The organism is Pelomonas cellulosilytica (genome assembly GCF_021353265.1).
In the GTDB taxonomy this organism is placed as follows: Bacteria; Pseudomonadota; Gammaproteobacteria; order Burkholderiales; family Burkholderiaceae_C; genus Pelomonas; species Pelomonas cellulosilytica.
The window spans coordinates 1-57,671 of the sequence record NZ_JAJTWU010000004.1 but is presented as its reverse complement, the minus strand read 5'-3'; the positions used below and the strand labels follow the sequence as shown (position 1 = coordinate 57,671).

Annotated in this window: 48 protein-coding genes (1 of these 48 running past the window's edge); 40 read left to right on the top strand and 8 right to left on the bottom strand. The window is 63.1% G+C overall.

Annotated elements, in window-relative coordinates; all coding sequences use genetic code 11:
- The 5 genes in view from LXT13_RS11375 to LXT13_RS11355 are tightly spaced (at most 53 nt apart) and all read left to right on the top strand, a layout consistent with a single transcriptional unit that may run on beyond the window.
- Positions 1-546, top strand: partial view of a coiled-coil domain-containing protein gene (locus LXT13_RS11375; protein ID WP_233372051.1) — the end only. It extends 1,383 nt beyond the left edge of the window; only the last 546 of its 1,929 coding nucleotides appear in the window; the start codon falls outside the window, past its left edge; its stop codon occupies positions 544-546.
- Between the two features lie 53 nt (positions 547-599).
- On the top strand, positions 600-1,727 hold the full coding sequence (locus tag LXT13_RS11370) for a hypothetical protein (protein WP_233372050.1): 1,128 nt from the start codon (positions 600-602) through the stop codon (positions 1,725-1,727).
- Between the two features lie 41 nt (positions 1,728-1,768).
- Positions 1,769-2,443, top strand: coding sequence for a hypothetical protein (locus LXT13_RS11365; RefSeq protein WP_233372049.1), 675 nt, complete (start codon positions 1,769-1,771; stop codon positions 2,441-2,443).
- A 20-nt stretch (positions 2,444-2,463) separates the two neighbouring features.
- Positions 2,464-4,020, top strand: a complete 1,557-nt coding sequence (locus LXT13_RS11360) for an AAA family ATPase (protein WP_233372048.1) — start codon at positions 2,464-2,466, stop codon at positions 4,018-4,020.
- 7 nt (positions 4,021-4,027) lie between these two features.
- Complete coding sequence (locus LXT13_RS11355) at positions 4,028-4,876, top strand: HNH endonuclease (RefSeq protein WP_233372047.1); 849 nt, start codon at positions 4,028-4,030, stop codon at positions 4,874-4,876.
- 89 nt (positions 4,877-4,965) lie between these two features.
- Here the strand turns inward: LXT13_RS11355 and LXT13_RS11350 are convergent, their stop codons facing one another.
- A complete protein-coding gene (locus LXT13_RS11350; RefSeq protein ID WP_233372046.1) occupies positions 4,966-6,342 on the bottom strand; it encodes a hypothetical protein in 1,377 nt (458 codons plus the stop codon).
- Between the two features lie 180 nt (positions 6,343-6,522).
- On the opposite strand from LXT13_RS11350, the gene LXT13_RS11345 reads away from it, so the two are divergent.
- From LXT13_RS11345 to LXT13_RS11335, 3 genes are all read left to right on the top strand, one after another.
- Positions 6,523-8,415, top strand: coding sequence for an SIR2 family protein (locus LXT13_RS11345; protein WP_233372045.1), 1,893 nt, complete (start codon positions 6,523-6,525; stop codon positions 8,413-8,415).
- The gene (locus LXT13_RS11340; RefSeq protein ID WP_233372044.1) at positions 8,415-9,863 is read left to right on the top strand and encodes an argonaute/piwi family protein; all 1,449 of its coding nucleotides are present in this window, start codon (positions 8,415-8,417) and stop codon (positions 9,861-9,863) included. The genes LXT13_RS11345 and LXT13_RS11340 overlap by 1 nt, the downstream gene beginning before the upstream one ends.
- 122 nt (positions 9,864-9,985) lie before the next feature.
- Positions 9,986-11,422, top strand: coding sequence for a hypothetical protein (locus tag LXT13_RS11335; protein WP_233372043.1), 1,437 nt, complete (start codon positions 9,986-9,988; stop codon positions 11,420-11,422).
- Positions 11,423-12,153: 731 nt separating this feature from the next.
- On the opposite strand, the gene LXT13_RS11330 is transcribed toward LXT13_RS11335, so the two are convergent.
- From LXT13_RS11330 to LXT13_RS11320, 3 genes are read right to left on the bottom strand one after another with little or no spacing between them, the layout of a single operon-like run.
- Positions 12,154-12,789, bottom strand: a complete 636-nt coding sequence (locus tag LXT13_RS11330) for a hypothetical protein (protein ID WP_233372042.1) — start codon at positions 12,787-12,789, stop codon at positions 12,154-12,156.
- Positions 12,786-13,523 (bottom strand): hypothetical protein, encoded by a 738-nt coding sequence (locus LXT13_RS11325; RefSeq protein ID WP_233372041.1) that lies wholly within the window; start codon positions 13,521-13,523, stop codon positions 12,786-12,788. The genes LXT13_RS11330 and LXT13_RS11325 overlap by 4 nt, the downstream gene beginning before the upstream one ends.
- Before the next feature lie 27 nt (positions 13,524-13,550).
- On the bottom strand, positions 13,551-13,997 hold the full coding sequence (locus tag LXT13_RS11320) for a hypothetical protein (protein ID WP_233372040.1): 447 nt from the start codon (positions 13,995-13,997) through the stop codon (positions 13,551-13,553).
- A gap of 175 nt (positions 13,998-14,172) precedes the next feature.
- Here LXT13_RS11320 and LXT13_RS11315 point away from each other — a divergent pair, with 175 nt between their 5' ends.
- The 3 genes from LXT13_RS11315 (at position 14,173) to LXT13_RS11305 (ending at position 19,380) form a co-directional block, all read left to right on the top strand.
- A complete protein-coding gene (locus LXT13_RS11315; protein WP_233372039.1) occupies positions 14,173-14,412 on the top strand; it encodes a helix-turn-helix domain-containing protein in 240 nt (79 codons plus the stop codon).
- A gap of 234 nt (positions 14,413-14,646) precedes the next feature.
- Positions 14,647-15,900 (top strand): metallophosphoesterase family protein, encoded by a 1,254-nt coding sequence (locus tag LXT13_RS11310; protein ID WP_233372038.1) that lies wholly within the window; start codon positions 14,647-14,649, stop codon positions 15,898-15,900.
- Positions 15,901-15,903: 3 nt separating this feature from the next.
- Complete coding sequence (locus LXT13_RS11305) at positions 15,904-19,380, top strand: ATP-binding protein (protein WP_233372037.1); 3,477 nt, start codon at positions 15,904-15,906, stop codon at positions 19,378-19,380.
- 124 nt (positions 19,381-19,504) lie between these two features.
- On the opposite strand, the gene LXT13_RS11300 is transcribed toward LXT13_RS11305, so the two are convergent.
- Together LXT13_RS11300 and LXT13_RS11295 are read right to left on the bottom strand one after the other, a co-directional pair.
- Positions 19,505-21,616: an ATP-dependent nuclease gene (locus LXT13_RS11300; RefSeq protein WP_233372036.1), complete on the bottom strand. Its 2,112-nt coding sequence runs from the start codon at positions 21,614-21,616 to the stop codon at positions 19,505-19,507.
- Positions 21,617-22,231: 615 nt separating this feature from the next.
- A complete protein-coding gene (locus LXT13_RS11295) occupies positions 22,232-22,615 on the bottom strand; it encodes a hypothetical protein (protein ID WP_233372035.1) in 384 nt (127 codons plus the stop codon).
- Between the two features lie 108 nt (positions 22,616-22,723).
- On the opposite strand from LXT13_RS11295, the gene LXT13_RS11290 reads away from it, so the two are divergent.
- The 7 genes from LXT13_RS11290 to LXT13_RS11260 all read left to right on the top strand — a co-directional run bounded on the left by LXT13_RS11290 (position 22,724) and on the right by LXT13_RS11260 (position 28,164).
- The gene (locus tag LXT13_RS11290) at positions 22,724-23,056 is read left to right on the top strand and encodes a hypothetical protein (RefSeq protein ID WP_233372034.1); all 333 of its coding nucleotides are present in this window, start codon (positions 22,724-22,726) and stop codon (positions 23,054-23,056) included.
- 62 nt (positions 23,057-23,118) lie between these two features.
- The gene (locus tag LXT13_RS11285) at positions 23,119-23,340 is read left to right on the top strand and encodes a hypothetical protein (RefSeq protein WP_233372033.1); all 222 of its coding nucleotides are present in this window, start codon (positions 23,119-23,121) and stop codon (positions 23,338-23,340) included.
- An 11-nt stretch (positions 23,341-23,351) separates the two neighbouring features.
- Positions 23,352-23,564: a hypothetical protein gene (locus LXT13_RS11280; RefSeq protein ID WP_233372032.1), complete on the top strand. Its 213-nt coding sequence runs from the start codon at positions 23,352-23,354 to the stop codon at positions 23,562-23,564.
- Between the two features lie 722 nt (positions 23,565-24,286).
- A complete protein-coding gene (locus LXT13_RS11275; protein ID WP_233372031.1) occupies positions 24,287-25,090 on the top strand; it encodes a hypothetical protein in 804 nt (267 codons plus the stop codon).
- Between the two features lie 2 nt (positions 25,091-25,092).
- Positions 25,093-25,398: a DUF2523 family protein gene (locus LXT13_RS11270; RefSeq protein ID WP_233372030.1), complete on the top strand. Its 306-nt coding sequence runs from the start codon at positions 25,093-25,095 to the stop codon at positions 25,396-25,398.
- A gap of 4 nt (positions 25,399-25,402) precedes the next feature.
- Positions 25,403-26,680 (top strand): zonular occludens toxin domain-containing protein, encoded by a 1,278-nt coding sequence (locus LXT13_RS11265; protein ID WP_233372029.1) that lies wholly within the window; start codon positions 25,403-25,405, stop codon positions 26,678-26,680.
- A gap of 434 nt (positions 26,681-27,114) precedes the next feature.
- Positions 27,115-28,164 carry a rolling circle replication-associated protein gene (locus LXT13_RS11260; protein WP_233372028.1) on the top strand — a complete coding sequence of 350 codons (1,050 nt, stop codon included), beginning with the start codon at positions 27,115-27,117 and terminating at the stop codon, positions 28,162-28,164.
- Here LXT13_RS11260 and LXT13_RS11255 read toward each other — a convergent pair.
- Entirely contained in the window at positions 28,106-28,465 is a 360-nt protein-coding gene (locus LXT13_RS11255) for a hypothetical protein (RefSeq protein WP_233372027.1), read from the bottom strand. The two genes, LXT13_RS11260 and LXT13_RS11255, sit on opposite strands and share 59 nt — an antisense overlap.
- A 610-nt stretch (positions 28,466-29,075) precedes the next feature.
- Here LXT13_RS11255 and LXT13_RS11250 point away from each other — a divergent pair.
- The 12 genes from LXT13_RS11250 (at position 29,076) to LXT13_RS11195 (ending at position 42,174) form a co-directional block, all read left to right on the top strand.
- Positions 29,076-30,515 (top strand): APC family permease, encoded by a 1,440-nt coding sequence (locus tag LXT13_RS11250; RefSeq protein ID WP_233372026.1) that lies wholly within the window; start codon positions 29,076-29,078, stop codon positions 30,513-30,515.
- Positions 30,516-30,625: 110 nt separating this feature from the next.
- The gene (locus LXT13_RS11245) at positions 30,626-31,525 is read left to right on the top strand and encodes an IclR family transcriptional regulator (RefSeq protein ID WP_233372025.1); all 900 of its coding nucleotides are present in this window, start codon (positions 30,626-30,628) and stop codon (positions 31,523-31,525) included.
- A 291-nt stretch (positions 31,526-31,816) separates the two neighbouring features.
- Positions 31,817-33,388 (top strand): acetolactate synthase large subunit, encoded by a 1,572-nt coding sequence (locus tag LXT13_RS11240; protein WP_233372024.1) that lies wholly within the window; start codon positions 31,817-31,819, stop codon positions 33,386-33,388.
- Between the two features lie 23 nt (positions 33,389-33,411).
- On the top strand, positions 33,412-34,221 hold the full coding sequence (locus LXT13_RS11235; protein WP_233372023.1) for an SDR family NAD(P)-dependent oxidoreductase: 810 nt from the start codon (positions 33,412-33,414) through the stop codon (positions 34,219-34,221).
- A 19-nt stretch (positions 34,222-34,240) separates the two neighbouring features.
- The gene (locus tag LXT13_RS11230; protein WP_233372022.1) at positions 34,241-35,278 is read left to right on the top strand and encodes a WD40/YVTN/BNR-like repeat-containing protein; all 1,038 of its coding nucleotides are present in this window, start codon (positions 34,241-34,243) and stop codon (positions 35,276-35,278) included.
- A 13-nt stretch (positions 35,279-35,291) separates the two neighbouring features.
- A complete protein-coding gene (locus LXT13_RS11225; RefSeq protein WP_233372021.1) occupies positions 35,292-35,795 on the top strand; it encodes a VOC family protein in 504 nt (167 codons plus the stop codon).
- Between the two features lie 21 nt (positions 35,796-35,816).
- The gene (locus LXT13_RS11220; protein ID WP_233372020.1) at positions 35,817-36,422 is read left to right on the top strand and encodes an amino acid synthesis family protein; all 606 of its coding nucleotides are present in this window, start codon (positions 35,817-35,819) and stop codon (positions 36,420-36,422) included.
- A gap of 19 nt (positions 36,423-36,441) precedes the next feature.
- Complete coding sequence (locus tag LXT13_RS11215; RefSeq protein ID WP_233372019.1) at positions 36,442-37,323, top strand: alpha/beta fold hydrolase; 882 nt, start codon at positions 36,442-36,444, stop codon at positions 37,321-37,323.
- Positions 37,320-38,942, top strand: coding sequence for a bifunctional 3-(3-hydroxy-phenyl)propionate/3-hydroxycinnamic acid hydroxylase (locus tag LXT13_RS11210; protein ID WP_233372018.1), 1,623 nt, complete (start codon positions 37,320-37,322; stop codon positions 38,940-38,942). The genes LXT13_RS11215 and LXT13_RS11210 overlap by 4 nt, the downstream gene beginning before the upstream one ends.
- Before the next feature lie 7 nt (positions 38,943-38,949).
- Positions 38,950-39,270 carry an NIPSNAP family protein gene (locus tag LXT13_RS11205; RefSeq protein ID WP_233372017.1) on the top strand — a complete coding sequence of 107 codons (321 nt, stop codon included), beginning with the start codon at positions 38,950-38,952 and terminating at the stop codon, positions 39,268-39,270.
- A complete protein-coding gene (locus LXT13_RS11200; RefSeq protein WP_233372016.1) occupies positions 39,267-40,712 on the top strand; it encodes an NAD-dependent succinate-semialdehyde dehydrogenase in 1,446 nt (481 codons plus the stop codon). The genes LXT13_RS11205 and LXT13_RS11200 overlap by 4 nt, the downstream gene beginning before the upstream one ends.
- Positions 40,713-40,749: 37 nt before the next feature.
- Entirely contained in the window at positions 40,750-42,174 is a 1,425-nt protein-coding gene (locus tag LXT13_RS11195) for an NAD-dependent succinate-semialdehyde dehydrogenase (RefSeq protein ID WP_233372384.1), read from the top strand.
- 118 nt (positions 42,175-42,292) lie between these two features.
- On the opposite strand, the gene LXT13_RS11190 is transcribed toward LXT13_RS11195, so the two are convergent.
- The gene (locus tag LXT13_RS11190) at positions 42,293-43,267 is read right to left on the bottom strand and encodes a helix-turn-helix domain-containing protein (RefSeq protein ID WP_233372015.1); all 975 of its coding nucleotides are present in this window, start codon (positions 43,265-43,267) and stop codon (positions 42,293-42,295) included.
- 231 nt (positions 43,268-43,498) lie between these two features.
- On the opposite strand from LXT13_RS11190, the gene LXT13_RS11185 reads away from it, so the two are divergent.
- From LXT13_RS11185 to LXT13_RS28675, 10 genes are all read left to right on the top strand, one after another.
- Entirely contained in the window at positions 43,499-44,950 is a 1,452-nt protein-coding gene (locus tag LXT13_RS11185; RefSeq protein ID WP_233372014.1) for an aldehyde dehydrogenase family protein, read from the top strand.
- Complete coding sequence (locus LXT13_RS11180; RefSeq protein ID WP_233372013.1) at positions 44,947-45,582, top strand: nitroreductase family protein; 636 nt, start codon at positions 44,947-44,949, stop codon at positions 45,580-45,582. Before LXT13_RS11185 ends, LXT13_RS11180 begins: the two co-directional genes overlap by 4 nt.
- A gap of 44 nt (positions 45,583-45,626) precedes the next feature.
- Complete coding sequence (locus LXT13_RS11175; protein ID WP_233372012.1) at positions 45,627-47,027, top strand: DUF1329 domain-containing protein; 1,401 nt, start codon at positions 45,627-45,629, stop codon at positions 47,025-47,027.
- Between the two features lie 21 nt (positions 47,028-47,048).
- Positions 47,049-48,698, top strand: coding sequence for a DUF1302 domain-containing protein (locus LXT13_RS11170; RefSeq protein ID WP_233372011.1), 1,650 nt, complete (start codon positions 47,049-47,051; stop codon positions 48,696-48,698).
- An 88-nt stretch (positions 48,699-48,786) separates the two neighbouring features.
- Positions 48,787-51,171: an efflux RND transporter permease subunit gene (locus LXT13_RS11165; protein ID WP_233372010.1), complete on the top strand. Its 2,385-nt coding sequence runs from the start codon at positions 48,787-48,789 to the stop codon at positions 51,169-51,171.
- A gap of 4 nt (positions 51,172-51,175) precedes the next feature.
- Positions 51,176-52,183, top strand: a complete 1,008-nt coding sequence (locus LXT13_RS11160) for a WD40/YVTN/BNR-like repeat-containing protein (protein WP_233372009.1) — start codon at positions 51,176-51,178, stop codon at positions 52,181-52,183.
- Positions 52,184-52,214: 31 nt separating this feature from the next.
- Positions 52,215-53,309 (top strand): alanine racemase, encoded by a 1,095-nt coding sequence (locus LXT13_RS11155; RefSeq protein ID WP_233372008.1) that lies wholly within the window; start codon positions 52,215-52,217, stop codon positions 53,307-53,309.
- Positions 53,310-53,364: 55 nt separating this feature from the next.
- Entirely contained in the window at positions 53,365-53,928 is a 564-nt protein-coding gene (locus tag LXT13_RS11150; RefSeq protein ID WP_233372007.1) for a cytochrome b, read from the top strand.
- A gap of 222 nt (positions 53,929-54,150) precedes the next feature.
- Positions 54,151-55,521 (top strand): aspartate aminotransferase family protein, encoded by a 1,371-nt coding sequence (locus tag LXT13_RS11145; RefSeq protein ID WP_233372006.1) that lies wholly within the window; start codon positions 54,151-54,153, stop codon positions 55,519-55,521.
- A gap of 531 nt (positions 55,522-56,052) precedes the next feature.
- On the top strand, positions 56,053-57,582 hold the full coding sequence (locus tag LXT13_RS28675) for a methyl-accepting chemotaxis protein (protein ID WP_304622810.1): 1,530 nt from the start codon (positions 56,053-56,055) through the stop codon (positions 57,580-57,582).
- Positions 57,583-57,671: the final 89 nt, after the last annotated feature.

Below are 57,671 nucleotides of genomic sequence, written 5' to 3'. Positions count from 1 at the left end.
GAGGGCATGCTCGAAGCGGTGTCCAAGTTGGTCCAGTCAGACAACGGCGAAGAGGCTGACCTGGTTGTTCTTGACGCCGCAGTCGATGTCGCGAAGGAGTTGGTGGAGGAGGCGGCCGAAGCGGTTCTTAAACGCAGCGGAGACCTCATCTGCTCACTGGTGCAGCGCCTCGGGATGGTTGACGTGGAGAAGGTCGTTCTGAAGCGCAATGCCAGCGTGGAGGTGCACAAGGGCGGCAGCATCTCGTTCTTCACGCGACTGTCTCCCGGGGAAAGGCTTCGGGTGCGGATCGCGACTGTCATGGCACTGCTTCAGGCTGCTCAACAGTTTGGCGCAGGGCGCCACCCGGGGTTCCTCATCATCGACTCTCCCGCGAAGGAAGAGATGGCCGACGCCAACGTCGAGGAGATGTTGGAGGCGCTTGCCGAGCTGTCTCGCTCGGTGCAAATCCAGCTGTTTGTGGCCTTCAAGGGTACTGAGCGAGCGCTAAAGCACTTCCCGGAAGATCATTGCCTCCTGGCCCACGAAGGCGAGCTGCTCTGGTGAGCTGGTGCGGTCTTGCCATGTCCCAAGCACCACCTCCAATCCAACAGCGCATGATGAATGCGCTTGAGGTCGATGGCGCGCTCAAGGTCGACGACTTTCCTGAGTCCGAGTTGTTGGCTGCTGCAGAAGGGATCGTCTCCTCAGCGTTGTTTGGTGACTTCGTAGAGTTGCTGCTGGAACAGTGGAGCGACCTCGACGATCACAGGGCAGCCGTGAAGGCGATATGCGCAGGCCTGAAGAGGAACGGAAACCGCGAGGCGTTCATCCACGCGGTCGACGCTCTGGCCGAGGCTGAGCTCGATGATTTCGCGTCGTTCGCTGGAGCGCTGGACGCCCGCACCGGAGACGACGGCACGTCGTTGCACATCAGGGTCGAGGCGGTGGCCGGTTTGGTTCGGTTCGCGTTGCGTGAACCGCGATGGACAACGTATGCCGGCGCCGGCGTCCTTCGTCTGTTGGAGGAAGAGGACGATTGGGTTAAGGCCAAGCTGTGCAGGTTGACGTCAATCCTGCATGACCAACTGGCCTGGGACCAAGCGGTCAAGTCGCTCGAGTCGTTGACCATTTGCTCCGCCTGCGCCACGGAGGCACGACAGGAGCTAGGTTTTGTTGAGATGGCATCGGCGTTCAAGAGTGACGATGTCGCATCCATGAGCGTTCACCTGGCGCAGGCCGCCGCTTGGTTCGGTCAGTGTGCGGCTGCGGCTGAAGATGCCCCTCGTGCCCGTATGTACGGGACGGTGGTTGGCGCACTGGCGCAGTCGCTGCAGGCCCAGACGCCTGGCGCACTCGACGTCGACTCGTTGGCTGACGACGCTCAGTGGGTGGTTCACTACAGCCAGCCGAGGGCTGGTGCTGCATGGCTCGCGCCGCCTGCGGAAGCTGAGCTTGAGTGGATACCGCTCCTCGCGCCATACGACGGTTCATCCACCGTTGACCCGTTGTCGCTCCTGGCCAGCGCCGTGCAGGTCTTCGAGAAGGTGCGGTCGGTGCAGGTCATCATCAAAGGGCGGCGCGAGTTCCGCGTTCCTCGTCTAAGCGGGCTGACTAAACGCGCCAGGGAGATTGGTCTGGCTCGAGCTTGGCTGCGCAGCGGCGCGACCGCCCATGTGTCGGCGGAAGGGAGAGCGAGGCTGGAGGCGTTACTCAAGCCGCCGGGAGAACCGCCGGGAAAACACTAGAGGAGTCGGCGCAGCGGTCAACCGACTTCCTCCAAAGCGCGATGACCGAACTGTCCGACGCGGACCGAGAGCTTGTCGTGAGTTTCCGGGACTCCTGCGCGGTCGTTCAGGTCCCCATGAGCATTATTGAGCAGGAGATGGTTGAGCGTGTCCGAAGCGAGCTCTCGGGAGCACCGGACTATGAGGGGAAGGTGAAGCAGTGGTTCGATCTTCTCGTAGTGCGGCTGTGCAAGTTCTTGACGTCGCGAGCGAACATGGGTGTCATCAAGGGTAGCTTCGCCTACTTGGCCGAGGTTCCACCGGGCCGAGCGGAGCTTCCTCACGAGTCAGAGCTGCAGCTCGACCTCTACAACTACTTGGTGAGTGCGATGGTGTCTCCGCTGTTGGAGGTGCCTGTTATCGCGGCTGGCCGGACGGACATCTATCTGCCAATGGATCGGTTTCGGTTCATCGTGGAGGTGAAGCGCTCAACCGCGGTGTCGTGGTCGCGGTACAACGTTCGACCCCACTCGGTTCAAGCTAGCGCATACAGCGTGGGAGACGTCCGATTGGGAGTTTTGGCTACCTTAGACCTGTCTGAGCGCCCACCGGGGACGCCGCATGTTTCCGAGTGCTTAGGGGTGATCCGACGACGCATGTCTGCCACGGATGTACGCACGGTCGTGTTTATGCGCGTTGCGGGGAACAAGGCCACTCCGTCATCGGTGTCCCACTAGAAATCAGTTAGAGGTTGACGATGTTCACCGTTGTCGAGTCGTATGCCAGCATCCCTCGAGACGCGCGGTCGCACGTCTACTTGATCGTCGACTACTGGGACGACTGGTTCAAATTTCGGACCATGTTCACGGTGCTGGTCTACGACGACAACGGCGTCCAACACCGGGCCGGCTCCGTCAAGATTGGACAGGTTGGGTTACTGCCAGCGCCGGCGACGCCACCACCACCGCCTGGGGCCCGCGTTCCTCAGTTGCCGACAAGCTTCCCGTATCTCGACACCAACAATTTTTTCTCTTTGGGGCAGGACGAGGACTACTACTCGACGCTGCGCAGCCTGCCAGTGCACATATGCGAATACATCCTCGTCGGCCTCTGCGACTGTGCCTACAACCTAGCGCTCTTTGAGAGAAACCAGAACCAGATGGTCATGCATGAATCGCTGCTGCGGTCCGTGCGAGAAGGCAATGTTCGGAACCGACTCCATCGACTCGCGCATGGCAACGTGGAACTGACGCGGTTCGAGTTTCAGTACACGCTGCCGGCGGCGCCTCTGGAACATGGGCAGCTGGTTCCCCCAGCGCCCCCCACGCTTACGTTCCTTGTGGAACCCAACTCCTATCCGCCGACCAACGTCCATGTCCTTGTCGGTCGCAACGGTGCGGGAAAGACGAGGTGCACGCAGTCACTTGTCAACGCGGTGCTGGGACGGCAAAGCGAGATGGCGGCGCCCGGCCAACTCGCTCGCCTGGGAGCCAACTTGGGCGAATGGGACTTCGCGGGCTTGGTCTCGGTTTCGTTCAGCGCATTCGACGAGTTTGAGGCTCCCCCAAGCGCTGCGCTGCTCAATCTCCGCACAGGGTTCATCGGTCTGCGAGGGGTGGACGCAGAGGGAAGGGTCGTGCTGAAAACGAAGGACGACCTTGCAGACGATTTCGTCAAGAGCTTTGCCATCTGTCGCAGCGAGCCGAGGCGGACTCGCTGGCTTAAGGCCGTGGCCACATTGAACGCGGACCCGCTCTTCGCTGAGATTGAGGTGTCAGGTTTCCTGCAGCTTGAAGACCAGTGGGAAACCTATGTCGCCCACGCATTCAAGAGGCTTAGCTCGGGCCACGCGGTTGTACTGCTGACGACCACGAGGCTGGTGGAGTTGGTCGACGAGAAGACGCTTGTTGTGCTAGATGAGCCGGAAGGACACCTCCACCCTCCGCTGTTGGCAGCGTTCGTCCGAGCGGTATCCGACCTGCTGGTGTCGCGCAACGGCGTGGCGCTCATCTCGACGCACTCTCCGGTTGTCCTGCAAGAAGTGCCCATGCGCTGCGTTTGGATGCTTCGACGCACGCGGACATTCGCTGCGGTCGAACGCCCCTCTATGGAAACGTTCGGTGAAAGTGCTGGCGTCCTTACCCGGGAGGTTTTTGGGCTAGAGGTCTCGAACTCCGGCTTCCATCAGATGGTGGCTGCGGTTGCGAACGAACCTGGACGTCGCTTCGAAGAGGTGGCGGGACGCTTTGGTGGCCAGCTTGGGTCTGAAGCGAAAGTCCTGGCGAGAAGCCTCATCGCCCAGCGGCCGAACTAAGGGGCTTATGAAGAGACTGCCGCTGCCCGGTTTTGACGTCAAGCACGCTGTTGAGCTGTGCGCGTCTGGCATCACCATTCCGGAACGTGCTCAGGCATTGATGAATGCGCTTCCTGCAATACAAAGCGCTGAATCCACGTACCTGCACATGGCGCCGACCGCGCAGTTGTACCTGATCCCAACCAGCGATGGCGTGACGCCTCAGCTCACAGGGGACCTGATGGGCGTGGTCTACAAGTCGCACTTTATGAGGGCTGGCTCGCCATCGAGAGGGCTCTATGACGCCATCCGTGTTGCGCCGCCATACAACTTGTGCCCGTTGTGTGGTCAGCGCACAGTCGCGAGCGTTGACCACTATTTGCCGCAGTCGCTGCATCCGGTCTTCAACCTAACGCCTGCGAACCTCGTCCCTGCGTGCTCTGACTGCAACAAGAACAAGCTGGCGAAGTTGGCGCAGAGCGCCGAGCAGCAGACCTTGCACCCGTACTTCGATGATCTTGGGAGCGAGCGCTGGTTAGTGGTCGATGTGCGGGAGACGACTCCTCCGGGCGTTGCGTTTCGCGTGAGACCGGCCCAAGCCTGGTCCGCGGTCCTCGCACAGCGCGTTCAGCATCACTTTGAAGTGATGGACTTGGCGGAGCTGTATGCCGCCCAGGGCGCCAGCGAATTGGCCGACATCTCATCCGGCTTGGTAAAGCTTGGTCTGACGGGCGGCGGTGCTGCAGTTCGTGCGCATCTTGAAGGAGAGTTCGCAAGTCGGTTTGAGCGTGACGCAAACTCGTGGAAGACGGCCTTGTACGAGGGGCTGTGTACGTCGGACTGGTTCTGCGATGAGGGGTATCGACTGATCCGGTGAAGTAGTGCTGCCAGCGTCTCTCGGGAACGCTGTGTACTTGCGTGCGGAGCATCGTGGACGGCTCGCTGGTGGCTTGCCGTGTGCCTGGGCTATGCATCCTCCACACCCCAGCTACGCATAAGGCGGCGATGGTCGCTCTCTACCTCCTGGGGATGGGTCTGCCGCTGTACCGCAACCACGAGCGCCTCGTTTCCGAGCAAAACGCTCTTGATGAGCGTGCGCAGGTGCTCTGTTGTTGACGCATCGCTGCCGATGTAGCCGGCATGCAGCATTTCGGTGAACGCATCCTGCCGCATGTACCGTCCGTCCAGAGCCTTGTAGCCCACGCGGACATTGCCCGCCTCGGTCCTAAAGCTCTGATCGTTGAGGATTTCCTCGAAATGCCCCAGAGGCAGTAGCACGTTGGTCGAGCTCTCGGACTCACGACGACGCACGAACTTGAAGTAGAACGCCCCTCGACTCAGGCGGAACCCGTCGGGGGCCTTCTGGACGGGTTTGAAGAGGCGCATGGTCTTCAGTTGCTTCTGCAGATGCTTGTCTTCGCGGTAGACCCAGTCGCTGGGTGCGTCGCCGCCGCCCTGGGGTTCGAGCATCTTGTACTGCACCAGGACCGCGCTTCGATGGAACAGGTTCATGTAGATGAGGTCGACGCCGAAGGCTTCCTCAAGCTTGCGACGATTCGCGGTGTAGACCTCTAGGGTTTGATGGCCTTTACGAAAAGTCGCCTGGCCGCGTACGTCGCTCCCGATGAACTCATAGTTCGGAACGGTGCGCGCATCGTGCTCAATAACGCCGTCCTCGTGCACGTTCAGCCTAGTCAGCACGGATTTCGAGCCACGTACCAGGTTCATGTTTGCGGCCGGGGTGTCTTCGGACAGGCCAAAGGCCCGCAGGGCCATCTTGAGAGCGTCCAACTGCAGGCGCTCGTTCGAAGCGGGGGCGGGTTTTGTCAGGCCGCCAGCCAGTGTGCGAAGCGGGCCGCGATTGGACGGGATCGCCAGAAGCTTCTCGATGAGCCTGATGCTTTCTTTGGGACCAAGAGGAGTGAGGCTGTCCGACCGGTCCAACCGCTTCTTAATGTCATGGTCGAACTTGCCATCCTTGAATAGCTCGGCAAGCCCCTCTGGGGTGCTTGGTTGGATTTCGACGCCCCGCCTGATGGTCAGCCGCGAGTCAAAGGTCGTTGCGGCGCCCTTGCTCTTGAAGATTGCGGCGTATGCAGCTGGTGAGTCAATCTGCCCTCCAAACGGTCGAGGTCTTTCCGCGAAGAAGACGCAGATACAAGGCGTTGTGATTCCCCGCACCTCGTCGTGCAGCCGAGCCATCGAGAACTGCCTCATGCCGTTCTTGGACTGCTTGAGGCTCTCAAGCTCGTGCACCGTGAGCCGCAGGATGACAACCGGACGATTTGCCACATGAGCACGCAGTTCCTTGGCCCAGTTGTCGTCGTGTTCGTCCTTGGCCATCGGTTCTCCTTGAATCTCGCATTGGACGCCGCGACTGAATGACGCGCTATTCGGCCGACCCTGGTGTTAGCAGTTTGGCAACACGAGCTGCCGATTCCGGGTCAGGCGTGGCGCTATATTGACGGCTCACGCAAAGCGTATAGCGCGAAAAGCGCAACACCTAGAACACGAGGGAGTGTTGTGACGCAGATCATTCCGACGATGACGTCGCGAGAGTTCGCGACCGCGTACGCGCTGAGGCCAAACCTGGTTGGCTGGTTTCTGGGGGCCGGCGCCTCGGCCGCCTCTGGAATCCCGACTGGCTACGCCATGATCCGGGACTTCAAAGCGGAAATCTTCGCCCGCAGCAAGAACATCTCGAAGCGAGAAATCGACTCTGGCGACCAGGTGTGGCTCGAACGGATCGACGATTTCTTCCGCACATCGTCGCTGCTCCCTCCAGATGGGGACCCCAACGAGTACGCCGCCGCGTTCGAGATGGTGTATCCCCAGGAGCGCCATCGCCGCCAGTACATCGACGACAAGGTGAGTCTCGGCACTCCGTGCTATGGGCACAAGGTCCTGGGCGCGCTGATCGCCGCAGGCAAGGTGGACTGCGTGTTCACGACCAACTTCGACCCATTAGTTGAAGAGGCGACTGCGGCCGCGAACCAACTACTTCTGCCGGCGGAACAGCACAAGCCGACCGTGGCGGCCATCGACTCAGGCCAGCGCGCCATGCGCTGCTTGAACGAGTCCGACTGGCCGCTGGTCGCGAAGCTGCATGGCGACTACCAGTCGATAGCCATGAAGAACACCTGGGCCGAGCTGGAAAAGCAGGACGGCGCCATGGAGCATGTGCTGGTCGAAGCCGGCAAGCGTTTCGGCCTTGTGTTCGTCGGCTACAGCGGCCGCGATGCGTCCGTCATGCAGGCGCTGACGTCGGTGCTGCAGTACCCATCGCCGTTCCCCAACGGCCTTTACTGGGTTACTGGCGTCGCGTCAAAGTTGCTTCCCGCGGTGCAGGACTTCCTGACGGCGGCCCACCATGCAGATGTGGACGTCCAGGTCGTTGAGTGCGCCACCTTCGACGAGCTTGCCTCCGATGTCCTGATGCACGTTGACCTGCCGAAGGTGCTGCTCGACACGGTGGTGCAAGGCCGGCCATCGCCCCGGCTGGTGCCTGTCGAGCTTCCGAAAGGCGGCGAGCTGAACTTTCCGGTTCTGCGCTATTCCGCACTTCATGTGACGTCGCTGCCAACCGTGGCCAGGCGCATTACGGTCACGCAGTCGCTGTCGACGGTGGAGGCGCGAGCCATGCTCCGGGACCAGGGCTGCCGAGCCCCCATCGCCGCCTACGGTCGCGACCTGGCCGCATTCGGCAAGGATGAGGAATTGCTCAGCGCGCTATCGACGGTTGGGGGCAAGGTGGCCGGCACAGTCGAGCTCAACCCGACACAGGACAGTTGGGCTCTTGGCCTGCTCTACGACGCACTGACGAAGTCGCTGTCGAGGCGTAGACCGCTGATGCCTCGTTTCAAGCGCACAGGCCACTCCCTCCTCGTGGCCGGGCCTCGCGAGAACGAGAAGCCCGAATGGGCGCGTGAGCGCGCCCAAACCCTCGCTCAGCTGCGGTCGGCTTACGGCGAGAACCTGGTCGGTATTGTTCGGAACACTGAGTTCCCTTATCACGAGGGCGTCTTCCTGAAGCTTGAGCGCATTGAGGACCGTTGGTGGTGCGGCTTCGAGCCGTACACCTTCGTCGACATTCCCCGCGAGTTCTACGACCAGGCTGTTGCGCCCGCAACAGGTGGAGCTGAGCAGGATGCGCTGGGCGTCCCCGGCGAGCGTCGTGGCGGCGATCCCGCTGGCGACTGGCGTCGGGAGCGTTGGGCCACGAAATACAACAAGCAGTGGGGCGCAATCATTGGCGCATGGGCCAACCTGCTGACCGCGTCTGACGACGCAATCTGCACGGTCTCCGCGTACGGCTTGAAGGAAGGCGAAGGCGTGGATGCGGTCTTTGCGCTCTCGAAGGTGACCGCCTGGAGCCGGCCCAGCCACAACCATCCGTATTTCAACAGGACCAAGTGATGGCCACCCCAGCGTCGCTTCTGCCTCCCTTCATGCTGCTGGACGAGCCTGAGCTAGCGTTTTCGCCTTCAGACCCGAAGCAGACCGAGGTCCACCCATTGCGAGGGCTGCTGAACTTCGGCCCGTACTCGAAGGGCTCTTTTGGCGGGTACACCGCGCAGATTCGCGTGGCTACGGTTGGCCCCAAGGCGTCCTTCTACCAGCGCGGTGAATTGATGACCTCGCTGCGCGCGCAGCACCGCCCGACGGATCGAGCTGAGTACGTGCCGCCATACCCGGGTTTCGAGAAGCTGTATGGCGTCGAGTTGAAGGCTGCCCAGGTTGGCGCCGCACACGTCAAGTGGCCAGACAGCCTGAACGACCTGCCTGGCGATGGTGACATTCACCAGAGGCTGATGTGGGCAATGGACTCGGCCCTGCGCCAGCTTGACAGCATCCGCGGTGAGTTCGATGTGGTGCTGGTGCACTTCCCAGACGCATGGGCGGGGGCCACGAGGTCCAAGACCTTCGACGCGCACGACGCTTTGAAAGCTCTTGGCGCCAAGTACAACCTCCCGACGCAGGTGCTGAACGACCGGGTGTTCACGTTCGCGCACCGTGCATCGCTGTCCTGGCGCCTGGCCACGGCCATCTACGTGAAGGCCGCGGGCACGCCCTGGAAGTTGGCACCGCTGGCAGGCGTTCCGGATGGAACGGCTTATATCGGGCTGGCTTATGCGCTACGAGGCGATGCACGGGACGCGCACTACGTGACGTGCTGCTCGCAGGTCTTCGACATGGATGGCGGCGGTATGCAGTTCGTCGCCTTCGAAGCCAGAGACCCAGTGGACGACCCGGAAGAGGCTCGGCACAACCCTTTCCTGAGTCGCGCGGACATGCGCGCGGTGTTGGCGCGGAGCTTGGAGCTGTACCAAAGCCGGAACGCTGGGAACTTGCCGAAGAGGCTGGTGATCCACAAGACCACCGCCTTTAAGCCTGAGGAGATTGAAGGCGCGTTCGACGCCCTGACGGGCGTGCCTGAGATTGAGTGCATCGAGGTGGGCGCGGCGTCGTGCTGGCGCGGCGTCTGGCTAATTGACGCTGGCGGGAAAAGCTATTCGGTGAAGCCGTCTGGCTATCCAGTGCCTCGAGGGACGATGGTTGTCCGCTCGAGCACCTCAGCGCTGGTTTGGGTGGCGGGCAATGCGCCCGAGGTTTCGACGAAGGGCGACTATTTCCAGGGTGGAAAGAGCATCCCGAAGCCTTTGCTGCTGACGCGGCATGCCGGCAAGGGCTCGTTGGAGCTGATTGCCCACGAGGCGCTGGCTCTGACAAAGATGGACTGGAACAACGATGCGCTGTACGACCCGGTGCCTGTGAGCATCAGGTACTCGAAGCGGCTGGCACAGACGATTGCGAACGTGCCGGACTTGCCTGGCAAGGTTTACCCATATCGGCTCTTCATGTAGTCGATGCTACGAAATAAATAAGGGGGGAGTATGGAAGATTTATGTCCAGAGGCTTCAATCGCAGTGGAATTGGCCACTGTATGGGCGCACGAACTCAGCAAGCCGCCTCATGCGCTGTCGGAATGCAGATTTTTCTTTTCGGGAGCGCGATTTACGATTCTGGAGAACAATTCAATCGACTGCTGAGCGATCTAGATATTGTGTGCTTGCTTCCGCGCGATTTGTCCGCCCTGGAGCGGTTCAAGCTTATGGAACATCTCCGCGAAGCAAAGCATGACCTCGAGATGCGCATGATTCCGTCACTGGGGCGCGAAAACTGCAGTGAACCTGGAGTGAGCGTCGTGGTTGTCACGCCCTTCGAAGTGTTGGCAAATATTCACAAGAGCGGAGCGAGAAACTTCTTTGATGCAAACTTCTTTTTGAACCTAAGTAATGGTTCTATGCAGCTATCGCTGATTCCTGAAGCAGGTCAACGCGACCTGCCCGATTCTCGGCGGCAGGCGTTTGAGTTCTGCCAGAAGACGAGAAATGACTATCTCGCAAGGGCAGCAAATAAGCGGGGCGGCATTAAGGAATATTCAGGTATCCCGCCGCTTCCGAAAGCACTCATGCGAAGCGCAGCGCAGATCGCCCCGGTAGATCGGGATGGTCAGTGGTATGACACAAGGTTGGGGTTGGAGCACATTCGTGCAATTCTGCGCGAGGCGCGCGGGCTGGCCCCAGAATTTCAAGTGCTCGACAAGAAGGTGTCGATTCGGTGCGGCGGCAACGGCATTAGAAGTGCCTTGACGGCAGAGGATCAATTGCTGCTATCGGAACTTCTATTCGATGAGGTGCAGCGACACGGTTCCGTAGAATCGGTGAATTGGTTCATGAGGGTGACAAGCGCCGACTATTCACCTGAGGCTGCCGCTGAGCTATATGAGAGGATTCGCTCTTTAACTCCCCAAGTGAAATTCAGAGGGGCAATTCCGGGCAGCGTTATTCTTCAATTGGCAAGCCAGCGTGCAGCGTTTGAAATGTACGCAACCCTTCAGCGCTTGAATGCGCTGGGAGAGGTGCTTAAGGCGGATGTGAGCGAGGTCGGCATTGACAATGGAAATTTGACGGTAACGGATAATTTGCGCGGCCGTCGCATGTCGACGTTAGTCGCGCTAATAAAGCAGTGGCGCCCCGTGGACACCGAGAGCTGGGCGCGGACTGAGAATCACTTTGTACATGAACTGCGTAGAATTCTGGACAGTACGCCAGTCCTAGAGGGTGCGACGGTCGAACGAGAGGTTGAGTTCGGCCGCCTCGAGATTCCTTACCGCTTGGACTTCCTACTTGTCTGGCCGCGAGATAATAGCGACGACACTCCACGCATCGGCATTGAGGTTAAATTCATTCGGTCGAAGTCTTCATTCTTTGAGGTTGCAAGCCAAGTTTCCCAAATCGGCGGGCCAATGATATTGGTGTTGGTTGGAAGTGCTATTGAGTTTCGCAAGATTGAAAAGGATTTGGCCCAACTTAAGCACGTCAAGTCAAACATAGAAGCCGTCACCGTAATAACGGATTGATATTCGCCGCTGACAGGAGCCCGTGAATGCGCTCGCGGGACACGACGGCGTTCAACTCGGGTCTCCCCGGCAGTTTGTCGGCGGCCGCTTCCTTTACCGCGGGTATGTGACGTCTGTTGGCAGGTCGCGCTAGGCCGATGGTCTGCGGTCCCTATGGCGCCTTCTGGGTCATTTACCCACGCGAAGCCAAGGTCCAAAGGTCTCTTTCAAGCAACCGTGGCAGATGTCCAGGTCGAAGCGCTTCCTGTCGCCAAGGGCCGGACCGATGCTTAGTTGCAGAAGATTGGTTAACCCGTCGTCAATACCGTACTGGGCTGCGGCACCACAACGGTCGCATCGGAACTGCGGGACCGGTGGGTGCGGTTTGACGCTCTCGGCTCTAAGGGTGCCTCCCGAGGTCACGGAGGGGCGCCTGCTGCCGGCGTCTAAGGATTCGGCCCAAATCAGCCAATCCTCATAGAAAACTGCTGGCGCCCCGTCCGGTAGAAGGAGCAAGGCACGCCGACTGCGGGCAAAAAGCTCGCAGTAGTCCTGCAAGCCACCCGGGATGTCCGACATGAGGACGTACCTCGTGCCCAGCGCTGTCGAATGGACGGGCGTGAAATGCCGTTCGGGAACATCTTCCATGTGTAGCCTCGCCTCGATCAGATGGCCTTGAAGCAGTCGAGACCGCCGCCTTTGTCACGGTCAGGAGTGTTCTGCGCTACGCACCGGCGCAACGCCGGCCAGGTTCATCCGTAGCCTCTTTGGACGGCTTGCGCCACCAGGTCGTTCAAGACTGCCCGCCGGCTTTGCGAGCACAAGAACTCCTCGGGAAGGCGCCCGTCGAGTTCCTTGTTCGCCCTGCGAAGCCAGGTGCTCATCCATAGCCCGGGGTCCACGGCGAGCCTCGCACCCGCGGTGTTCTGGGCCAGTTCTATGCGACCGGTCAACGAGGCGATGAAGAGGAGCACTTCGGTCCGTTCTGCATCCAGAGATGCCCATTTGCGGATGCCAGCAGGTATAGCGTCGGCCTCGAGGTCGACCCACTTGCCCAGCGTTGCGCCGTCGACGCGCAGCCCGCGGGCCAACCTGGTCAACTGGTAGAACGGCAAGCCATCCTGAGAAGCGAGGATGATGTCGCCCGTCGTGGCGTTCGCCCAGTGTGCAAACTGCACCTCAAAAGCGCAAGTCACGGCCGCGGGATAGCCGAACTCGCCAGGCGCGGTATCAGGCGCGTCCGCTATCTGGCGGAACTCGACTGTCCTCGTGCTGCAGAGCGCGCAACGGAGGCGACGCGAGCGGGCTTCCTCGCTGAGCTCCGTGATGCCGGTTGGACCTACAACTTGGTGGATAGTCCTGCAGTGAGGGCATAGAGACAGCTTCATGGTGTTGGGCCCTCATCGTTGTCTGATCCGTCTGCCGCGGCCGTCTCGGGGGGCAACAACCGGGCGCGCACTACTCGAGTGGCGTACTCCCCCTCAATGTCGCACTCGACCTTCTGGCCGACTTGCAGCTCGCGCCAGTCAATCCCGGGCGTTCGTTTGCCAATGCTCACGGTCAAGTCACCAGCCGCTTCCAGACGCACAAGTTCGAACTCGGGCACCACGGCCGCCACGATTGCAATGACGCGTTCAGGCTTGCCAGGCGGCAGCAGCGTTCGCCGCAGTTCCACAGCAGATGGGGGAGGGCTGGCCTGCAGGACTGCCGTTAGCAGGGCGCTTCTTTTTCGCGCGGAGCCGGCAAGCCACTCTCGTATTTCGACCAGCGCATGGTCCTCGTCGCCGCGAGAGGGATCGCAGAGGATCGTGTTTTCTACCAAAGGCCCGTCAGGCTCGGCCCGCGAGCTTTCAAGCACGACGAAGTCAGTGACGTCATGCTCGTGCACGTAGGTCGCAATGGGGCCGGCGAGTTCTGCGGCGCCTGCAATCTCTATGTGTCGTGTCCCGAGCGCGGCAAGAAGGATTTCTGCAGCCACGATTGGGTACAACTTGTCTGAGTCCCGGTTGAACACCACCTGCACGTTGGTCTGAGCAGCCAGGTCGGCGCCGAGCTGGCCTACCCACTGCACGGCCTCAACGTACTCGGCATCGCGGCTTAGCGGCCCGAGCACCGTGTCCATGGAGAGGAACAACGCGCGCACGACCCATCACCAATTGAAGTGGCGCGACCAGTTGACTTGCAAGACGACCTTGCGCTGCAAGACGTCATCGGGGTCGATGTTCTCGCCGTCGAGCAGGCACAACCCTCTCGGACCACCGAGTTCGTAGAGGTACACGGGCACGCCATTGCACTTCCCTCTGACGACGAAGTGGACGTAAAGGCGAGACCATTGGTCGTTCAGGGTGGGAGGCCTCATGTACAGAAGACTTGCCGGCTGAGCCCTTGGCCGTTGTTTCATGTGCTCCAACAAGGTCTCGATGCTCTGCGCGCAAGCCGTTTCGATGGCGGCGTTGGGCGCCTCGCCCGGGAGCAAGTAGGTGAGGACCAGCCAGGGAAGCTGAGTCGACCTGGCCGCCTCAGTCAGCCCGGCAAGAGCCTTCGACTCCACTCGAGTTACCTCGAGGAAGCTTGGAGAGCGGGCAACGAACAGCATGGAATTTGGTGGCGGAAGGGGCGCGCTTCGCCATGGCGCAGCGCAGAGCATGGCTCCTTGAGGGGAGCATGTCGGTCTATCTGTGGTGCGCAATGCTACTTTAAAGCGGCCTACTTTAAAGCGGGCTACCTTAAAGCTGTCGACGCTAAAGCTGTCTACCAGGAGACTGGTATATGTGAAAACGCAAAAAAAGCCCTACCAGTCCGCACGCCAACGCATAGCGCAGAACCTTGTTCGGGTGCGTGGTCAGGTAGGGATCAGCCAGGAGCAACTTGCTGACCTAGCGGGCCTGCACCGCACGTATGTGGGGCACCTCGAGCAGCTAAGGCGCAACCCGTCGGTCGAGAACATCGAGAAGCTCGCTCACGCGCTGGGCGTCGACATCCTGGACTTGCTGGCCGAGACGGCGTCCTGACCCCGCGTGTGGAGAGTGCTATTGCGATAACCCTTCTTATCGCCATAGCACCGTTTCCTGGCCAAAGTGGAGCTCGCCTGAACCCGCGAGACCTGCAACGGGAGCTTGAACGCAAGAGGGCCTCGGGGCGCGAACGCCTGCCAGGGGCCGGGCAAGGCACGGAACCATTGCCGAGCGGCCCGTTCCGGCCAGAATTGGGGTACTCCAGAACACGTATCCCAGGGAGGGGTTGCGATGAGGTTCATCCACGCTGCGGACATCCACCTGGACAGTCCCCTGAACGGGCTATCCGCGTATCCAGACGCGCCGGCGGAGCAATTGCGTAGCGCCACCCGGGACGCTTTCACAAGACTGGTTGATCGCGCCATCGAGGAAGCGGTCGATTTCATGGTCATCGCCGGCGACCTCTACGACGGCGCCTGGCGGGACTTCAACACGGGCATCTTCTTCTGCCGCGAGATGGGCCGCTTGAAGCGCGTCAACATCCCGGTCTACGTGCTGTTCGGCAACCACGATGCTGAGAGCGAGATGACGAAGAAGCTGGAGTTGCCCGACAACGTCCACCCCTTCGGCGCCAACAAACCCCAGACGTTCAAGATCGACGATCTGGCTGTGTCTCTGCACGGCCAGAGCTTCAAGCAACGCGACGTGACGACCAACCTCGTCACCGCATATCCAGCGCCGACGGCAGGTCACTTCAATATCGGCGTGCTACACACCGCCCTCGAAGGCTATGCGTCCCACGCCAGCTACGCCCCGTGCACCATCGAGGAGCTTCAGGCCAAGGGCTACCAGTATTGGGCGCTTGGTCACGTCCATGAGTTCGAAAGGTGGACGGGCGCTGCCACCATCGTCTTCCCCGGCAACCTACAGGGCAGAAACGTCCGTGAGTGCGGCCGGCGCGGCGCAGTGCTGGTGTCAGTGGGTGAAGCAGGCGAGGTGGAGGTCGAACGTATCTTCATCGACGTACTCCGCTGGGAGCAGTTGGAGGTTGATGCCTCGGACTGCGACACGCTGGAACAAGTCGTCCGAAAGGTCGCCCAGGCCCTGGAGGCAGTTCTTGATGTGGATGGAGAAGTCCCGCGCGCTGCACGCATCACCATCAATGGCACGACCACTGCGCACGGGGAGCTTTTTGGTCTTGAAGCTCAGCTACGAGGGGAGGTGCTCGCCCAAATCGCCAGCATCGGCAATGATCGGCTGTGGCTCGAAAAGGTGCGCATCCACACCAAACCCGTAGTCGACGCAGCCAAGCTCCATGAACGCATGGATGCGTTTACCGACTTGCAGACCATCTTGGAGGAGGCATCGACCGACGTCGACTTCATGAAAGAGCTTCAAAAGGAGCTTGCCCCGTTCGCCGGCAAGGCACCCCTTGAACTGCAAGCGCTTGTGCCGCTGATCGAGCAAATCCGAACCGGTGAGCTGAAGAGCTTGGTCGATGAAGTGGCGCCGAGCCTGCTCGCGCACTTGGTGCAGGCGGAGTAAGGCATGCGCTTGCAGAACCTCAATCTCGTCCGATTCGGGAAGTTCACCGACAGGGACATCACGTTGCCCCATGCGGAGCACGATTTTCATTTCATCGTCGGGCCGAACGAAGCCGGGAAGTCAACACTACGAGGCGCAATCGCTGACCTCTTGTTCGGCTTCCCGACGCGCTACCAGTCGATGGCGTTCCTTCACCCCCAAGCCGACCTTCGCCTGGCCGCGACCGTTTCTGAAGGCGGACAGCATCTCTCCTTCATTCGTACCAAGGGCAACAAGAACACGCTGCGAGCCGTGGATGACAGCCCGCTCCAGCCGAATGCTCTTGAGCCCTTCATGGGCCAGGCCGACCGTGCCTTCTTCGAGAGCATGTTCGGTCTCAGCCACGAGCAGCTTGTCAAAGGTGGCGCTGCGATCCTGAACGCCTCTGAAGACGTGAGCCAAGTGCTGTTCCAGTCGGCCGCAGGCATAGCAGGACTAGGGAAGGTGAGGGAGGCTCTCAACGGCGAAGCGGACAAGCTTTGGAGCCCCCACAAGTCCAAGGCTCGCACGTTCTACATCGCTGAAGCGCTCTACGACGAGGCTGGCAAGCAGGTCAAAACAGCCTCGGTCCGGTCCAAGAATTGGGGTGATGCTCGAGCCGCACTCGACGCGGTCGAAGTGCGCATTGCCGAAGCCACGGGGCGCAAAGGGAGCCTGCAGGCATCGCGACTGAAGTTGGAACGCATCCGGCGGCTGGCGCCGATGGTCGTCGAGCTCAAGCAGATGCTGGCTGAGCTCGCAACGCTGGGACCGGTGTCGGACCTGCCGGCCAATGCTTCTGAGACTCTGGCCACTGGCGAGCAGGAACATTCCGTTGCTCAGACGACGCTCGCGCAGTGCGAGATGGTCGTCACCGGGCTGACGAAGCAGCGTAATGAGGTTACCTTCGACAAGGCAATTCTTGCCTCAAAAGACGACATTGAGGGGCTGTCGGCATTTGGCGAGAGCGTGCGGAACCACTACGCCGGCTTGCTGGCACGACAAGCCGAGGTGGACCGAAGTCTGGAGCGCGCAAGGAGCGCGGCGTCGGACTTGGGCTGGTCCGATTCGGAGGATGAGGCAGCTTTGCGAGCTCGGCTCCCGGGCCAGCTTGCGATTCGGGATGTACTGCGCTTGGTCAATGAGCATGGAGCATTGCTCCAGAGCAAGACTTCCACAGCCCAGGCTGTGGAGAACAAGAAGCTTGACCTGGCAGATGTCAAGGCGGAGCTGAGCGAATTGGTCGTTTCCGATGTGCCACCTGCGCTGCGAGGCGCGTTGGCAGAGGCTCAGGGCTTCCGGAACTCTTCCGCGGCTCAGCTGAAGCTGGAAACAGCTGTAAACGCTGCCCAGCGCGCGCTGGAGACAGCGGAAGCCGGCCTCGGCCGATGGAAGAGGGCGGTGGATGCGCTTCGCCAGATGTCGCCTCCATCGGCTGAGGGTCTGGCCGCGTTGGTTGTAAAACGGAACAAGCTGGATTCGGAACTCGCTGGCGCGGTGGACCGCGCAGAGCAGGCGCAGGACGACTTTGACGACGCTGAACTCGCAGTGCGCCAGTTTGCCCAGGCGCGTCATATCGTCACCAGCACTGACGTGCGGGCAGCTCGCGAGAATCGGGACGCCGAATGGCAGTCAATCAAGCAGGGCGCTACACCGCTGCCGGCTGGCGCCAGCGGCCTGGATGCGGCCATAGCGCTGGCAGATGAGCTTGTTGACTCGCAACTCGACTCAGCTACTGAAGCTGCGGAGCTTCAGAGCTTGAAGCAACAGGTCGAACGTGTCGAGCGGGAACGCTTGGCGGCTACGCGGGCGAGAGACCGCAAGCGGGCCGAACTGTCGTCCTTCGACCAGGAATGGCAAGAGACCACAGCAGCGCTCGACCTGCCAGGGCTTCCGCTGCTGGATGCCGGCGCTTGGATGGTCAAGCGCGAGCTCGTGCTCTCCACTCAGTCCACGGTCCTTGAGAGGACGGAAGACCTCCAGCAGGAGCAGGAGGCAGCTAAGGCTGCGTCCGCGTTGCTGGCGGCGCAGCTTGCGCTGGCCAAGGTGAATGTGCCTCCGGGAAGCAAGGTGCCGGCGCTGATCCAGTTGGCCGAGGACCTCGTGGCGAAGATTGACAACGCTGCTGCACGCCGCGGGCAGTTGGTCAGGCAGCGGGAAGGGGGTGCAGCTGCGCTTGCTCGTCTGCAAGCAGCTGCGGACGCGGCCAGACAGGCCTACGAGGCCTGGGAAAAAAGGTGGCATGAGGCAATGGCCTCGGCCGGGCTCTCGCAGTACGTCAAGTCGGTCGAAGACGCAGAGCAGGCCGTCTCCAACATCAACACGATCAAGGACAGCCTGGACAAGGCAACCGCTACCCGGCGCGAGCGCATCGACACCATGAATCGCGACCTCGACGAGTTCAAGAGGCTTGCGGAAGAGGTGGTTGACCGGCTGGAGGCAGACGATCTGCGCGGAGTTGACCCAAAGGAGGTGGTCCGCACGTTGATGCCAAGGCTGAAGGACGCCGAGGCCGGCGAAGCTCGCCGTGAAGCGGCGGAACAGGCGCTTGCCGCGGCGATGGAGCGCCGAGACTCCGCTCAAGAGCAGGTTGAGAAGGCGAAGGCCAAAGTAGCCCCGCTGCTGGCCGCAGCCGGCGTGCAGTCGCTTGCAGACCTCGCACCGCTCGTCGACAGGTCGGATACCAAGAGACGGCTTTCGAGCCAGATCGAACTGGCACGGGCGGCGTTGACCAAGGACGCAGGCGGGCTAACGCTTGACCAGCTTGTCGCGGAGACGGAAGGAGCCAACCTCGACCAAGTCGCGATTGACCTGACAAGCGCCGAGGACGGCATTGAGCAAATACAGGACGAACAGACACGTCTTGCCGTGGAACGCACGCACGCGAAACAGGTTATGGATGGCTTCGGCGGTGGGCGGGATGCCGCAGATGCGGAGGCACGCAAGCAAGAGGCTCTCGCCGCCATGGCTGACGCCTCAGAGCGCTACATCAAAGTGGCGGCAGCCACCAAGCTGTTGAGCTGGGCCATCGAGCGCTACCGTGAACAGAACCAGGGCCCTCTGCTCACGCGGGCGAGTCTCATCTTCTCGACGCTGACCCTGGGACAGTTCACGAGACTGCTGGTCGACTACGACGGTGAGTCGCCAAGGCTCACCGCCCTTCGGAATGACGGGAAGCCCGTAGAAGTGCCGGGCCTCAGCGAAGGCACGCGCGACCAGCTCTACCTGGCGCTTCGCATGGCCGCCTTGGAGGTGCACCTGTCGAAAGCGAAACCGCTGCCGTTCATCGTCGACGACTTGTTCATCAACTTCGACGACGAGCGGTCAACGGCAGGCCTAGCTGCGCTGCGCGAGCTGTCCAAGCAAACCCAGGTGCTCTTCCTGAGCCACCATGACCACCTCCTGCCACACGTTCAGCAGGTGTTCGGGACGGCGGTCAACGTGGTGCGACTTTCAAGATAGCTTCACGCGCTTCACTTCGATCCCAGCTCGGTCCGTCGAATCCAGGTATCGAAGGTCAAGCTAGCTTCCATGTACGCCCACATCATCAGGGAGGGTGTCAGGCATCGAACTGGTTGCCTCCGTCTCAATGCTTGAACAGAGCTTCGAAGACCTCTTCAAGCTCAGTCGGCCGGCCGGCCGCCAACGGTTTTGACAGGGCTGCCGCCTCCTCGCGCGTCAGGACTGCCGCACATGCCGCAAGCGCACGGTCGGGTTTGGGGCCGGACCCGGGCGCTGCAGCGGGGTAGTAGTCCTCAATCGCGCCTCTAGAGAGAACGCAGACTCCTTGCCCGCGCAGGCAGTCCAACAAGGGAACGAGGGCCGCAGCGGCTTCCGCGTCTTCAGTGCAGACCCGCATCCGGGCGATTTCCTTCTCCCAGACGAATAGACCTTCGAGGGCCTCGTAGGTCTTGGCGTTCACCGGGGCGCCTGCCTGTACGGCCTGGAGCGCCGCCTTGGCGGCTTCGTACCTGTCCTTCCATGAATCCTGGTTCGCACGGCGCTGAATTTGGCGCGGCTTGGGTTCTGCCCTTGTTCCCAATGCCGCAATCCGTCCATCTAGCGTCTGCAGCAGCTTGTCGCGAAGGTCTGAGGACGCCTTGTCGGTGCCCAAGTGCTTGAAGCCGTCGAAGATCGCGTCCAAGTCGGCGACTAGGCGAACCGAGATGCCGAAGCTCTCGAAGAAGTTACGGAACTTCAGGAAGTTCCCCTTGCCGGACACCCGAACAAGCGCGACGTTCCGCCGTTCGAAATCCCACTCATCTTTGAACAACTGGGCGACGTGCTTGCAGTAGGCATCGTCCGATTCGCCCTCGAAGAGCACCACGCTCTGGCTGAAGAATGCCGCGTCTGCGTGCTCGAACCGGGCAAGGCGGAATGTCTCTGCATCAGCTTTGTTGAGCGCAAAGTTCACTGGGAACAGCTTGGCGATTGGCTTCGGCGCTGCTGCCTGTTTTGCGACCCGCACGAACGATGCAGTGACGCCTGGGGCGAAGAACAGGGGCGAATGTGTCGTCACGAGGACCTGGTGGTTCTCTGAGATGCGAGCCAGCGTGTTGAAGAGGACTCGTTGCGACCGCGGATGCAGGTAGAGCTCGGGCTCCTCAAAGAGAAAAATGAGTGGACGCGGCGCCTTACCACCAGCGTCGACCTGAACCTTCTGCTTGTCCTGCCGATTCACGTAGGCCTGCAGCAGGGCGAACGTCAACGACCGTTTGATGCCATCGCCCTTGTTGTCGATGAGGTCGTGCGAGCCGTCGTCGATGAAAATTTGAGCGGCATTGAGGATGGTCTTCAGTTCCGGCGGCGGAATTTCGAGCTGCACTCTCACATTCGGAAAGTTCGCGCTTAGCAGTCCTTCCACTTCACTCTCTAGACCACGGACTTTGGCGTGGCGGCCATCGACCACCTTCCCTTCTATGGTGACGCGGTTGAAGAGCGAGTTCACCTTTTCCAGCGCTGTGTTTACGTGGGCAAGGTCTTCGGCCATGTCTTCCAACAGGAGACCCAATAGGCGACCAAACGACGTCGACTGGGATGTCTTCAGGTCGTCGTTCAAATTCTTGACGGCCGGGATGTAGATGGGCTCAGGCAGGAGCGGCGAAATCGAGGCGCTGATGCCGGAGGGCAGGGCGGTGTACCCCGACGTGAACTGTTCGGGCGGAAGCTTGGCAACTTGCTCCTTGACGAATGCCTTGGCCGTTCCGAGCATCTTCAGCGGCTCGGAGTACGCCGCTTTGAACTCGGGGTAAGCCGTCCAAAGGGCTTCCTCGATGGCTGCCTGCCCCTTCTTGCCGGACAGCGCCGCGTCAATCGCGTCTGACCTGTAACGCTCCTCCTTCGGCTGCTGCGCCTTCACCTGGATGCTGACCGACTCCCCTGGTGCATAGGCCACACGGAGCGCCAGTTCCTCATCAACAATGAGTCCCGCAATCTTGCCCTTTGCTTCGTCAGACAGGCGAGCCAGGTGCGCCTCGGTGACGCCTGAGAGCTCAAAATCGAAGGACACCGGCTGGCTCGAGTCATAGAAGTGAGCGGACGGTATGTTCTTGGGTCGGTTCAACGCAAAGACGATGGCTTGCATGACCGACGACTTGCCCGCATTGTTTTCGCCGACGAGGCATGTGAAGGACTCCGGACTGAGGTTGTCGGCCTGGATGCCCTTGAAGTTTGATATTGCAATGTGCTTGAGCTTCATCTTGTTCCTCCCTGCAGAATTTCTGGATTCTTGTAGCACAGCAGGGTGCGGCGAACGTTGAACGCCCGCTCAGGTAAACGCCCGAAACCAAGGGATTACCGTGTCGGCGCGCTCCCGGGTGCATCCGGCGCCCGCTGGGATGTGAAGGACCGCGCCAAGCTTCACAGATGGCAGTTGAGAACGCACCACTTCACAGTGCGTCAGGGACAGAAATCCCCAAGTTTTCCGACGGTCGTTGCGTCACAAAACTTGGGGATTTCCGTCGTTCTGTTGGAAGCCGAGCACGCGCTCATAGGAGACCTGGCTCGCTACGCGATGGGGTCCAGCGCTGGCAGGACCAAAAATGTCCAAGTTTTCTAACGCTGCAGGTGCGGCAGCGGGGCCCGTGGAGTTGGGGCCGAAGCGGTTCAGGGACAGAAAAGCCCAAGTTTTCTGGCAGGAGCCCGGACTTGGGCTTTTCTGTCACTTTTCGGGCAATCCGTTGGGTAGATTTCTGTCGCCTCGCTCGAATTGCCTCCTCGTTAGGACTGTGTTGACGCTAAACGGCTCATCGGAGGGGGGTTCTTGTCGGACGGCTGCTGACCAATGCTTCCGGCAGCCAGCACAGATCTTATTTTACATAATGCACATTGTCGCCACTTCAGCCGTCATCGTCTTGGCGCTCGCTGGTGCGCTGCCTCCTGGGATCAAGCCCCAAACGACGCTGGCGAAAAAACCCAATGTCACCACCTCGCCAGTCCGACGCAAGACGTTTCCCAGGGCCGACAGGAGGCGTTCGCCCTTCGGCTTGTCCCGGTGCTTCTCGATGATGGCCCGCACTAGGGCTTCCTCAGCGTCTAGGCCGGCCAGCGCTGCGACTAGCGCGTGGTCCTCTGGTTGGGGGTTCTTCCGTGCGCCTCGCCAGTCGCTGATTAGCTGGAACGGCACGCCTAGGAGCTGTGCCGTCTTGTAGTCGCTGCCGGTCTTGTCCTTTGCAGCGTCTAGCAGTGTGTTGATCATTGACATGCTACGAAACCTCGGTTAGTGTCTTGGCTGCTAAGAAACTTTTCTTAGTAACCAGATCGCGGTAGCCAGTTTAGCCCGCGACACCCTCTAGGAGCTTTCGCTATGCAATCCATCGTCCAGATCCTCAAGGTGAACGAGGTCAAAAAGGGCACGTCGAAGAAAACGGGCAACCCTTACGAGATGCAGGACGCCGAGTGCATCCTGCTGAACGACGACGGCACGGTCGGCCAGGTCGGCGCTTTGGACATCCCGAAGTCGCTCATGGGCAAGGTCGAGACGGGCACGTTTACGGCGTCGTTCGCCATGCAGGCCAATTGGCAATCGCGCCGCCTGGAGGCGGTATTGACCGGTCTCGTTCCGGTTCCGCCCGGCACCTACGGCACGCCCAAAGCGTCACCCGTTACGAAACAAGTCGCTACGGCTGCCGCCGCGTAATCGTGGCGTCTGCCTGCGTCCAGTTCGTCGCTACGTCCGTCGGTGGCGCTGAAGTCACCGGCGTGGACCGTGTGGCGCTCGCGCCTGGCCAGGCTTGTCCTTCCGACGCTTTCGTGCTGTTGGACAGCACGCAGGCTCAGCAGATCGCGGATGCAGCGTCCGCGCCCTCGCAATTGCCGCCCTCCGCCGATATCGCGGCCGCCTGGGGTGCCGGCTTCACTCTCGTGGTGTCCACCTATGCGATTGGTCGTTTGGTGGGGGCGGTCGTGAACTTCATCAAGTGAAAGGAAACACGATGAACAAGCACGTTTTGCGCGGCCTGGCGGCCGTTGGTGTCTTGGCGTCGTCCGCCGCTGCGCGGGCTGACGGCCTGGATTTCTCGGGCATCACGGGCGCCGTCGGCCTCGGTGCGGTGTCCACGGCAGTGCTCGCCATCGCGGCGCTGCTGGCGGTGCCGAAGGTCGCGATGCTCGGCGCCCGCATGGTGCTCCGCATGATTGGTCGTTGATCCGTCAGCCCCCTGCCCCCGTTCCCGTGTTGGGCCGGGGGCTTTTTTGTCTCAGGAGGTCGTCGTGTGGCTCTGGTTAATCGTCATATTCCTGACCGGCGTCATCTGCGGTAAAGCGTGCGTTATGGGACTCAGCGATGGCTAGGCTCATATTTGCGCTTTTTGCGCTGCTCGCGTCGTGCTCTGCTTTTGCGCGCGGGTCGGTCGCAGTCGTGCCTAATCAGCTGCTGTATTCGGCTTATATGGGTCCGGGCTGTGATGGGGTTTGGGCGACTTCGCCGATGGCTGCAGCTACTGCGGTTTTTGCGTGTTATGGCCCTGCACATAGCGGGCACGTGTCTGGCGGTACTTATGATTCTTGCTGGGTTAGTCGGCAGCTGGCCATTCAGGATCAGAACACGCTTCTCATAACGGATACCTGGGCTAATAACTCTGGCCCGAATCCTCAAAAGTGCGATGCGGCCGGCACTGTTTCGACTGGCACGCAGCCGATATGGTATGACACTCGGCGCGGGTCCGTATGCCCGACTCATGCTAGTGGCTCGCCGACGATTGATCCGACGGCATGCACATGCGACAGCGGTTATAAACCCGACTCGCAGGCCCTTGCGTGTATTCCCGACTGCACTGCTAACGCAGTCGTTTCGAGCGGTTATTACGATATTGGCACGGCGCAGGGCTCGTCGCCTGTGATTCTTGGCTGCTCCGGCACGTGTGAAGCCGTGTTCGATGGTGTATCCCCAGCCGGTAGTTCCCTCGTCGATGGGCAAAAGCACTGGTTTGCTAAGGGCCAATATGTCGCGACCGGGAAGGCTTGCCAGACGTCTAGCCAGGATAGGCAGGTTGGCGATGGAGCGGCGTCCAAGCCTGAGGACACTTGCAACGCCGGCCAGGCCAAGGGCACCATTAACGGCAAAAGTGTCTGCGTGGATCAAAGTGCTAGCGATCCGACAAAGCCGGCTTCTGGGACCGAGTCCAGTGCTTCCGAGAAAACCGATAAAACGTCGGTGACTAACCCTGACGGCTCGACGACGACGACTGAGACGACAACGAAGATTGATTCCAAGGGCAATAAAGAGGTCACCGTTATCAAGACCACGACGCGCCCGGATGGCACTTCCACGGTTGATAAGCAGGTCACGAACCCCGGCGCCGCGAGCGATGGCAAGGGTGATGACAACTCCGATAAAGGCGAGTGCGAAAAGAACCCGGCTTCGGCTGGCTGTGGCGGCGAGCCAGCGTCCATCGGTGACCTGTATCAGCCTAAAGACAAGTCGTTGCAGTCGGTTCTTCAGGGGCATCGGGACGCGTTTATGTCGTCACCGTTTGGCTCTGCCGTTGGCGGGTTTTTCGTGGTGAGCGGTGGCGCTGGCTGTCCCACTTGGACCGGGCATATTCCATATCTGGATACCGATATCACGATAGATCAGTTTTGTTCGTCGTTCGCAACTAACGCCCTCGCCTTGCTGAAGATTTGCATTCTTCTCGTCTCGTCGTTTTTTGCGTTTCGGATTGCGGTGGAATAGTTATGCTTGAGCAGCTTACAAACTGGCTATTTAACCTAGTCAAGGGCTTTTTCCTCGCCCTTTGGAATTTCGTTACCGACGCCTTTATCGGCCTTGTGGATATGTGCGTTGGCGCCATGGTGTCGCTTGCGGCACTTATTCCCGTGCCTTCGTTCATGTCGGGCGGTTTGCAGTCACTTTTTGGGCAGCTTGATCCGGCGATCGTATATTTGGTCACTGCGTCGGGAATTCCTGCGGGCTTGGCGATCATCGGCACGGCGTATGTGTTTCGCATCGGTCGTAAGGTAGTTACTCTTTTCCAATGGTGACGCGATGATTATTTTCCATGAGGGCTTGCCTGGCTCTGGCAAGAGTTATGAGGCGATGGTTACCCGGATCATTCCGGCGCTGGCCAAGGGCCGCGAAGTCGTTGCTTATGTGGAGGGTTTGGACTACACGCGGATTGCGGAGCTTGCTGGCATTGAGGAGTCGCGCTGCCGCGAGTTGTTGTTCTCGCTCACTCGCGAGCAGGTGGAGTCTGATTGGCTCGCACACATGAGGCCAAACGCTCTGCACGTTCTCGATGAGGCGCAAAACTTTTGGGGCAATCGTCGCAAGTTCACGCCAGCCGAGACGAAAATGGTTACTGAGCATCGGCACGAGGGCATGGATATTGTCCTTATGGGGCAGGATTTACGCGATGTCCATGCGACCTGGCGGCGTCGTGTCGAGCTTAAGATTTGCTTTTTGAAGCTCAACGGTTTTGGCAAGCTTTTTGCGAAGCGCTACAGCTGCACGACATATCGTCACATGGGCGGCGATGATTTTCGACGGGTTGGTTTGCAGGTTCGGGTATATGACGCTCGGTATTTCGGCACCTACAAAAGTCACGTTTCCGACGAGACTAATACCGACGATTACACGGATTCACGGGCTCAGGTTTTTAGTCACCCGCTACTTAAATACGGCGTCCCGGCCGTCGTCGTCGCCGGCGTTTGGGGCGGGGTCTACACCTGGCGGTTTTTCCATCCCGCTGCAGCTGCGCCGTCCGTTGCGGTCTCGGCGTCTCTTGTCGGGCCGCGGGTGCCCTCTCCTGCCGCGTCCGTTGCCCCGGTTCCCCGTGTCGCCGCGCCAGTTCCGTCACCCGTTACGGAAAAGCCCGAGCAGTCACCGATTGAACGGCGCATGGTCGATCTCGCGTCGAAGGGTCGCATACGGCTGGCCGGTCTAGCGTCGATGAGGGACCACACCACGGGCATCGTTGAGTGGGTGCAGGGCGGCACGGTGGTTGTCGAACGGCTGACGCTGGATGCTCTTCGCACGCTCGGCGTTGGCGTTGTCGTCTCCGGTGACGTGGTGCAGCTTGCCGTCGGTGACTATCGCGAGCTGGCGACGCCTTGGCCTCTTGAGGACATGGGGCGTGTTTCTGAGGCGCGACAGGACACTATTCGGCCGGCCGTCCGTCTCAGTTCTGCGGCTCCCGTTCCCCCTGATCTATCAACGGCCGCCCAGCCGCGCGACATTGACCTGCCCGGTCCGCTTACGCGTGCGCCTCAGCGTGAGCCCTTCGCCGGCTCTCTACAGCGCCGCATTGCGCAGGTGGCGCAGTGAGATGGCCAAGGGCATGGGGCCGGCCTGAGGCCCCATCTAGACCCCGCCTCGGGGCATCGCGCGCCGGCTGTGCGCGGGTGCTGCTAGGCGCGGCCTCCCTCTGCATCCGCGCGCCCTCTAGGCTGCATTGGCCGGTGCACGTGACGGCCACGGGCGCGCCTGCGCGTCCCGGGCCGGCGCGCAGCGCCGGCCTAGATTTATCAAGGGGACACATTACGGATGAGCTAGGCAACTGGCGTTGCGCATCCTGTGGTGGCGCTGGCTTTGATGACCTAGGCCGCTGCGAGGAGTGTTGCGGCTGGGGATGGCACCTCCGGCCCGAGATCGTGGCGCCTGTGAGGTTTTGACGGCCCTCCCGGGCCAAAAGAGAGGCCCCGCGACAGTTACCAGCTGCCCGGGGCCATTGATCGACGCTGTTAGGAGGGAGGACGCCGATGTCCGCCAGTGTAAAGACTTTGGACAAAACCGGGTGGTCTGTCGCTGCTCTGCGACGAGAGGCCCGGCATAACGGCTGGAAGGCCAAAGCCGCAGCCCGCAAGGTGTGGGAGGCCAGCGAAGCTGGTGAAGCCTATCGTGACGCATATAATCGTCACCCGTTATGTAATGCGCTCGATGCAGTGACGGATGAGTCGATGGAGCGCAGCCGCGCGCCTCGATATCGGCTGAAGGTCCGCACGTTCCCGACCGGCCATGCGGAGGCGGTCGTCACCACGGAGTATCCGGACCCGTTAAAAACCCTAGACCGTGCCATTAGGCGAGATCTTCGGCACTTGGATTTCAAGTGGGAAGGCGGCAGGGACGAGAACGTAGAGCGCGCTGTTAGGCGTGCGAGCCAGGACGTGCGCCTTAAGTGCAAGGCCATGGGCGTAAACAGCCTGTGGACGCTGACGTTCCGGGAGAATGTGACCGACCGGCAGGCCGTCCTACGCTGCTTTGACCAGTTCCGTCGGCGTGTGGTTAAGGTGCTCGGCGATTGGCGTTATATCGCGGTCTTAGAGCGTCAGGAGCGCGGGGCCTGGCACGTGCACTTGGCTACGCACGCCCTCCCCTCGCGCATCGTTCAAGGCGATGTGAGGGTCAAGAGCTGGGACGTGATGCGCGCCATCTGGCGTAGCGCGGCCGGTGAGTTTGGCGGCAACTTCGATGAAGCCAAAAAGCAGAAGCGTTGGTCGAAGGGCGCTCGTCCGATTCAGGGGGCGGGGGCCATTGCGCGCTATATCGCGGGCTACGTCGCCAAGGACATGCACGAGAGCGAACTAGGTCAGAAGCGCTACAGCAGTTCGCGCAATATCGAGGTGCCGCCCGCGTACACGGCCGTCTTTGACGCGGCGGACGAGACCATGCGCGCGCTGATCGAGCTGGCCTATGCCGGTGTTGGTGAGCGTGTGGCGTCGACCTGGTTCAACAGTAACCGCGGCGTCTTTTTTATTGAGACGGATGATTCCCGGTCCTTTCGGCCTCCGCCTTCCGAACCAGTGCATTAAGCCGCTTGTGCCGCAAAGCGTAACGCGTGACGATCTCGGCTATGACTTCCTCGGCCAGGGCTTGCGCGCCCTCGGCAAACTCGTGGCCTTCGTCCATCGCGCGGAGCTGGTAGGCCAGGCGCTGCATTAACGCAACGCGTGACGCTTCATCGTGACGCGAGAAAAACACCTCTTCGCGCTTGCGCTCGCGGTATGCCTTCTGGCGCTCTGCGTTCGTCATGGCCCTGTCGCCTAGCGGCTTGCGGCCTCGGCGCGACATGCCGGGTAGTTCTGCGGTCTCGGTGCCCTCTTGCTGCTTCATTTCGTCACTCGTTGCGTTAACCGATGAGTGAACTATAGAGTATCGCAACGCGTTACGCTAATTGTATTTAGCTAACGCGTTACGATATACATAGTTAATTCATAACGCGTTACGCAAACGAAAAAGCCGCCTTGCGGCGGCCTCTTTTGGGTGGTAGAAGTACCTAATTAGTTATGAAGTGGCATTTGACAATCCCCAGATTGTCGCCAGTCGTTTTTTCCTTCTGCACATTGTCGCCATTGCCGGTAGTGCCAGTCCGGGATCAGGCTGGCAGCGAAGGCCGTGCGCGCCAGCGCCGCGGCGGACACGCCCCACCGCTTCTTCGCCGCCGCAACTGGCTCAGGGCATTCTTGGAGTAAGTCCACAGAAGCCGGCATTGACCAGGCAGCACGCGTTGGCGGCGCGAAGCCGCAGCTGGATGGCCCTAGCACCTGGCAAGAGAGGTTGCCGATTTCGGATTAGGGCACTGCCAACGCCTACCTACACTGCCCACTCCCACCTGACGTTGGCTCTGGCCAGCGAGACCGGGACCCACGTTGCGCACGTGTTGCGCGAGAAGTTCAGGCGCTCGCATGTTTCGTTCACACAAGCTCCGCTGATCCGAGGCCTCATGACGATCCCCGCACATCCCGACGGCCATCAGCTGAGAAAGAACTCACTCGGCCTGATCTCCGTGACGTTCATGGTGATCTCCGCGGCGGCACCGCTCACCGGGGTCGCGGGGGCAGTGCCAATCGCGTTCCTACTGGGCAACGGTGTTGGCGTGCCCGCCACCTTCGTCTTCATGACACTCGTGATGCTGGCTTTCTCGGCAGGCTACGTCGCCATGTCACGCCATGTACGCAATGCGGGGGCCTTCTACGCTTACGCGGCGCGAGGGCTGGGTGGCCTGTGGGGCGGAGCATCGGCGTTCATCGCCTTGGTGGCCTACAACGCGCTGCAGTTCGGACTCATCGGCTTGCTCGGCGGCGTCGCCACCGGCGTGTTCGCGGGCCTCGGCCTCCAGCAGCCTTGGTGGGTCTGGAGTCTCGGCGCCGTGCTACTCGTCGGGGTACTTGGCTATCGCCAGGTGGACCTGTCGGCCAAGGTACTGGTCGTCCTTGTCGCGCTGGAATACCTCATCGTGTTGATTGTGGACTTCGCGATACTTCGCGCAGGCGGCGCACAGGGTCTCGATCTGCACGTTTTTGACCCGTCGGCCGTCTTCTCCGGCTCACTCGCTGCCTCGGTCCTCTTCTGTCTGGGCTCGTTCATGGGGATCGAGGCCACGACAATCTACGCGGAAGAAGCCCGCGACCCGGAACGCACCGTCCCACGCGCCACTTATCTTTCCGTACTGCTCATCGGCACCTTCTTCGTCTTCACCACGTGGCTGATGATCAGCGGGGTGGGAGTCAGTCAGTTGATCCCGTCGCTCAAAGCACTGAGCGATCCGACAACGTTCTTCTTCGAGCTGGCAGCTCGCTACGTCGGAGGACCGGTGCCGACGATTGCCGGCGTACTGCTGTTCTCCAGCCTGTTTGCCGCGCTGTCGGCCTTCCACAACTACATCGCCCGCTACAGCTATGTGGCAGGTCGCGAGGGTCTGCTGCCTAGAAACTGTGGCCACACCCACGGCCGATTCGGAAGTCCGCATGTCGGCTCGGTCATCCAGACCGTGGGCGCAGTCTGTGCAATCGCCCTCTTCGCGGGCCTGGGACTGGACCCGGTACTCAACATGTTCACGTGGATCTCGCAAGTCGGTGTTCTCGGCGTGCTCGTGATGATGGCAATCACGTCGGCAGCCGTCGTCATGTTCTTCCGCAAGAACGGTGGCGGCCCGACGATCACGACGCTCGTACTGCCGATTCTTTCCGGCGTCGTCATGGCGTCCCTTGCGGTCTATGTTTTCCTGCACTTCGGCGACCTGACAGGAACTCAGGGAGGGCTGCTGGGCAAGGCGCTGCCATCGTTGATCCCTTGCGCAGGACTGACAGGATGGATCGTCGCTGCGCGACTGCGGGCCGGACGCCCCGCCGTCTTTGCGACGATGGGCGCGAACCGCGTTTGACAGGCCGGCGCGCAGGTAACGCGGTATCGGAGGTCGGAAAACCGGGAGAACCAGGCGCCCTGAATGCCTAATCCAATAACATTGCTGCTTCCTCACGCCGCATCCATGATGTGTCCAGCCTGACCCGCATGCTCTCAGTGCTCGACCTGTTTTCGCGCGATCACACCACGATGACCGCCGAACAGATTGCAGACGCGCTGGCGCTGACCAGGACCACCTGCTACCGCTACACCCGAGAGCTGACCCAGGCGGGCCTGCTTGTGAGTCATGGCGGCCAGTTCATGCTCGGGCCTCGCATCATCGAGCTGGACTACCGCATGCTCGAGTCCGACCCGCTGATCAATGCTGGCGGCCCCATCGTCAGCGAGCTGGCCGACGCCATGGGAGCCACGGGCTTGCTCACGGCGATCTACAACGATCATGTCGTCAACGTTTTCGCCCATAGCGGATCGCCCCGGCCACTACCACTTTCGTTCGGACGCGGCACGACCATGCCGATGTTCAAGTCGTCCACCTCCAAGGTGCTGCTGAGCATGATGAACCGAGGCCGCTTGATGCGCCTATGGGAGAAGCATCAGCACACCCCCGACTGCCAGACCATCGGCGCTGACTGGAAGACCTTCTGGCGAACACTCCAGGAGATCCGCCAGCGCGGCTACGCCGCATCGTTTGGCGAACTCACACCTGCGCTGGCCGGCATCTCGGCCCCCGTCACCTTCAACGGTGCAGAAGTCGCAGGGTGCATGTCGCTGGTCTTCCTGCGGGACTACTTCGATCGCTTTGACCTGCAGCTGCTTGGAACGCGACTGAGCTCGGCCGCTGCGGAAGCGTCCCAACTGCTCGCCGAGTTGAAGCCCGAGACTGCGCCAACCTCACCTGCCAACGGACCGGGTCGACGCGCAGGTGCGAAGAAGCCGGCACCGGCGCGTCATCAGGCCGGGCAGCGTGCCCGAACAGCCAAGGCCACTCCTTCCTCGAAGCGCACGGCCGCCTCGAACAAGGTCCTCTGAGGCCTGGGCCGGGAAGGCCCACAACAGCACTGATCGCCGCACATAGGCGCGCGTGCCGCCTTGGAGGGCGACAGGCCCGCAAAGCGTCTTGGCGGTCGATATCCCGCCATTCCGAAAACCCGAAGCAAGGCCAAGCAGATCACTCCAAGGTCTCCTCGCCTCACGCTTTCGACGGCATCGGCAGAGAACGCCATTCCTCCGCCCGACGACCTGCCGATATCGGCTATTGGCGGCGTTTACGAATCCCACTCTGCGGGACTACGATAAAACGCGCCAATGACAGACCGATCCATGCCAACGAATTCCGCCCTCCAGCCTTCGCCCTCCGGCGCCGTCGTCGTCCTCCAGGCCGCGGTCGCGTCAGGCGTCTCGGTGTGCTTCGCCAATCCAGGTACCACCGAGATGCCCCTGGTGGGCGCGCTCGATCAGGTCCAGGGCATACGCGCCATCCTCGGCCTGTTCGAAGGCGTGTGCACCGGTGCTGCGGACGGCTACGGTCGCATGCTCGGCCGACCCGCATCGACGCTGCTGCACTTGGGGCCCGGCCTGGCAAATGGGCTGGCCAACCTGCACAACGCGCGCCGCGCGCGCACGTCGATCCTCAACATCGTCGGCGATCACGCCAGCTGGCACCTCAAGTACGACGCGCCGCTGACCTCGGACATCGAATCGCTGGCACGGCCGGTCTCCGCCTGGTATCGCTCCGTGGCGCGCGCTGAGCACCTGTGGCAAGACACCTTGGACGGCATTCACGCCGCATTTGCGGCTCCGGGCGGCGTGGCCACGCTGGTGGTGCCTGTGGACTTCCAGCAAAGAGCGGCGCCTGACCAGTTACGGGCCGATGCGCTGCCAGCACCGGCGCCTGCCTTTGACGAAGCGCGCGTGGGTGAGGTGGAGGACGCCCTAAAGAGCGGCCGCGCCGTGGTGCTCCTGTTGGGCGACCGTGCCCTCAGCGAGCGCGGACAACTTGCGGCCGGGCGGATCGCGGCGACCACCGGTGCCCGGCTGTTCAGCGAAACATTCCCCGCCCGCACTGAACGGGGCGGCGGCCTGCCCGACATCGACCGCCTGCCCTACTTTCCCGAGGCAGCCATCGCAGGATTGAAGGATGCCGTCGTCGTGCTCGCCGGGGCTCTCGCGCCGGTTGCCTACTTCGGCTATGAGGGCCTGCCCAGTGAACTCGCCTCGGTCGACCAGTTGGTCACGCTGGCACTGCCTGGCGAAGCGGCCGATCTCGCGCTCGAACGCCTGGCCGAACGGCTGAACGCACCGCCGTTGCCGACACTACCTGCAACCGCGCTCTACAGCGTGCCAGACGGCCCGCTGACGCCGCAGGCGATCGGCAGGCTGCTGTCGAACGCCCTCCCCCCTGAGGCCATCGTATCGGTCGAAGGCGGCACCTGCGGCTACCCCTTCGTCACCGCGTCGGCACGGGCAGCCCATCACACCATCCTCACCAACACGGGCGGCGCAATCGGCCAAGGCCTGCCGGTCGCGCTGGGTGCCGCCGTGGCCTGCCCGGAACGACGCGTTTTCGCCTTGCAATCCGACGGCAGTGCGCAGTACACGATCCAGGCTCTGTGGACCATGGCGCGCGAGCGGTTACCGGTGGTGATGCTAATCGCCTCGAACCGCCGCTACGGCATCTTGCAGACCGAGCTCGGCCGCAACGGCATCGAGCCCGGTCAGCAGGCCCGCCGCTTGACGCTGCTGGACGACCCACCCTTCGACTGGCCCGCACTCGCGCAAGGCTATGGCGTGCCGGCGCTGATCGCCAGCACCACCGAAGAGCTGCGCCGCGCGCTGACGCAAGCCCTCCAGCACACCGACGGGCCGCTTCTGATCGAGATGCGCCTGGCCTGACAACCATTCCAAAACGAGGACACATGGACCTTCAACTCAAGGGCAAGTCCGCCATCATCACCGGCGGCAGCATGGGCATCGGCAAGGCGGCAGCGCTGGAACTCGCTCGTGAGGGCGTGAACGTCGCAATCTCCGCGCGCCGCATGAGCTTCCTCGAAGAGGCAGCGGCGGAACTGCAGCAGGCGCTGTCCGGCGTGAAGGGAGCAGGCCGAATCCTGCCGGTGGTGGTGGACACGACTGACATGGACGCAGTCAATGCCGCCATGGCCATCACTGCCGATGCCTTTGGCCGCATCGACATCCTCGTCAACGGCGCGGCCCATCCGGGTGGGCTGGTGCGCAGCGAGCTGGACCAGGCCGACCCGCAAGGCCTGCTGCAGGACATCGACATCAAGGTCGTCGGCTACTTCCGCTGCGCCAAGGCCGTCGCGCCCTACATGCGCCGCAACCGCTACGGCCGCATCATCAACATAGGCGGCCTAACCGGGCGCGGCAGCAAGCAAATCTCGGGCATGCGCAACCTCGCCATCGTGCACATGACCAAGACCTTGTCGGACCAGCTCGGCCCCGACGGCATTACCGTCAACACCATGCACCCGGGCGTCGTGGAGACGCCGCACATCCACGAGCTTTACGCCGTCGAAGCCAAGAAGCAAGGCCTGAGCCCTGACGAGATCGAAGCGAACTACGTCAAGGCGACGCCCATCCGACGGGTGCTACAGCCCGAAGAGATGGGCTGGCTGATCGCGTTCCTCGCATCCCCGCGTTCCGGCTGCATCACCGGCGAATCCCTGGGGTGTGACGGCGGCCTGACACGCGGCATCTTCCTCTGACCCAAGCCAGGGAATCAACATGGACTACACCATCATGGTCGCCACGGCGGGACAGGGCATCCTGCGCAGCAACGATGCCGGCGCGACATGGCATCGCCTGGGCCTGAAAGAAGCCATCGAGTTCGACGGCGTCGTGCGCGCCCTGGTGGTCGACCCCGTGCAGCCAGAACGGGTCTACGCAGGAGCAGACTGCGGCCTTTGCATCAGCGACGATGGCGGTGCGCACTGGCGACGCGCCGAAGGCGCGATCACCGGCATGACGGTCTGGTCCATCGCCATCGACCCAAGTCAGCCCGAGGTGCTGTATGCCGGCACCGGCGCACCATCCCGCGCCGCGCTCTTCAAGTCGGTCGATGCCGGTGAGACCTGGCAGCGCCTGCCCCCCGAGTTTCCCGAGTTCTGCCAGGGCGTCAACCGCCCGCGGCTGCTCACCATCTGCGTGAACCCTGAGGACAGCCAGGACGTGTGGTTCGGCGTCGAGGAGGGCGGCTGCTGGCGCAGCCGAGACGGCGGTCACCACTTCGTTCGCCTGGACGACCCGCGCCAGGCCATCCGCAGCTCCGACATCCACGCCATCAGCATCCTGCCGGCCAGCGCCGACGCACCGCGCACCTTCATCGTGCTGACGGTCAACGCGGTACACATCAGCCAGGACGACGGTCAGACCTGGGACTGGCAACTTTCCAAGCAGCGCTTCGATGGCCTGTACTACACGCGCACCGTCTTGCCGCTGCCGGACGCAGGCTCTTCGCTACTGATGGCCATCGGCGATGGAACCCCGGGCACCAAGACACGGATGTACCGCTCCAGCGATCGCGGCTATCACTGGACCGAGACGCAGCTGGAGGCTGCGCCCAACTCCACCTTCTGGGCTCTGGGCTGCCACACCGCCGATCCATCGCTTGTCTATGCGGGCACCAAGTACGGCGACCTCTACCGATCCCGCGATGGTGGCCTGAGCTGGCAGAAGGAGTGGCGCTCGTTCCCGGAGATCACGGCCGTGGCCTGGACCCCGGTGAAGGCGCCGCTGGTGGCGCACGCCCAATCCACGCACTGAACTCCGGATTGCCATGAAACCCACGTTCGAGATTTCGCCACTGGCGCCTGGACAACGTCCACCCACGCCGCGCATTAAGCGCACCCACGTCGCCCTGTACGTGCGCGACCCGATCGCATCGGGCCGCTGGTACGGCGAGGTGCTGGGTATGGAGCAGGTCGCCAGCGAGCCGCGCTGGACCTTCATGTCCTTCGGCCAGAAACACCATGACGTCGCGCTTATCAAGGCGCAGACCCCAGCCGAGCTGGGCACCATCGGCCTGCAGCACTACGGGCTGGAGATCGTCGGCGATCTCGACGAGCTGCGTCGCCTGTACGGAATGCTGCTGCGGCGCGGCGTGCCCATCGTCAAGATCACCGACCACAAGGTCGGGATCGGCGTGTACTTCACCGACCCCGACGGCAACCGCCTGGAGTTCTTCTGCGAGACAGAGGCGGACGACGCCAAGGGCAAACAGTTGATGACTCAATACAACGCAGCCAGCGATCCCATCCACCTCGATCCCCTGTTCGACTGACCCCTTCATCACAAACCCATCATGACCAAGGTTCCCAATTTCTACGGCTATCACATCCGCAAGTGGTACCTGCAGATCGAGGACACGCTGGCCGGCGAGACCGGCCAGGCCGCCGATGGTGCGCCGCTGCGCAAGATTGTCATCGCCGCGGCCATCCACAACCCCTATGCCGGCCGCTTCGAGCAGGATCTGTCCTCGTTCATCGAACCCTCGCCCCAGTTGGGCCTCGAGTTTGGCCGCCGCATCCGCGAGGCAGCGGCCGGCCAGGCCATTGAGAGCTACGGCAAGGCTTGCCTGGTGGGCATCGATGGCGAGTACGAGCATGGCAATGCCCTGCTGACCAACCCGGCAGCCAACCCGATCCGCGACGCCTTGGGAGGCGGCAAGTCCTGGGTGCCGTCAACCGGCAAGCGCGGCGGCCCCGGTACGGTGATCGACGTTCCCCTCGCACACAAGGATGCGCTCTACGTGCGCTCGCACTACGACACGGTGACTGCCATGTTCAACGACGCGCCCAACCGCGATGAGCTGCTGATCATCTGGGCCTTTGCCACACGCGGACGCCTCAATGCACGTCTGGGCGGCCTTAAGGCCGGCGAGATCAAAGGCCTGGACGGCCTCGTCTGAGACGAACGGAAGCACGCACATGGCCACACACGCACGCGAGGGTTGGATCCACAGCGACGGGCTGCGCCTGCGCTACGTGGAATGGGGCCCGACCGACGCGCCGGCCGTCGTGGCGCTGCACGGTCTGCGCAGCTTCGCCTACACGTGGGAGCCCGTGGCCCTGCCGCTGGCCGACCGTTTCCGCATCATCGCGCTGGATCAGCGCGGCCGAGGGGAAAGCGACTGGGACCCAGAACGCCGCTACTACACAGCAGACTATGTGCGTGACCTCGAAGCACTGGTGGATCGGCTAAGCCTGCCGCGTTTCGTGCTGCTGGGCCACTCGATGGGCGGCTCGAACGCTCTCGTCTACGCCGGCTCGCACGCCGAGCACCTGGCGGGTCTGGTCATCGAGGACATGGGGCCCGGGGCGTCTGCGGGCGGCGCGGGCGCGCAACGCATCCGCCGTGAGCTGCTAGCCACCCCCAGCCGCTTCGCCGGCTGGGACGAGGCCGCAGGCTTCTGGCGCAGCCAGCGCCCCAACGTGACCGACGCGGCCATTGCAGCACGGGTCAGGCATTCCATGAAGCAGGTGCGCGATGGCAGCGTCGTGTGGCGGCACGACGCCGAAGGCATCGCCGCGTCGCGGCTGGCAGCCACACCGCAGCAACTGGTAGACCTGTGGCCCCACGTGCTGTCGCTGCGCATACCGACGCTGCTGCTGCGCGGCGCTCGCTCAGATTTCCTCACCGCCGAGACGGCCAGTGCCATGGTGCAGCGCAATCCCGTCATCCGCCGCGTGGAAATTCCCGACGCCAGCCACTACGTGCACGACGACAACCTCCCCGCCTTCGAGGCCGCGTTGCAGGCCTATCTTTCTGACCCGGCCCTGGCCGCATGGGCAAAGGGTGGCGCACGATGAGCACGCCCCTGAGCGTGGCCATCGTCGGCGGAGGGCCCAATGGCATCGCGCTGGCCAACCTGTTGGGCGCGTACGGTGTTCGCACGGTCGTCGTCGAACGCGAAAGAGAGATCCTCGAGTACCCGCGCGCCGTGGGCATGGACGACGAGGCATTGCGCCTGTTGCAGACCGTGCAACTAGCCGAACCGCTGCTGCAGCACATGATTCCCAACGTGCCGCTGCGCATGTTCCGCGCAGATGGCCGCTGCTTTGCCGACATCCGTGCCTCCACGCGTGAGTTCGGTTGGTGGCGGCGCAACATCTTCATGCAGCAACTGGCAGAAAAGACGCTGCGACAGGGCTTGCAGCGCTACCCGCATGTCGAGCTGCGCCTGGGTCAGGAGGTCATTGGCTGCACGCAGAGCACGAACGGCGTCACGCTCCAGGTGCGCAACGCACAAGGTGAGACCTACCCCTTGCACTGCGACTACGCGGTGGCAGCCGACGGCGGCCGCAGCCCCATGCGCGAGATGCTCGGTGTGAAGCTGCTAGGCCGCACCCATGCGATCAAGTGGTTGGTTGTTGATGTACGCAACGCGCCAATAGACGCCCCCTACACCGCGCTGAACTGCGATCCGCGCCGGCCCAATGTCTGCATATACCTGCCCTACGGCTACCGGCGCTGGGAGTTCATGGTGTTTGCCGACGAAGACGAGCAGGCCATCGCAGCGCCCGAGTCCGTGCGCCGTCTGCTGGCCCCCTTCGTGGCCGACCCAACGGCCGTGGAGATCGTCCGAGCCCGCACCTACACCCATCACTCGCGTGTGGCCGACCGTTTCGTCGTGGGCCGCGTGGCGCTGATCGGCGATGCCGCCCACCTCTCGCCGCCGTGGATCGGCCAGGGGCTGAACGCTGGCCTGCGCGACGTCGGCAACCTCGCCTGGAAGCTCGCAGGCATCGTCAATGGGCAATTCCAGCCCGCCGTCCTGGAGACCTACCAGCAGGAGCGCCACCGCCATGCCCAGGCCATGATCGACCTGGCAGACGTCTTCGGCGCCATGCTGATGCCCACCCACCGTCTCAAGGCCTGGTGCCGCGATCGCTTCTTCTCCTTGGCGCGGCTGCTGCCAGGCGTAAAGGACTACGTGCTACAGATGCGCTTCAAACCGATGCCGCGGTACGAACAGGGCGTCGTCGTCCACCAGGCCGGCAGACCGATGGTCGGGCGCATGCTGATCCAGCCCGATGTCGAGGACGACCGGGGGCTGCGCCGCAAGCTCGACGACGTGATCGGACCCTGGTTCGCCGTGATCGGCTGGCAGACCGACCCACAGGCCTCCTTGTCAGAAACCGAGCGTGCCTTCTGGCACAGGCTCGGCGCTCATTTCATCCGCCTTGACCGCGCCCGAAGCGGCAGCGCGCCCGGTGCCCGCATCCGCTCGGCGCATGGCAGCACCTGCCTGGAGGACGTGGACAACCAATTCTCCGACTGGATCTGCGCGCATCCCGGTGAGGTGCTGGTGCTGCGACCAGACCGCTACATCGCGGCGCAGTGCACCGCCGCCGAGTGGCCGGCCGTGGCCCGGCAATTCCACGACTTCACCTGCGAACCCCGGCGCGACGAGCGCGCGGCGGCCTGACCCCACCATGTTCGTCGAACAACGCATCTATTCCCTGGTACCCGGGGGCACCGCCGAGTACATCCAGGTCTACGAGGCCTGTGGCCGCGCCGTCCAGGAACGCATCCTGGGGCCCATGCTCGGCTACTACACCCGCGACATCGGTGAACTCAACCAGTTGGTCTACTTCTGGCAATTCACATCGATGGACGAGAGAACGCGTCGCCGCAACGCACTGATGGCCGATGCCGAGTTCAAGGTGTTCCGCAGCAAGATCCGCCACCTCGTGGTCCGGCAGGAGAACACCTTGCTGGTCCCTGCATCGGCACCGCAGAAGGAAACGCCATGACGCAGACCCTGCCGTATGAGACCCTGTGCCAGTACATCGACGGCGAGTTCATCGGTGTCGGCAGCGGAGCATCGCAACCGGTGTTCAACCCTGCCGACGGCAGCCTGCTCGGCAGCCTGCCCAGTGGCAATGGGGATGACGTGACCCGAGCAATCGCCGCGGCGCAGCGCGCCTTCGGCAGCTGGCGCCATGAGTCTCCCCTCAGGCGCTCGGACATCCTGCGCCGTGCGGCGGCGCTGATGCGCGAGCGCGCTTCCGAGATCGGCCGAAACATCACGCTGGACCAGGGCAAGCCGCTGGCCGAGGCCATCGGCGAAGTCAACGGCAGCGCCGAGCATGCCGAGTGGCACGCCGAGGAAGGCCGCCGCATCTACGGCCGCGTGATCCCGCCGCGGCTGCCGGAGGTGCGCCAGCTCGTGGTGCGCGAACCCATCGGCGTGTGCGCGGCCATCTCGCCCTGGAACTTCCCCTTCAACCAGGCACTGCGCAAGGTCACGGCGGCGCTGGCCAGCGGATGCACCGTCGTGCTCAAAGGGCCGGCCGAAGCGCCCAGCGCGGTGTGCGCGCTGGCGCGTTTGTTCCACGACGCGGGCCTGCCACCCGGCTGCCTCAACGTGGTCTGGGGCCCGGCTGAGGCCATCTCGCAGCAGCTCATCGAGTCGCCCGTGGTGCGCATGCTGTCGTTCACCGGCTCCGTACCGGTGGGCAAGCACCTGGCCGCACTGGCGGGCCGTCACATGAAGCGAACGACCATGGAGCTCGGCGGTCACGCGCCCGTGATCGTCTGTGCAGATGCGGACGTGGAGCGTGCGGCCGACTTACTCGCCCCCTACAAGTTCCGCAACGCCGGGCAGGTGTGCGTCTCGCCCACCCGCTTCATGGTGCAACGGCCAGTGCTGGAGCGCTTCACCGAGCGCTTCCTGGAGCGTGTGCGCGCGGTGCGCGTCGGTCCTGGTCTGGAGCCTGGCGTCACCATGGGACCGGTGGCCAGTGAGCGCCGCCTGGGGGAGATGCAAGCTTTTGCCGACGATGCGCGTGCGACCGGCGGCGAACTCCTCACCGGCGGACGGCGAATCGGGACCTGCGGCAGCTTCTTCGAGCCCACTGTGGTGCTCAACCCCCGAGCGCAGAGCCGCCTGATGCGCGACGAGCCCTTCGGTCCGATGGCCGCCATCGTGCCCTTCGACGACCTCGACGAAGCCATTGCCCTCGCCAACAGTCTGCCTTTTGGCCTGGCGTCCTACGCCTTCACCCGTTCGGTCCACAACGCCCACCGAGTGGCCACGCTGATCGAGGCGGGGATGGTCAACATCAACCACTTCGGCATGGCACCGGCTGAGATCCCTTTCGGTGGCATCAAGGACAGCGGCTTCGGCAGCGAAGGCGGCACCGAGACGTTTGACAGCTACCTGGTCACGAAGTTCGTGACGCAGTTGAACTGAGCAAGGAAACGCCGTGACAAGACCCTTGACCCTGCTGATGTCGCAATGCTGGCTGAACGGGCGCTGGGCCGACGCCTCGAATGGCGCCACCTTGGCGGTGATAAACCCGGCCACCGGAGAGCAGGTGGGCCAGGTTCCCCGCATGGGTGTCGACGAGACGCGCCTGGCTATTGCAGCGGCGCAGCGCGCCCTGGGTCCCTGGCGCGAACGCGTCGCGGACGATCGTGCGCAGCTGCTGCGTCGGTGGTGCGAACTGGTGGTTGCCCACCAGGAAGAACTGGCGCTGATCATGACCCTCGAACAGGGCAAGCCGCTGACCGAGGCGCGCGGCGAAATCGCCTATGCGGCGTCCTACGTTGAGTGGTTCGCAGAAGAAGCGCGACGGGTGTACGGCGACGTCATCCCCTCACCATGGGGGGATCGCCAGCTCATCGCAGTGAAAGAAGCCGTGGGGGTGTGCGCCGCTATCACACCGTGGAATTTCCCGGCAGCGATGATCACCCGCAAGGTCGCGCCGGCACTGGCCGCGGGTTGCACGATCATCGTCAAGCCCGCCTCACAGACACCGCTGTCGGCCCTTGCGCTGGCACGACTGGCCGAGCGGGCGGGCATTCCAGGTGGCGTGCTGCAGGTGATTACCGGCAGCGCCGCCGCGATCGGCAGCGAACTCACGCGCAGCCCAGTGGTCCGCAAGCTGTCGTTCACCGGTTCGACGGAAGTGGGCCGTGAACTCGCCGCACAGTGCGCCCCAACGTTGAAGAAGCTGTCTCTCGAACTGGGCGGCAATGCGCCCTTCATCGTCTTCGACGACGCGGATCTCGACGCCGCAGTCCAGGGTGTCATCGCATCCAAGTACCGAAACACCGGGCAGACCTGCGTTTGCACGAATCGCATCCTGGTACAGGATGCAGTCGCCGACGCTTTCGCGGCCAAGCTGGCGCGCGCGGTGGAGGCGCTCAAGGTGGGCAATGGCGTCGAGGCCGATGTGACCCAGGGGCCGCTGATCGATGGCGCCGCGCTGGAGAAGGTGGAGGAGCTCGTCGCCGACGCAGTCGCGCATGGCGCGCGCGTGCTTGCCGGCGGCCGCCGGCACTCGCTGGGAGGATCCTTCTACGAACCGACGCTGCTCGCGGACGTGAGCCCGCGTGCAAGGCTCGCCACTGAAGAGATCTTCGGCCCGGTGGCGCCCCTGTTCCGCTTTGGCAGCGAGGACGAGGCGCTGCACATGGCCAACGACACCGAATTCGGCCTGGCGGCCTACTTCTACAGCCGCGACCTGGCGCGTGTATGGCGGGTCTCACGTCGACTGGAGTACGGCATGGTGGGCATCAACAGCGGCATCATCAGCACAGCTGTCGCACCGTTCGGCGGCATCAAGCAGAGCGGCTACGGCCGCGAAGGCTCCCGCCACGGCATCGACGAGTACATGCAGCTCAAGTACCTTTGCCTGGGCGTGGGCTGATTCCAGCGCCTGGCATCGGCAAGCACGCAACACCACAGCCGAGGAGCACCGCGCCTTGCGCGCCAGTCACGGTCCTTGTCCATGACCTGGCAAAGGCCAAGCGCCAGGTGACGACGTTTCAGGCCGCGACCTTGCGCACGCGCGATGCACCGCCCGCGCGGCGGGTCTGGGAAGGCAGTTCGCCGAACAGAGCCTGGTAATCAGCGGCGAAATGGCTGAGGTGGAAAAAACCCCAGCGCCCCGCCGCGTCGCCGATGGACAAGTCACCCGGCTGCGAGCCCAGCAGTTCACGACGCACGCCGTTCAGACGAATGCAACGGATGTAGTTCACCGGCGTCGTCTGTGTCACGGCGCGGAAGCTGTTCTGGACGGTACGGCGGCTGATCCTCAGCCGCTCACACAGATCGATGACCGACGGAGCCACCTGGCGCGCGCCGAGCGTCATCTGGTGACACTTCTCGACGATGTAGCTCCCGGGTGAGCTGGCATTGCGCTGGTCCCGGTCAAACTCCGGATCGGCGATCAGGCAGATCATCTCTTCCAGCAGGTCACGCTCCAGCTCTTCCTCCGCCTGGCCCTGCACCGCCCCTTGAACATCCTCGATGGAGCGTCCCAGCAACTGCAGCAGCCGTTGCCGGACCTGAGCCAGACGGCGCTCGGGCAGGCGCAACACAGGCTGGCGCAACCATTGCCGGCTCTCGCCGCTCCAAGGCGACTCTTCCAGTGTCTGCATGAAGGTCTCCCGATCGAACGTGATCGAGAGCAGATCCATGCCCTGCGGCATGTGGAACAGGAACTCGTCCCCCCCTCCGAGGATGAAGATGCTGGAGTCGTCCGCCTCTCGGCCCTGCAGGCAGGCCGATCCGGGCGAGGACAGCGGCAGCGCGAAACACACGCGGTCCTTCGGGGCCTGCCCGTGCTGCACCAGGCGCTGGTTGAGACGCTCTCTGAAAAACTGAAAACGGGTCCCTTCGATCTGGCACAGCGAGCTGCGCACCAAACCGGGCGAGAGCTGGCTGTAGGTCTGCTCCCAGGCGTGCACCGATGCCGCATGCAGGTGCACATCCTCGAAATGTTCGACGGTCAAGTCCATGGCGATAGATCTCCGCAAATCCCGCCAATAGGGATTGCAAGAAGTGTGCGCTACGGTCCGGATCCGCGAACGCGAGGAAACCCGGCCCTACCACAACCGCCGCCCGGAACTGCTGATTTGGGCTAACGATTGGACGACCACCGGGCCTGAAATGGCACCCGGGCCGATCAGCGCTACAGCCTGTTGCAAGGTTGAAGCCAGCCCGCTCCTCCCTCTTCTCGCCGGGCAAGCATGAACAACTCTCTACAACACTTCATCGACGGCGCTGCGGTCGCAGCGTCCGACGGAGCCCTCATGGGACTGGTCAACCCCGTCGACGAGCAACCGTACGCCAGCGCCGCACGCGGCACTGCGGCCGACGTGGACCGGGCCGTGCGGGCGGCTCATCGCGAGCTCAAGCAAGGTCCCTGGCGCAAGCTTTCCGGGATGCAACGCGGCCAGCTGCTGAACAAGCTGGCCGATCTGGTGCTGCGCGACAGTGACGCCCTGGCGGACATGGATGCCAACGCCATCGGACGCTCGCCGATGGAGCCGCGCATGATGGACGTGCCCAACGCGGTGGCCAACCTGCGCGCAGCAGCCGGATGGGCCAACGCGCTGGAGGGACGCACCATCCCCAATGGCGGCTACATGGGCATGCCCACGCTGTCGTATACGGTGCGCGAGCCCGTCGGCGTCGTCGGCGCCATCGTGCCGTGGAACTCGCCGCTCATGATCACCACGTGGAAGGTGGCGGCCCTGCTCGCGGCAGGATGCACCGTGGTGATCAAGCCGGCTGAGGAGACCCCGCAGTCGGCACTGCATCTGGCAGCACTGTGCAAGGAAGCGGGCTTCCCCGACGGCGTCGTCAACGTGGTGACGGGTTTCGGCGAGGTCGTGGGCCAGGCCTTGTGCGAGCACCCGATGGTCGACAAGATCAGCTTCACCGGCAGTCCAGAAGCCGGACGCCAGATCCAGCGCATTGCCGGCCCGTTGTTCAAGCGGGTCGCCCTCGAACTGGGCGGCAAGAGCCCGCAGATCGTCTTCGATGATGCATCCTTTGACGATGCAGTGCGCGGCTGCGCTGCCGGCATCTTCGTCAACCAGGGCCAGGTGTGCGCCGCAGGCTCACGCATCCTCGTACAGAAGGGAATCGCGGCGCGCTTTGCCGCCGCGCTGGCCGAGGCGGCGAAGTCGACGCCGGTGGGCGACCCGCGCCAACCCGGAATCCGCATGGGTCCCCTGGCGAAGAAGGCGCAGCAGGAGCGCGTCAATCGCTATATCGAGTCGGGCATCCGCGAGGGCGCCACGCTGCTGGCCGGGGGCGTGACTTCGCCGGGCAAGGGCTTCTTCGTGCGGCCGACGATCTTCGCCGGTGCCAGCAACACGATGACGATCGCGCGTGAAGAGATCTTTGGCCCGGTGGGCACTGTCATCGAATTCGAGACAGAGGCGCAGGCCATCGAGCTCGCCAACGATTCGCGCTACGGATTGGCAGCCACTGTGTGGACCACCGACCTCGCACGCGCCCACAAGGTGGCGCAGCAGCTGGAGGTTGGCGCCGTTGGCGTGAACTGCTGGAGCCCGCTGGACGCCAACCTGCCCTGGGGCGGCCTCAAGACCAGCGGCATCGGCCGCGAGGGCGGCATCTCCGGAGCGCTTGCCTACACGGAAGAAAAAGTCATCACGGTCCTGCTGACGTGAGTCCCACCCTCGCCATGAACCACCCTGCCCTCGACCTGATCCTGCAGCGCACCTCGGTCAATCACTTCGACCAGTCATTCGCCGTCGACGACACGACGCTGACCGAATTGGTTCGCTATGCCTGCCAGGCGCCCAGCGCTTACAACTTCCAGAACTGGCGCTTCATTGCCGTTCGCTCTGCCGCCGAGAAAGCGCGTCTATGCGAGATGGCCTACGGACAGCGCAAGGTGCAGGAATCCTCTGCCACCTTCATCGTGTGCGGCAGATTGCGGCCCCACCTCGGTGTGCGTGACGTTATGAAATCTTTCCAGGACACCGGCCATGTCGACGCCGAGACGGTCGAGGCCATGGTCGACGGCGCCATGCAGGCCTACGCAGACGATGCCCAGATGCAGCGCGACGAGGCGATCCGATCTGCCTCGATGGCCGCCATGACGCTGATGATCGCAGCCCAGGCCATGGGCCTGGTCAGCGGACCCATGATCGGCTTCGACCCTGACCAGGTGCGCGCCGGCTTCGGCCTCGACGACAACGAGCTTCCCGCACTGCTCGTGACCATCGGGCGCCTGGCGCCTGGCAACTGGCCACGCAAGCCTCGGCGCCCCACTGCCGACGTTCTGACCATCGTCTAGGCCCTGTGCCCATGACGCCTCTCGCTTCCCACATCGGAGATCCCATGCCTCTGCACGCACACCTGTGCCCGGCCGGCCGCGGCTTCACGCGCCTGGCCCTCCTCACGGCCCTCCTCTGGGGCGGCCACTTGGCCACCGCGGCCGACCTGTCCCAACTGGACAAGCTCACGCCGTCTGGCGCGACGAAGGAAGCCAGCAGCGACGGCGCCATACCGGCATGGGAAGGCGCCGTCGCGCCGCTGCCAGGCTACGAGTGGGGCAAGCTGCGCCGCGATCACTGGAGGTTCAAGGACGACAAGCCGCTGTACAGCATCGATGCGACAACGGCCGACAAGTACGCCGACAAGCTCTCGGCCGGCCAGTTGGCGGTGCTCAAGCAGATCAAGGGCTACCGCATGGACGTCTATCCGTCGCGGCGCACCTGTGGCGTGCCCGACTTCGTCGCCGCGAACACGCGGAAGAACATTGGCACCGCGAAGGTGGCTGCCGACGGATGGAGTCTGAAGGAGGCCACCGTGCCCGGCTATCCCTTTGCGCTGCCCGCCAACGGCGTGGAGGCGATGTGGAACGCCAAGATGCGCTATCGAGGCGTGGGCATCGACTACAAAAAGACCGTCACCGCCGTGTCGCCGCGCCGAGGCAGTACGGAATGGATCCGCGCCGACTCCGAGCAGACGCTGTTCATCCCCACGGGGGCCAAGGGGTCCCACGCGCTGTCGTCTTATCCGCCGGTGGAGTTCTATGTCTACTTCGGCTACAGCGCCCCTGCCGCCCTGGCAGGCCAAGCCTTGGCAATCACACAGTACCTCAACCAGGCCGAGAACGAGACCTTCTACTACTTCCCCGGCCAGCGGCGTGTGCGGCGTATGCCCACCTACTCGCACGACTCACCGCAGATAGGCATGGAGAACCAGTACACGCTGGACGAGCCGAACGTCTTCAACGGCGCGCTCGACCGCTTCGACTGGAAGCTGGTGGGCAAGAAGGAAATGATCATCCCGTACAACAACTTCGGCGGCCACGACTTCAAGGCCAAGTTCGAGGATGTGGCGGGCAACGACTTCATCGCCCCCAGTCACAGGCGCTACGAGTTGCATAGGGTGTGGGTCATCGAGGCTACCGTCAAGGCCGGCATGCGCCACTCCGCGCCCAAGCGCACGATCTACCTCGACGAGGACAGCTGGGCGCCGGTGATGATGGACGACTTCGACGGGCAGGGAAAGCTTGCCAAGCTGCGCGAAGGTTTCACCATCCCGGTCTACGAGACTGGCACCTGCGACGTCATGGCGATGGTCCAGTACAACGTGGCCGAGGGACGCTACGTCTTCGACACGCACACGGTGGGGACCGGCGCGGATGTGCGCTGGGTTACGGAACCCAACGGCCCCAGGTTCAAGGCGGCCTTCTTCACCAACGACAACCTGCGCGCGATCAGCGAGCGCTGAGCCACGGTGGGGAAGATCAACATGAACAAGACCTCTTCACTGCGCCTGCGGGCGACGGTCTCGGCCATCGGTGCACTGGTGGGCGGCGGCGCTCAGGCATTCACCTTCGAGCTGAATGGCGCGCGGGGCAATCTCGACTCGACAGTCACCGTCGGTACGGGCATCCGGCTCAAGAATCCCGATTGCACCCTCATTGTGGCGGGAGCCACCGGTAGCGGCGCACCTGCGGGCTGCCTGGCGACGACCTCTGCGCTGGGCGACCAAGGCAATCTCAACTATGGCAAGGGAGATCCTTTCACCACCTACATCAAGGGCAGCCACGAGCTGCTGCTCAAGATGCCAGAGGACTTCACCTTCCTCGGCCGCGTGAACTGGGTCAAGGACTTCTCTTCAACCTCCACCACCGGATTCGTCAGCGCGACCACACCGCCGGCGCTGACCGATGGCCTTGCCAACGACGCCCGCAAGGACTTGCGCTTCAAGGCTCGGCTGTTGGACTTCTGGGTGAGCAAGAGCTTCCAGATCGGAGACCAGCAGGCGCGCGTACGCGTCGGCAACCAGGTCATCAGTTGGGGCGAGAGCCTGTTCATACCGGGCGGCATCAACAGCACGAATGCCGTGGATGTGATGCGCCTGTCTCAGCCAGGCACGCAGCTCAAGGAGGCATTCCTGCCCGCCCCCATCGTCAGTGTCAGTTCCGGGCTGGGCCACGGGCTGAACGCAGAGGCCTATGTGCAGGCGCGCTGGAACGGCAACTACCTGCCACCCTCGGGCAGTTACTGGTCGGTTGCCAACGGCATGGGCACCGGACACGACGCCTACGGCCTGACGCAAGCCAAGCCAGGCAATGGCGGCCAGTGGGGCGCCTCGCTGCGCTGGCAGCCGGAAGGCACCCAGCTCAACCTTGGTGCCTACGCGATGGCGTATCACGACAAGGCGCCGAACTTCAGCGTGAACGCTGGCGGCCCCGGCGTGAGTGGCTGGGCCTTCGCGAAGGATCGCCGACTCTACGGTCTGAGCGCCAATCTGCCGCTGGGTGACTGGGCGATCGGCACCGAGCTCTCCTACCGCCCCAAGGACGCCGTGTCACTGAACTCCGCCGTCAGCGGCTGCGCGTCACAGAACGGCAACTGCTGGGTCGATGAAAAGCGCTACCAGTGGCACCTGACCGGCATGCTGAGCATCACGCCCAATACCGCCGGTTATGTGCTCAGGGCGCTGGGTGCCGATACGGCCACGCTGATGGCCGAGGCTGTCGCGATTCGGTATCCGCACCTGCAGCCAGCCTACGGCGGTGATCCCGTCTCGGCAGGCGCATGGGGCTGGGGCCAGGAGTACGACCCCGCAGCCACGCCGCAATCCACGGGAACGAAGAATTCCTGGGGCTACAACTTCGACTTCAGCTGGACCTATGACGGTACCTTGATTCCAGGCTGGCAGGTGACGCCGGAGATCTTCTACTTCCAGGCGGTCAAGGGCCGGACGCCCAACGCCGTGGGCCTGTTCATGGAGGGCGCCAAGTCGGTGAACTTCATCCTGAACTTCGTTCAGAACCCGGCCAACTGGCAGGCCTCGGTCAACTTCGCGCACTTCTTCGGCGGCAGTCGTGTCTTTGATCAGCCGCTTCGCGACCGCGACTTCGTGGGCCTGACGGTCTCGCGCAACTTCTGAGACCTCCGTGGCCAACGATGCTGCATCCCGGGCCGAGAGCATAGCCGACCGGCACCGGGATGCAGTCCTGTCACCGAACGCCGAGTTCATGCACTCCAGACCTCCCGACACTCTGCTGACCCGCGCCGTGGCACGCGTCGAGACACTCGTCTTCGACAAGCGGCGAGGAATTCTTCTCCTGCTCGCCCTGCTTACCGCTGTGCTGGGGTGGTTCGCGGCACAACTGCGCATGGACGCTGGCTTCGAGAAGCAGATGCCCATCGGGCACGAGTACATCGCGACCTTCCAGAAGTACCGAGATGACGTCCTGGGTGCCAACCGGCTGACCGTCGTCGTCAAGGCGCGCCGCGGCGACATCTGGAATGCCGCGGCGCTGAAGCGCCTCTACGACGTGACGCAGGCAGTGGGCTACCTGCCCAACGTCGAGCGCCTCGGCGTGCAGTCGCTGTGGACGCCCAACAGCTTCGTCAACGAGATCACCGAGGAAGGCTTCCGCGCCGACCCATTGATCGACGGCACCATCACGCCAGATGCGCTCAAGCCTGACACCATCGCCAGCATCCGCCAGGCCACAAGCCAGGGCGGCTTTGTAGGTACGCTGGTATCGCGCGACGAGACGAGCGCGATGGTGAGCGCCGAATTGCTGGAGTACGACGCTACGGGCACGAAGCTGGACTACATCGCCTACAACCGGCTGCTGGAAACACAACTGCGCGACAAATTCGAGGACGCCGACTTCGAGATACAGATCATCGGCTTTGCCAAACAGATCGGCGACATCGCCGACGGTGCCCGGTCCGTCCTGAAGTTCTGTGGCGTCGCCTTGCTGCTGACAGCGCTGGCCGTCTATTGGTACTGCCATTCGATCCGATTCACGCTGTTGCCCATCGCCTGCTCGCTGACCTCGCTGGTGTGGCAGTTCGGCACCCTGCGCCTGCTGGGTTTCGGGCTCGACCCGCTGGGCGTGCTGGTGCCCTTCCTCGTCTTCGCCATCGGCGTCTCGCACGGTGTCCAGCAGATCAACTACATCGTGCGTGAGATCGCCAACGGCCGCAGCAGCTTCGACGCCTGCCGCGACAGCTTCTCGGGCCTCCTGATCCCGGGGACGCTGGCGCTCGTGACGGCCTTTGTGTCCTTCATCACCCTGCTTCTGATCCCGATCCCGATGGTGCGTGAGCTGGCCATCACCGCGTCCCTCGGCGTGGCCTACAAGATCGTGACCAACCTGGTCATGCTGCCCATTGCGGCGTCCTACTTCGCAGTCGACAAGAGCTACGCGGACAAGGCCGTGATCAAGCGAGAGCGTCGGGCTGGCTGGCTGCGGATGCTGGCCCGACTCGCGGAGCCGCGTCGGGCCCTCGTCGTCGTGGCCATCTCCGCAGGCGTATTCGTGACCGCCGCCTGGCAGAGTCGCGACCGGGTGGTGGGCACGCTGCAACCCGGCGCACCGGAGCTGCGGGCCGATGCCCGGTTCAATCGCGATGCGGTTTCGATCTCCGGCAGTTACGACATCGGTCTCGACTGGCTGACCGTCATTTTCGAGGCGCCCCCGGACAGTTGCGAGAACGTCAACGTCGGCCTCTACCAGGACCGCTTCCAATGGGCCATGCAGCCCGTGGCTGGCGTGCTGTCAATCAATTCGTATGCGGGCCAGTTGCGCCTTTTCAACGAGGGCTACAACGAAGGCAATCCGAAGATGAATGCAGTGCCCATCGACGCCGGCAACTACGCCGCCTTGTCCACCGAGATCGCGCGCATCCGCGGTCTCATGCGCAAGGACTGCAGCATGACGGCCGTGCACCTGTTCCTGACCGATCACAAAGCCACCACCATCCAACGCGTGATCGACGCGGTGAAGGCCTTCCGCGAGGCGCATCCCTTGCCGGGGGTCACCATCCGCCTGGCCTCGGGCAACGCCGGCATCCTCGCGGCAATCGACGACGAGGTCGAGAAGAGCGAGTTGCCCATGATGCTGTACGTCTACGCGGCGATCGTCGTCCTCGTGTTCCTCGTCTATCGCGACTGGCGCGCGGTGGTCGCCTGCTGCCTGCCGCTGACCGTGGGCACGTTCATCGGCTACTGGTTCATGAAGGAACTGCAGATCGGCCTGACTGTCGCCACGCTTCCCGTGATGGTGCTGGCGGTGGGCATCGGTGTGGACTATGCCTTCTACATCTACAACCGACTGCTGGTGCATCTCGCCGGCGGGCAGACCATCGTTCAGGCGATCGAGCACGCCATCCTGGAGGTCGGCATGGCCACGATCTTCACAGCCATCACACTGGCCGTAGGCGTGGCGACCTGGTCGTTCTCGTCACTCAAGTTCCAGGCCGACATGGGCAAGCTCCTGGCCTTCATGTTCATGGTGAACATGGTCATGGCCATGACCACCCTGCCCGCCATCGCCGTTCTGCTCGAACGCCGGTTTCCGCGCCGCCAGCCGGTGCGTGCCACCGGGCTACAGCATCACTGACACCATGAACAAGCACGCAAGACTCCTCTGCCTGGCTACCGCGGCAGTCAGCCTGGCGGCGGTCGCTGCCGCCGCAGCTGGCTCGGCGACACCGGCCTTACCGACCCACCCCATCGTCGAGGCGGCAGCGCGCGTGCCACAAGCAGCGCAGGCCGGGCTGCTAGCCAGCGCCAGAGCCGGCGACAGGCTGGTCGCGGTCGGCGAGCGCGGCATCATCCTGCTATCAGATGACCACGGGCAGCACTTTCGCCAGGCGCGCCAGGTGCCGCTGGATGTCACGCTCACGTCCGTGAGCTTCGCCGATGAGCGCCACGGCTGGGCCGTCGGCCAGTGGGGCGCGGTATTGGCGACCGACGATGGTGGCGAGACCTGGCAGCTCCGGCGCAAGGACACCCAAAATGACCGGCCGCTGTTCGGCGTGCATTTTTTTGACACCCGCCAAGGTGTTGCAGTCGGCTTGTGGTCCCTGGTATTGGTGACTGAGGACGGTGGCGTCAACTGGCGGGAGGTGAAGTTGCCACCGCCTGACGGCGCCAAGAAGGCGGACCTGAACCTGCTGGGCCTGTTTGCAGACGAGCACGGGCGCGTCTACGCAGCTGCCGAGCGCGGCATGGTGCTGCGCTCGGAGGACCGGGGCGGGACGTGGAGCTATGCCGCCACGGGCTACCGCGGGTCGTTCTGGACCGGCCTGGCATTGCCTGACGGTGTGCTGCTTGCGGGGGGCCTGCGCGGCTCGCTCTACCGCAGCATCGACGACGGTCGCACGTGGGAGCGAGTGGAAACGGGAAGCAGGTCGTCCCTGACCGCAATGACGGGACGCGGCCAGACCGTCGTGGTGGTCGGCCTAGATGGACTCGTTCTGCGCAGCTCCGATGCGGGTGCCACGTTTCACCGTGAGGTTCGGGCCGACCACGCGGCGCTGACGGGGGTGATGCTCACTGCACGCCAAAAGCCGGTCTACTTGTCGCGCCAAGGTGTGGTGGCTGAGCCGTCGGCCTCAGGGTCGAACTGAACCCGCCGCTCCAGTGAATTGGGCGCCTGCCGTGCTGACCATCGACCTCGATGCCCTGGCCGACAACTGGCGCACGCTGTCGCGGCTCTGCGCACCTGCCCGCTGTGCGGCTGTCGTCAAGGCCGACGCTTACGGCCTGGGCGCCACGCCGGTTGTCCGCTGCTTGCTGAACGCGGGATGCCGCGAGTTCTTCGTCTCCCTGCTCGACGAGGGCGTTCGTCTGCGCGAGTCGGTGGCCGACGCCTGGCCACGCGGGGCGCATTTGTACGTACTCCACGGCACGCCCGGAGGCGCTGAGTCGGACTGCCTTGCCTATGGCTTCGTGCCCGTGCTCAACACCAAGGGGCAGGTCGAGCGATGGCAGGCGCTCGCGCGACGGCAAGGGCGCCCACAGCCAGCGGCTCTGCAGGTCGACACCGCCATGACGCGGCTGGGCCTGCCTCCATCGACGTTGACGCGCATGCTGGAAGCGCGCGAAGGACTGTCGGGCGTCACCACCACGCTGGTCATGAGCCAACTCATCAATGCCCACAAACCTCAGCATCCCGCCAATCGACGTCAACTCGAACTGTTCCGGCGCTGGCGCCAACGCTTCCCCTCGGCGAAGGGCAGCCTGGCGGACTCCTCGGGCATCTTTCTCGGGCACGACTTCCATTTCGACGTCGTGCGCGCCGGAACCGCGCTGTATGGCGTGGCTCCGGCAGCCGGCATGCCGACCCCGATGCGGCAGGTCGTGCAGGTAAAGGCGCGCCTGCTGCAGTGCCGGGAGGTCTCGACCGGCGAAGGCACGGGCGATCAGGGTCCCTGGCGTGCGACCCGCCCCACCCGACTCGCGACCCTTTCATTGGGCCCAGTGGGCGACTACCTGGGCGGCGAGCCGCAAGGCCGGCTGCGCGTCGCCGGTCGGGCCCTGCCGCTGGTGAGCCGACCCTCGCAACACACCGCCGTCGTGGATGCAACCGAGATGGACGCGGCGCATTTGGCCATCGGCGCACTGCTCGATCTCGTTGACGAAGTACAAGACATCAACGCATTTGCCGAGGCGACACAGACCACCGCCTTTGACGTGCTGACCAGCCTAGGCAGCCACTACCGTCGGCAATACCAAGGCAAGCTCCCACTCTGATCCCGCTCGAACGCCCCATAGCCGCCTTGCCTCCTGCAACAAACCAGAACATCCGATGAACTCGCCAATGACACCAGACTCCGAAAAGTACCCCAACAGCATGCGCTGGCTTCATTGGCTGCGGGCGGCCGTGATCCTGGGCACCCTGACGGTCGGCATCGTGATGGTGAACCTGCCCGACGATCTGCCGACAAAGTTTGAGTCGCTCTATCCCAACCACAAGCAGTTCGGTGTGCTCGCGCTGGTGCTTGCCCTCGCGCAGGGCCTGCTGCGTCTTCGCCACCAGCTACCAGCCCCCCCCTCCGGTCTGGCAGGCTGGGAACGTTCACTGTCGAAGCTCGCACACCGTGCGCTGTACGTGCTGATGATCGTCGTGCCGCTGATGGGCTACTCGATGTCTAGCACTTTCACGCAGAGCGACGGCGTACCCTTCTTCTTCCTGGGCAATCTGCCCGAATTGCTGCCCAAGAACGACAAATGGTTCGAGGTCTTCCAGCTTCTGCACCGCGTGCTGGCCTACACCCTGCTGGCTCTCGTCGCGCTGCACGTGGCCGGCGCGCTGAAGCACCGTTTCCTCGACAAGGGCGGCAAGACCGACGTGCTTGGCCGCATGCTCTGAGCGTCGCCGCCGGTGAGCGACGAGCATTCCCCTAGGGAAGATGATGGAGGGACTTCGGGAGCCCTCGTTCGATTCTTCGGAAGACGGCACGTCGGGGTTCGGATGCTGCCGCCCTTCTTGTCCATGCACTCGCTGAAGGCCTGCCGATTCGGGCTACCTGCGCCGTTGGGGTGCGCGACACCATGGCGATGCACCAACCCAACAACGTGAGCGAGGTACGTCGTGATCGAAACCGAACTTGAAACCCTGAACTTTTCCGACGCACCGAAGATGGTGTCGGCCACCTTTCCCGGCCCGAAGTCGGCCGCTGCACTGGAGCAGTCCGCCCAAACGGAATCGATGGCGCGCGGAGGCGGCCGCATGCCCATGGTGATGGACCGCGCGCTTGGTGCGACCTTCAAGGATCCTGACGGCAACACCTTCATCGACCTGTCAGCTGGTGTGGGCGTGAGCAGCGTCGGCCGCTGCCATCCGCGTGTGGTCGCAGCGATTCGTGCCCAGTCCGAGTCGCTGATGCACTCGATGGAGGTCAACAGCACCAAGCGCACCGAGCTGGCCGCAAAGATCTCGGAAATCGCGCCGGACGGCCTGCGCGGCAACTGCATCACCTACTTCGCCCAGAGCGGAAGTGACGCGCTGGAGGCCGCGGTGAAGTTTGCCCGTCGCGTCACCGGCAGGCATCAGATCATCGCTTTCCATGGCGCGTACCACGGCATATGGCATGCCTCGGGCTCGCTGACCACCGGGACAAACTACCGCAAGGGCTTCGGGCCGTTCATGGCCGGGGTGATCCACGCACCCTACCCCTATGCCTATCGCTTCCCCTTCGACACCACTCACAAGAGTGCCGAGCAAATCGCAGGCGAATACGTCGACTACTTGCTCAACACGCCCTACACGGCAGCCGACGACGTGGCTGCTGTCATCGTGGAGCCCGTGCAGGGCGAAGGCGGCTATGTGCCGCCGTCACCTGAGTTTCTGCAACTGCTGCGCAAGGCTTGCGACAAGAGCGGCGCGCTGCTGATCGTGGATGAGGTGCAGGCCGGTGCTGGTCGGACTGGGAAGATGTGGGCTGTCGAGCATTCCAGCGTCAAGCCGGACATGATGACTTTCGGCAAAGGCGTCGGTGGCGATGTGCCAATGGCCGGGCTGGTGATGCGCAAGGACCTTGCCGCCAAGATTCCTGATGGGTGCGCGCCCAACACCTTTGCCGCGAACTCGGTTTCGGCCGCGGTAGCGCTGACCAACATTGCCATCCTGCAGGATCCGGCGCTCGACTTGCTGAACCGCGCCCGCACAATGGGAGAAGAGGTTCAGGAATACATCCGCGGCTTCGATAGCCCCTGGGTCGGGGAAGTGCGCGGCCGAGGTCTGATGATCGGCATCGAATTGGTGGAGAACCGCGCCACGAGGGAGCCGCTCAATGGTGCGCGTTTGGGCCAGCTGATGAACTACGTCACGAGCCACGGCGTGCTGATGATTCCCTGCGGACGCTACACCAACGTCATGCGCGTCATGCCGTCGTTGACGATTCCGCGAAAGCTGCTGTTCAAGGCGCTTGACGTCTTTGGTGAAGGTCTCAGAAGCCTGTAGCAGGTACGTTGCGCGCACCGGCGCGCATACGCATCGCGCCGATGCATCTCCAGGATCGGCGGGTATGGCAAGCACCACATGCCGCCCAGCCCGTGCAAGCCAAGCTGTTGCGCAACTGCGCCACGCGACAGCACCGCCTGGCGACGCCCGAGATCCGCCTCGTCCCCCCGGGTGCCACCGGGTGAAGCTTCCGCTGGAAGAACACCCCGCGGGAAGCCATGTGCGCCCATGGGCTTCCCGCGCCCCCGGCAACACCGACTGTTGACAAATACCGATCTGCGCGGCGACCGGCAGTGACGTGCACCGCGTCTTAGCCCCAAAGCGCTATGGGAGTGAGAGAAGCCGTTGAGCAATATTGCTCAAGACATCTTTACAAAACATAACCTCCAATCGATTGCTAGGTAAAGTTTCGGCCCTGCTCCCCCCGCGCACCCGCTGCGCGTCGGGCCGCTGATGTCTGCATGACGCAGGTCTGCCACATGGCGCCATGCAGTTCTCCATGCCCAGCCTCGAAACATCTTTCGACACACCATGAACCACTGGACCCTAAAGAAGAAGCTCTTTGCGACCTTCGCCTGCCTGTTGGCCGTCGCAGGCCTTCTGATCGCCATTGCACTCGTGAACACGCACCGGCTGCTGGACACGGTCAAGTGGAACAACCACACCTACGAGGTGTTGTCGGAGTCGGAGACGCTGCTGCTGAGCATGGTGAACATCGAAACCGGCCTGCGTGGGTTCGTGGCGAGCGGAAACGACAAATTCCTCGAACCCTTCAACATGGGCAAGAAGGCGTTTTCGGAGCACTTCGACAAGGTCAAGTCGCTGACCTCCGACAACCCCACCCAGCAGGGGCGCCTGACGCAGCTGATGAACCATCACAAGGCCTTCCTCGAGGTGGCCGACGGGCTCGCGGCCAAGCGGCGTGAAGTCACCGAAGGCAAGCTGCCACCCGAGGCCCTCTTCAAGGAGTTTGAGCAGGGCAAGGACAAGTCGTCGATGGATGCGTTCCGCGCTGGCATCGCCGAGTTCGCTCAAGCCGAATCAAGCCTACTGTCCCAGCGCTCCCAACAGCTCGCCGACTCCAGCAACAGCACTACCGCCACGCTTGTTTTTGGCGGCCTCGCTCTGTGCGGCCTCGCGGTCGTGCTGGGCGTGCTGCTGACGCGCAACCTCTTCGCACAGCTGGGGGCCGAGCCCGGACTGGCCGTGGCCGTGGCCGAGCGCGTCGCGCGCGGCGACCTGAGCGTCGACGTGGGCCTCAAGACAGCCGATACCTCTAGCCTGATGGCAAACCTGGCCAAGATGCAGACCAGCCTTGCGCAAGTGGTCGCCAATGTGCGCCAGAACTCGGAAAGCGTGGCCACGGCCAGCGCGCAGATCGCCCAGGGCAACCAGGATCTTTCCAGCCGCACTGAGCAGCAGGCCAGTGCGCTGCAGCAGACCGCCGCCACGATGGAAGAGCTCGGCACCACGGTGCGCCACAACGCCGATAGCGCACGGCAGGCCAACCAGTTGGCCCAGAGCGCCTCGGCTGTTGCCGCGGAAGGCGGCGAGGTGGTCGGCAAGGTCGTAAACACGATGCAAGGCATCAGCGACAGCAGCCGCAAGATCGGCGACATCATCGGCGTTATCGACGGCATTGCCTTCCAGACCAACATCCTGGCGCTCAATGCTGCCGTCGAAGCGGCCCGCGCCGGCGAGCAGGGTCGCGGCTTCGCCGTAGTCGCCTCCGAAGTGCGCAGCCTCGCGCAGCGCAGTGCCGAGGCGGCCAAGGAAATCAAGACCCTGATCGGGCGCAGCGTTGAGCAGGTGGAACAGGGGACGCTACTGGTCGACCAAGCTGGCAAGACGATGGGTGACATTGTTGGCTCCATCCAGCGCGTCAGCGACATCGTGGCCGAGATCACCTCCGCCAGCGCCGAGCAGAGCACGGGCGTGCAACAAGTTGGCGAAGCCGTCAGCGCGATGGACCAGGCCACTCAGCAGAACGCGGCGTTGGTCGAGGAAAGCGCTGCGGCCGCGGAAAGCCGTAAGCGTCGCCTCACCACCCTCTTGACCTAGACGTCGAGGACGTGGCGCAGCAGTTCGAAGCCGACGCGCCAGTTGCGGCCGTCCATGGCTTGCAAGGTCGCGGTGCGACGGTTGACGCG

Bases quoted from the DNA above. Each gene is read 5' to 3' on its own strand.
- LXT13_RS11370 (WP_233372050.1), top strand. From the start codon at position 600: ATGAATGCGCTTGAGGTCGATGGCGCGCTCAAGGTCGACGACTTTCCT.
- LXT13_RS11365 (WP_233372049.1), top strand. From the start codon at position 1,769: ATGACCGAACTGTCCGACGCGGACCGAGAGCTTGTCGTGAGTTTCCGG.
- LXT13_RS11360 (WP_233372048.1), top strand. From the start codon at position 2,464: ATGTTCACCGTTGTCGAGTCGTATGCCAGCATCCCTCGAGACGCGCGG.
- LXT13_RS11355 (WP_233372047.1), top strand. From the start codon at position 4,028: ATGAAGAGACTGCCGCTGCCCGGTTTTGACGTCAAGCACGCTGTTGAG.
- LXT13_RS11350 (WP_233372046.1), bottom strand. From the start codon at position 6,342: ATGGCCAAGGACGAACACGACGACAACTGGGCCAAGGAACTGCGTGCT.
- LXT13_RS11340 (WP_233372044.1), top strand. From the start codon at position 8,415: ATGGCCACCCCAGCGTCGCTTCTGCCTCCCTTCATGCTGCTGGACGAG.
- LXT13_RS11335 (WP_233372043.1), top strand. From the start codon at position 9,986: ATGCAGATTTTTCTTTTCGGGAGCGCGATTTACGATTCTGGAGAACAA.
- LXT13_RS11330 (WP_233372042.1), bottom strand. From the start codon at position 12,789: ATGAAGCTGTCTCTATGCCCTCACTGCAGGACTATCCACCAAGTTGTA.
- LXT13_RS11325 (WP_233372041.1), bottom strand. From the start codon at position 13,523: ATGGACACGGTGCTCGGGCCGCTAAGCCGCGATGCCGAGTACGTTGAG.
- LXT13_RS11320 (WP_233372040.1), bottom strand. From the start codon at position 13,997: ATGCTGTTCGTTGCCCGCTCTCCAAGCTTCCTCGAGGTAACTCGAGTG.
- LXT13_RS11310 (WP_233372038.1), top strand. From the start codon at position 14,647: ATGAGGTTCATCCACGCTGCGGACATCCACCTGGACAGTCCCCTGAAC.
- LXT13_RS11305 (WP_233372037.1), top strand. From the start codon at position 15,904: ATGCGCTTGCAGAACCTCAATCTCGTCCGATTCGGGAAGTTCACCGAC.
- LXT13_RS11300 (WP_233372036.1), bottom strand. From the start codon at position 21,616: ATGAAGCTCAAGCACATTGCAATATCAAACTTCAAGGGCATCCAGGCC.
- LXT13_RS11295 (WP_233372035.1), bottom strand. From the start codon at position 22,615: ATGATCAACACACTGCTAGACGCTGCAAAGGACAAGACCGGCAGCGAC.
- LXT13_RS11290 (WP_233372034.1), top strand. From the start codon at position 22,724: ATGCAATCCATCGTCCAGATCCTCAAGGTGAACGAGGTCAAAAAGGGC.
- LXT13_RS11280 (WP_233372032.1), top strand. From the start codon at position 23,352: ATGAACAAGCACGTTTTGCGCGGCCTGGCGGCCGTTGGTGTCTTGGCG.
- LXT13_RS11270 (WP_233372030.1), top strand. From the start codon at position 25,093: ATGCTTGAGCAGCTTACAAACTGGCTATTTAACCTAGTCAAGGGCTTT.
- LXT13_RS11265 (WP_233372029.1), top strand. From the start codon at position 25,403: ATGATTATTTTCCATGAGGGCTTGCCTGGCTCTGGCAAGAGTTATGAG.
- LXT13_RS11260 (WP_233372028.1), top strand. From the start codon at position 27,115: ATGTCCGCCAGTGTAAAGACTTTGGACAAAACCGGGTGGTCTGTCGCT.
- LXT13_RS11255 (WP_233372027.1), bottom strand. From the start codon at position 28,465: ATGAAGCAGCAAGAGGGCACCGAGACCGCAGAACTACCCGGCATGTCG.
- LXT13_RS11250 (WP_233372026.1), top strand. From the start codon at position 29,076: ATGACGATCCCCGCACATCCCGACGGCCATCAGCTGAGAAAGAACTCA.
- LXT13_RS11240 (WP_233372024.1), top strand. From the start codon at position 31,817: ATGCCAACGAATTCCGCCCTCCAGCCTTCGCCCTCCGGCGCCGTCGTC.
- LXT13_RS11235 (WP_233372023.1), top strand. From the start codon at position 33,412: ATGGACCTTCAACTCAAGGGCAAGTCCGCCATCATCACCGGCGGCAGC.
- LXT13_RS11230 (WP_233372022.1), top strand. From the start codon at position 34,241: ATGGACTACACCATCATGGTCGCCACGGCGGGACAGGGCATCCTGCGC.
- LXT13_RS11225 (WP_233372021.1), top strand. From the start codon at position 35,292: ATGAAACCCACGTTCGAGATTTCGCCACTGGCGCCTGGACAACGTCCA.
- LXT13_RS11220 (WP_233372020.1), top strand. From the start codon at position 35,817: ATGACCAAGGTTCCCAATTTCTACGGCTATCACATCCGCAAGTGGTAC.
- LXT13_RS11215 (WP_233372019.1), top strand. From the start codon at position 36,442: ATGGCCACACACGCACGCGAGGGTTGGATCCACAGCGACGGGCTGCGC.
- LXT13_RS11210 (WP_233372018.1), top strand. From the start codon at position 37,320: ATGAGCACGCCCCTGAGCGTGGCCATCGTCGGCGGAGGGCCCAATGGC.
- LXT13_RS11205 (WP_233372017.1), top strand. From the start codon at position 38,950: ATGTTCGTCGAACAACGCATCTATTCCCTGGTACCCGGGGGCACCGCC.
- LXT13_RS11200 (WP_233372016.1), top strand. From the start codon at position 39,267: ATGACGCAGACCCTGCCGTATGAGACCCTGTGCCAGTACATCGACGGC.
- LXT13_RS11195 (WP_233372384.1), top strand. From the start codon at position 40,750: ATGTCGCAATGCTGGCTGAACGGGCGCTGGGCCGACGCCTCGAATGGC.
- LXT13_RS11190 (WP_233372015.1), bottom strand. From the start codon at position 43,267: ATGGACTTGACCGTCGAACATTTCGAGGATGTGCACCTGCATGCGGCA.
- LXT13_RS11185 (WP_233372014.1), top strand. From the start codon at position 43,499: ATGAACAACTCTCTACAACACTTCATCGACGGCGCTGCGGTCGCAGCG.
- LXT13_RS11175 (WP_233372012.1), top strand. From the start codon at position 45,627: ATGCCTCTGCACGCACACCTGTGCCCGGCCGGCCGCGGCTTCACGCGC.
- LXT13_RS11170 (WP_233372011.1), top strand. From the start codon at position 47,049: ATGAACAAGACCTCTTCACTGCGCCTGCGGGCGACGGTCTCGGCCATC.
- LXT13_RS11165 (WP_233372010.1), top strand. From the start codon at position 48,787: ATGCACTCCAGACCTCCCGACACTCTGCTGACCCGCGCCGTGGCACGC.
- LXT13_RS11160 (WP_233372009.1), top strand. From the start codon at position 51,176: ATGAACAAGCACGCAAGACTCCTCTGCCTGGCTACCGCGGCAGTCAGC.
- LXT13_RS11150 (WP_233372007.1), top strand. From the start codon at position 53,365: ATGAACTCGCCAATGACACCAGACTCCGAAAAGTACCCCAACAGCATG.
- LXT13_RS28675 (WP_304622810.1), top strand. From the start codon at position 56,053: ATGAACCACTGGACCCTAAAGAAGAAGCTCTTTGCGACCTTCGCCTGC.